This window comes from Streptomyces sp. NPDC052107, assembly GCF_040680215.1.
GTDB lineage: Bacteria > Actinomycetota > Actinomycetes > Streptomycetales > Streptomycetaceae > Streptomyces.
Genome location: NZ_JBFAWG010000004.1, coordinates 1 through 56664 on the forward strand (window position 1 = coordinate 1; position 56664 = coordinate 56664).

Sequence of the window (56664 nt, forward strand, 5' to 3'; positions counted from 1 at the left end):
GGCGGTGAGCGTGTTGTTGGGCCCCTTGCGGAACGTCGTGCCGATGGGATGGATCGGCGGCAGATAGACGACGTCGAAGCCCATCTCCGCGATCGTCTCCAGCCGGCGCGCCGCCGTACGGAAGGTGCCGTGCGGCTGTTCGGCCGTGCCCTCGGAGCGCGGGAAGAACTCGTACCAGGAGCCGTACAGGGCCCGCTCCCGCTCCACCAGCAGTGGCATCGAGTCGGAGGCGGTGACCAGCTCCCGCAAGGGATGCCGGGCCAGCAGGTCCTTCACCTCCGGTGCCAGCGCCGCCGCGAGGCGCCAGGCGGCGGGGCGGTTCTCGTTCCGCAGAGCCGCCACCGCCTCCTGGAGGACCGGCCGTTGTCCCTCCGGGACTCCGGCGGCGGCGCGCTCGTACAGCCGCGCGCCCTCCTCCAGGACCAGTTCGGTGTCGATGCCCGCCGGGATCTTGATGCCGGCGTGGTGCTGCCAGGTGGCGACCGGGTCGGACCAGGCCTCCACCGCGTAGGTCCAGCGGCCCGGTTCACCCGCGGTGACGGTGGCGCCCCAGCGGTCGGTGCCCGGGGCGAGTTCGCGCATCGGAGTCCAGGGCCCGGGCCGGCCGGCCGGGTCGCGCAGCACCACGTTCGCCGCGACGGCGTCGTGCCCTTCCCGGAAGACGGTGGCGGACACCTCGAACGACTCACCGGTCACCGCCTTGGCCGGCCTGCGCCCGTGCTGGACCACGGGGCGTACGTCGAGGACGGGGATACGGCCGAGGGTGCTCCCCCCGGAGGCGGATGGGGGATCGGCGGGGCCGGGCGGGCCGGGCACCTCGGCGGCGGCCTTTACGGATTTCTTGCCCGTTGTTTTCCTGGCCGGTTTCTTCGCGGCCTTCGCCGCCGCCGCCGTCTTCTTCTCGGCTGCCGTGGCCTTGCTGCTGGTCGGGGGTCCTGACGAATGGTGCGTGGCGGGCATGACCGCTCCTGTCCGCGTCAACGTGGGTGTGGGCGGATGGATGGTGGGGAGGTGGGTCCTGCGGAGGTGCTGTGGGACGCCTGTGGGGTCGTACCGGAGGAGCCTTCCCACCCTGTTCGGGTGGGCAATCCGGAACTTTGTTAACTACTCCCGCGTATGTCCACCCACAAGACCGGCCTCTTTCTTCCGGGTGCCCGCCGGCCGCCTCCTGACGCCTCGACACCCCCGCCGGACGCGTCCCCACCGACGCCCCGGTAACCACTACCGTCGAGGGTGACGACGAGACGTACAGCGCCGTGCGTCTCACTCCGCAACGCGTCCGAGGTGGAAGTGTGAAGGCGATCCGTCGGTTCACCGTCCGTCCCGTTCTCCCCGAACCCCTGCGGCCGCTGAGCGACCTGGCGCGCAATCTGCGCTGGTCCTGGCATGCGGAAACGCGCGACCTGTTCCAGTCCGTCGACCCCGAGGCGTGGGCCGCAGCCGGGGGCGACCCGGTGCGGATACTGGGCCGGGTACGGCCGACGCGGCTGACCGAGCTGGCCGGGGACCGGCGTTTCTTGCGCCGCCTCACCGCGGTCGCCGACGACCTCGACGACTATCTGACCGGCGACCGCTGGTACCAGACGCAGGCGGACGGCATGCCCGCGGCCGTCGCCTACTTCTCCCCGGAGTTCGGCATCACGGCCGCGCTGCCCCAGTACTCCGGCGGCCTCGGCATCCTGGCAGGGGACCACCTGAAGGCGGCCAGCGATCTCGGCGTACCCCTGATCGGGGTCGGGTTGCTCTACCGGCACGGGTACTTCCGGCAGACCCTGTCCCGCGACGGCTGGCAGCAGGAGCACTACCCGGTGCTCGACCCCAACGAGCTGCCCCTCATCCAGCTGAAGGAGGCCGACGGCGCCCTGGCGCAGGTCGCGCTCGCGCTGCCCGGCGGCAAGGCGCTGCACGCCCGGATCTGGCTGGCCCAGGTGGGCCGGGTGCCGCTGCTGCTGCTCGACTCCGACGTGGAGGAGAACGACCTCGGCGAACGCGGGGTGACCGACCGGCTCTACGGCGGCGGCAGCGAGCACCGGCTGCTGCAGGAGATGCTGCTCGGGATAGGGGGTGTCCGGGCGGTGCGGACGTACTGCCGGCTCACCGGGCACCCGCAGCCGGAGGTGTTCCACACCAACGAGGGACACGCGGGCTTCCTGGGCCTGGAGCGGATCGCCGAACTGTGCGAGCGGGGACTCGATTTCGACTCGTCTCTGGAGGCGGTGCGCGGGGGCACGGTCTTCACCACGCACACCCCCGTCCCGGCCGGCATCGACCGCTTCGACCGGGAGCTGGTCGCCCGGCACTTCGGGCCGGACGCCGAGCTCCCCGGCATCGATGTGCAGCGGATTCTGACACTGGGCATGGAGACGTACCCGGGCGGCGAGCCGAACCTGTTCAACATGGCCGTGATGGGGCTCCGGCTGGCCCAGCGGGCGAACGGCGTGTCCCTGTTGCACGGCCAGGTGAGCCGGGAGATGTTCGCGGGCCTGTGGCCGGGATTCGACGCCGAGGAGGTGCCGATCACCTCCGTGACCAACGGGGTGCACGCGCCGACCTGGGTGGCCCCGGAGGTGCTGCGCCTCGGTGCGAGGCAGGTCAGCTCCGAGCGCGCCGAGGACGCGCTGACCGTCGGCGGCTCCGAGCGCTGGGACTCGGTGGCGGAGATCGAGGACCAGGAGATCTGGGAGCTGCGCCGCACTCTGCGCGAACAGCTGGTGCAGGAGGTGAGGGAGCGACTGCGGGCGTCGTGGCGCCAACGAGGAGCCGGAGACGCCGAGTTGGGCTGGATCGACGGGGTGCTGGACCCGGACGTCCTGACGATCGGCTTCGCCCGCAGGGTCCCGTCGTACAAACGCCTGACGCTGATGCTCCGCGACCGAGACCGCCTGATGGAGCTGCTCCTGCATCCGGACCGCCCGGTGCAGATCGTGGTCGCGGGCAAGGCGCACCCGGCGGACGACAGCGGCAAACGCCTGGTCCAGGAGCTGGTCCGCTTCGCCGACGACCCACGGGTCCGCCACCGCATCGTCTTCCTCCCCGACTACGGCATGGCGATGGCACAGAAGCTCTACCCCGGCTGTGACGTCTGGCTGAACAACCCCCTGCGCCCCCTGGAGGCCTGTGGCACGAGCGGCATGAAGGCGGCGCTCAACGGCTGCCTGAACCTCTCCGTCCTGGACGGCTGGTGGAACGAATGGTTCCAGCCGGACTTCGGCTGGGCCATCCCGACGGCGGACGGGGTGGGCACGGACCCGGACCGCCGCGACGACATCGAGGCGGCGGCGCTCTACGACCTCCTGGAGCAGCGGGTGACCCCCCGCTTCTACGAGCACGGCCGGGGCGGACTGCCCGACCGCTGGATCGCGATGGTCCGCCAGACCCTCACCCTGCTCGGCCCCAAGGTGCTGGCCGGCCGCATGGTCCGCGAGTACGTCGACCGCCTCTACGTCCCCGCCGCGCAGACCCACCGCGCACTGACCCCGGACACGGCGAGCGACCTGGCCGCCTGGAAGGCCCGGGTCCGGGCTGCCTGGTCCGGGGTGAGCGTCGACCACGTGGAGACGACCGCGCCGACGGCCACGGCGGAGCTGGGCACGACGGTGGGTCTGCGGGTGCGGGTCGGGCTGGGCGAGCTCACCCCCGACGACGTGGAGGTGCAGGCGGTGTCGGGCCGGGTGGACGCGGAGGACCGCATCACGGATGCGACGGTGGTCCCGCTGAAGCCGACGGGTGCCCCGGATCTGGAGGGCCGGCTGGTGTACGAGGGCCCTCTCTCCCTCGACCGCACCGGCCCCTACGGCTACACGGTCCGCATCCTCCCGGCACACCGGTTGCTGGCGTCGAGCGCGGAGCTGGGGCTGGTGGCGGTGCCGTCGGGGGAGGCGGTGGAGGGGGCGGGGGTGTTGATGCGGTAGGGGGTTACTGCGGGTGGGCTGCCGCGGGCCGCGCTACGGCGTCTTCTTCAGGGCCTCGATGAAGAGGGTGAAGGATCCGGCCGGGACGGTGAGGGTGCCGACGGCCGGGTCCTTGGAGTCGCGGATGGCGACGTGCGTGCGGGCGTTGGCGATCTCGACGCACTCGTTGCCGTCACCGGGGCCCGAGTAGGACGACTTCCGCCAGTTGTCCATGGGGTTCCTCACAGCTCCTTCGCCAGCCTGTGGATGAATGCACGCGACTGTTCGGGTTCGAGTGACGCTGCCTCCACTTTACGGAAACTCGTTCGGTAGGTGTTGAGCTGAGCTTCGGAATCGATGAAGGCTGAGCCGTGCAACGCGTCGCGAACCACGGTGTCCAGCTTGGTCAGCGGGCCGCCCAGGTACGTCATCGTGCTGGAGGCTCTGGCGAAGCCGTCCAGGTCGAAGGGGATGACGCGCACGGTGATGTGGTCTGCGTCCGGTTCGGGGACCGGGGCCAATTCGTGTGGTGCGAACTTGCGGCGGCCTAGCTCGTTGATCACCGCGATGGAAAGGAGAGCTGATGGTCGGCTCGTCGCATGAGGCGTTGCACCGGATCTTCCAGAAGGATCCGACGCTGCTGACGAAGGCGTTACAGAAGGTGCTGCGCGTGCCGTTCCCCGAACCGAGGAAGATCGCGGCGCGCTGAACATCGACCTCACCGAGATCGAACCGGTCGAGCGCCGCGTGGACACGCTGCTGCGGGCGGAGACGGACGAGGGCACGTATCTGCTGGTGGTGGAGTCGCAGGGAAAGGTGGACGAGCGCAAACGGGGCAGCTGGCCCTACTACCTGTCCTACCTGTCCTACCTGTACGAGAAATACCGCTGCGAGCCGGTGCTCATCGTCATCACACAGAGCAGTGAGACGGCCCAGTGGGCGTCGAAGCCGATCCGGTTCGGTTTCAGGGACTGGCACTCGCTGACGGTACGGCCCCTCGTACTCGGCCCGGACAACGTACCGGTCATCGCGGACGAGCGGCAGGCCGAGAAGGACGTTCCCCTTGCGGTGCTCTCGGCCATGACACACGGGCGTGGTCCGCAGGCCGCGGCCATACTGGAATCCCTGGCCGCCGCCCTGCGGACCATCGATCCGGACAGTGCCGCAGTCTTCGTGCAGTTTGTCGACTCCTGCCTGGCCGACCCCCAGGCGAAGCAGATGTGGAGGGACCTGATGACCGCGATCCAGTACTTCTGGCGACACCCGCTCGCCGAGCAGGTACGCGCGGAAGGACGAGAGCAAGGCCGGGAGCAAGGCCGGGCCGAGGCCAAGGCCGAGATGGTTCTTCGCATCCTGGAATGGCGCGAGCTTCCCGTGCCCGACGCCGTACGCGAGCGAGTGGAAGCCTGTACGGACCTCGATCAACTGGAGATCTGGGCCCAGCGAGCCGTACACGCCTCGGACGCGACGGAGTTGTTCGCCGAGGAGTGAGTACGTGTCCGTTGGGCCGCTCCCTTCTCGACCGATGAGGAGGCGGAATCCGTCGACAACACCGACGCGTGGGCGCGGTTGCCCGATGGCAGTCGGTGGTCCGCCACGCTGTTGACGCTCGAAGCGATCGGTGCGGTGCTCAGGCGCTGGAAGGCAACCGGCGAGGAGGGCGGTGGTGTCTTCTTCGCGTGTCCGGATCTCGTCATCGTGCCCGAGCCCGGTGTGCCCGCCATGACGGCGGCCCTTCGCGAGATCGTGGCCCAGGGAGTGCGGGACACCCTGGTGCGGCTGGATGACTGAGGGGTCAGGTCTCGTCGAACTCGGCGCAGAGTTTGCGCAGTACCGTTCCGCAGCGGCGGGCGTAGGCGTGCTGGAGGCCGCGGGTTGCCGGGCCGCCTGCCCTGGCGTACCACTTCGCTCCCTTGCTGAAGGCCGCCACCGTCAGCCAGACCGTGCCGTCGCCCGTGCGGTCGACCACGAAGGCCTCCTCGCCGCATTCGGGGTGGCCCTGCAAAGTGCCGTAGGCCCAGCCGGCGCGGCGGGGCTCCTCGGTGGTCCAGACGATGCGGCAGGGGGCTTTGATCACGGCGGCCAGGGTGACCGTGACGTCTACGCCGGGGGCCGCGCGGTCGGCGGTGGTGTCGATGCCCACGCCCAGGACGCGGTGCATCTCCCAGGTGAGGACCGCCTCGGCCGCCCGGTGGAAGAGCTTCTGGCCCTCGCCGAGGCGGGTGCGGACGAGCATCGGGTGGAAGCCGGGCGGGCAGTACGTCAGGTCGTCGCGGGTCGCGCCGACCGGCTCGTAGGTGAAGGGCGCCGAGGACATGGGTCACAAGGGTAGGGCGGCACCCGGAAGCTCTGCCTCCCGGGTGCCGCCCGTACGCGACTACGACACGTGCGTCAGCTGACGTTGACCGCCGACCAGGCCGCGGCCACCGTGTTGTACTCGGTGCTGCCGGAGCCGTACAGGTCCTTGGCGGCGTTCAGGGTCGCCGTGCGGGCGGCCTTGTAGTTCGTCGTGGACGTCATGTACGTGGTCAGCGCCTTGTACCAGATCTGCAGCGCCTTGGCGCGGCCGATGCCGGTGACCGTGGAGCCGTTGGAGGTGGGCGAGTTGTACGTCACACCGTTGATCGTCTTGGAACCGCTGCCCTCCGACAGGAGGTAGAAGAAGTGGTTCGCGACGCCGGACGAGTAGTGGACGTCCAGGTTGCCGACCGACGAGGACCAGTAGTCGGCGCTGCCACCGTCCTTGCTGGGCTTGTCCATGTAGCGCAGCGGGCTGCCGTCGCCGTTGATATCGATCTTCTCGCCGATGAGGTAGTCACCGGGGTCGGACGCGTTGTTGGCGTAGAACTCCACACCCGTGCCGAAGATGTCCGACGTGGCCTCGTTCAGGCCGCCGGACTCTCCCGAGTAGTCCAGGCCCGCCGTGTTCGAGGTGACGCCGTGGCTCATCTCGTGGCCGGCCACGTCGAGCGAGGTCAGCGGGTGGGTGTTGCTGGAGCCGTCGCCGTAGGTCATGCAGAAGCAGCTGTCGTCCCAGAAGGCGTTGACGTACGAGTTGCCGTAGTGGACTCGGGAGTAGGCGCCGACGCCGTCGTTCTTGATGCCGCTGCGGCCGAAGGTGTTCTTGTAGAAGTCCCAGGTCTCCTGTGCGCCGTAGGCGGCGTCCGCGGCGGCCGTCTGGTCGGTCGAGGAGCTGGAGGCCGTGCCCGTGCCCCAGACGTTGTCGGCGTCGGTGAACAGCGTGCCCTTGCCGCCGGTCTTGTGCGCCAGGTTGTAGGTCTTGTGACCGCCCCGGGCGGTGTCGTACAGCTGGTACGTCGAGCCCGACAGCGTGGTGTTGAGGCTGACGGTGCCCGAGTACAGCGTCTTGCCGGTGCCGGTCGCGTTCTCGACGCCCTGGTACTCGAAGAGCTTCTTGCCGGTGGCGGCGTCGGTGACGACGTGCAGCTGGTTCGGGGTGCCGTCGTCCTGCAGGCCGCCGACGATCGTCTCGTAGGCCAGCACCGGCTTGCCGTTCCCCGCCCAGATCACCTTGCGGGCGCCGTCGGCGGCGGTCTTGGCGGAGCCGAGGGTTCTGGCGGCGGACACCGCCTGCTTCTCGGCCTTGGCGGCGGTGATCTGCGGCTTGAGCGAGGCCACCTTGATGGCCGCCTTGTTCGCCTTGGTGACGCCCTCGGTCTTGCCGGACTTGGCGGTGTGGACGACGAGGTCGCCGCCGAGCACCGGAAGGCCGGCGTAGGTCCGCTCGTAGCGGGTGTGGACGGTGCCGTCGACGTCCTTGACGACATCCTTGACGATCAGCTTCTCCTTGGCGCCGAGGCCGATCTGCTGCGCGGTCGCGGCAGCACCGGCCTGCGCCTTCTGTATCAGAGAGGTGCGGGCGGCGGCGGACAGCGTGGTCGGCGCGGCGCCGAGGGCCGGGCTGCTCTTGCCGGCGGCCGTCGCGGTGGTGGTCACACCGGTGGAGAGCAGGGCTCCGGCGGCGACGGTGGTGGCGATGGCCAGGGTGGCGCGCTTGTGACGCGTGTAGCGGGGGGTCACGCAAGCTCCTTCTCGTGGGGAGTCCGGTCAGCGTGGGGTTACTGGCCGGAGAGGTGGGGTGAAGCTCTGCGGCGGGTGAAGGAAGGGTGACATTAGGGACGCGTACATGTCAGGACCCCGAAGTGATGTTGGCCGGAAGTCGACTGTCCGGGAAACGTTGCAGGTGTGTTAACGGGTGCCGTCCGAGGGTGCCGGACCCTCGGACAGACCCCATTTCCCGGGCTTTTGGCCGTCGATTTACGGGAACGTCAGCTTCCAGCCGTTGATCGTTCCGGTGTCGTAGGTGGCCTGATCCTGCACCCTCAGCGTCCAGGTTCCGTTGGCCGGTTCGGCGGAGGCGTTGACCGTGTAGGTCTGCTTCACGTTGTCCGCAGAGTCCGAGGAACTGAAGTTCTTCAGGCGGTAGGCGGTGCCCGACGGGCCGACGAGGTCGATCACCAGGTCGCCGCGCCAGGTGTGCGTGATGTCGACGCTCACCTGAAGGTTGCTCGGCGCGTTTCCGCTCCTGCCGGAGACCGTGATGCCGGAGGTGACAGCGGGCCCGTTGTCCGGGATGGCGACCTGGGTGTTGCTCTCGTACGTCGTACCACCGCCTCCGCCACCGCCACCGCCGCCGTCGGAACGCGAACCGACCGCCACGGCCGCCCAGGCGTCCTGCACCGCCTTGTACTCGGTGCTGGAGGTGCCGTACAGCTCACCGGCCGCCGCGAGGGTGCCGGTGCGGGCGTCGGCGTAGTCGGTGGTGGAGGTGAACTTGGTGGTGAGCGCCCGGTACCAGACCTGCAGCGCCTTGTCCCGGCCGATGCCGGTGACCGGAAGCCCGTCCGCGGTGGGCGAGTCGTAGCTGACGCCGTTGATCACCTTGGCGCCGCTGCCCTCCGACAGGAGGTAGAAGAAGTGGTTCGCGACGCCGGACGAGTAGTGGACGTCGAGGTTGCCGACGCCGTCGTACCAACTGTCCGCGGAGCCGCCGTCCTTGCTGGGCTTGTCCATGTAGCGCAGCGGGGTGCCGTCGCCGTTGATGTCGATCTTCTCGCCGATGAGGTAGTCACCGACGTCGGAGCTGTTGTTGGCGTAGAACTCCACGCCGGTGCCCATGATGTCGCTGGTGGCCTCGTTCAGGCCGCCGGACTCACCGCTGTACTCCAGGCCCGCGGTGTTGGAGGTGACGCCGTGGCTCATCTCGTGCCCCGCCACGTCCAGCGAGGTCAGCGGGTCGGCGTTGTTCGAGCCGTCGCCGTAGGTCATGCAGAAGCAGCCGTCGTCCCAGAAGGCGTTGACGTAGGAGTTGCCGTAGTGGACGCGGGAGTAGGCGCCGACGCCGTCGTTCTTGATGCCGCTGCGCCCGAAGGTGTTCTTGTAGAAGTCCCAGGTCTCCTGCGCGCCGTAGTGGGCGTCCGCGCCCGCCGTGGCGGCGCTGGACGTGGTGCCGTTGCCCCAGGTGTCGTTGCTCTGGGAGAACAGGGTCCCGGTGCCCGAGGTGCCATGGTTCAGGTTGTACGTCTTGTGACCGCCGCGCGCCCCGTCGTTCAGCGTGTACGTCGACCCCGACTGGGTCGTGGTCAGCGTGACCTGCCCGCTGTACTGGGTGTTGCCGACGCCGGTCTCGATGCCCTGGTACTCGTAGAGCTTCTTGCCGGTGGCGGCGTCGGTGATGACGTGCAGCCGGTTCGGGGTGCCGTCGTCCTGCAGGCCGCCGACGACCGTCTCGTAGGCCAGGACGGGCTTTCCGCTCGCCGCCCAGATCACCTTGCGGACGCTGTCCGCGGCGGACTTGGTCCCGCCCCGGGCCTTGGCCCGCTGTACGGCCTGCTGCTCCGCCGCGGCCTTCGGCACGGCCGGGGTGAGACCGGCGACCTTCAGGGCGGTGCCCGTGGCCTTGACGACCTCCATGGTCTTGCCGGACTTGTCGCTGTCCACGACCAGGTCGCCGCCGAGCACCGGAAGGCCGGCGTAGGTGCGCTCGTAGCGGGTGTGCAAGGTGCCGTCGGCGTCCTTCACGACGTCCTTGACGACCAGCTTCTCCTTGGCGCCGAGGCCGAGGGACCGGGCGGTGGCGGCCTTCGTGGCGTCGGCGTGGCGTATCAGCTCGACGCGCTGCGCGGGCGTGAGCCTGACCGCCACATGGGCCGGATTCAGCTTGCCGGGCCTGGGCTTGGCCGGTGCGGCGCTCGCCGCGCCCGACTGGACGGCGGCGGCGATCAGGGCGGCGACGCCGGCGAGGGCGACGGTGGCGGTACGACGCGAGGTGTGGGGGGTGCGTCTGCGAGAGGAACTGCTTCTCAACACTGACTCCTTCTGCGTGGCCGCGGGTCGCGCGGCCAGGGGAGACCGGACGGTGGGTTGGGGACGTCCGGGCAGAACAGGGCGGTGCGCGGAACCACGTGCAGGCCGGCTCACACGACGCGGGTGTGACTGTGGGGTTGCTGTGAGTCGGCCTGGGAAGAGTGACAGGGGATCAGCTTGTCTGTCAGGACCACGTCACAAACTTGGCCGGAAATGGTTCGTTGACCGGATGTTCATGTTCGATATGCGGATCGGTTACCGGGGCGGGAGGGTACGGGTCACCAGGGCGGAGGGTGCGGGTCGGCAGAGCAGGGGTGGTCCGGGCGGCGGGACCACCACCAGCCGTGCACACGGGCGCCGTTGTCCGGTTCCGGATGGACGGTTCCCGGGGCGTCGACGGTGTGCGCGGCGAACGGCTCTCAGGCGGTGGTTCGCGGATCGGTGGGCCCTTGCCAGGTCCGCCACAGGGCCGCGTAGACGCCGTCGGCCGTCACCAGGTCCTCGTGGGTGCCCAGTTCGGTCAGGCGGCCGTCCTCCATGACCGCCACGCGGTCGGCGTCGTGGGCGGTGTGGAGGCGGTGGGCGATGGCGATGACCGTACGGCCCTCCAGGACGGCGGCGAGGGCGCGTTCGGTGTGCCGGGCCGTGGTGGGGTCCAGCAGGGCGGTGGCCTCGTCGAGGATCAGGGTGTGCGGATCCGCCAACACCACGCGCGCCAGGGCGAGTTGCTGGGTCTGTGAGCCGTCGGTGGACCGGCCGCCCGCACCGAGCCGGGTGTCGAGGCCGTCCGGCAGATCACGGACCCAGTCGTCGGCACCGACCGCCGCGAGCGCCGCCCACAGGTCGGCGTCCGTCGCCTCCGGTTCGGCGATCAGCAGGTTGTCGCGGACCGTGCCGAGGAACACATGGTGCTCCTGCGTCACCAGGACCACCTCGCGGCGCAGCAGCTCCGGCTCCAGTGCGGCGACCGGCACCCCGCCCACCGTCACCGTGCCGGTGCCGGGGCGATCGATGCCCGCGAGCAACCGGCTCAGCGTCGTCTTCCCGGCGCCGGAGGGTCCCACCACGGCGAGCCGTTCCCCGGGCCGTACGGTCAGATCCACGCCGCGCAGCACCTCGCCGCCGCGCTCATAGGCGTACCGGACCCCGCGGACGTCGATCCGGTTGTCGGCCGGGACGAGGGAGTCGGCAGCGGCCCCGGAGCGGGGGGCCCACGCCGGCGTTCCGGTCCCCTCGTGCTCGTCTCGGGCCGACCCGTCGGTGTCCCCGCGCTCGTCCAGCGCCGGCCCAGCGGTGTCCTCGCGCGGCGCCTGCGTCGCCCCCGCGCTCTCCCCGCGCCGCACCCGCGCCCGCGCCGCCGTGTCCCCGCGCCCCGGCCGCGCCACTCCCGCGGAATCCCCGCGCGGCGCCTGTGCCAGACCCTCCACGCGGGCGAACGAGGCGCTGCTGCTCTGCAGTTGCTCCACGCGCATCAGGATCTGGTCCAGTGGCTCGGTGAACTGCCGCAGATACAGCGCCGCGGCCACCACCGCGCCGACCCCGGCCGCGCCCCGCTGGTGCAGCCAACCGCCGAGCAGCAGTACGCCGACCACGGGCACGGTGTACGTCACCTCGACCGCCGGGAAGAACACGGTCCGCAGGAACAGTGTGTAGAAGCGGGCACGGCGGGACCGCTCCAGCGCGTCCCGGCTCGCCGCCACCCGCCGCCCGCGCAGCCCGAACGCCTCGACCGTCCGCGCCCCGGCCGCCGTCGAGGCGACGATCTCCGCGACCTGGGAGGTGGCCGCGCCCTCCGCGAGATAGCCGTCCCGGGCCCGCCGCAGATACCAGCGCAGCGCCAGCCAGATCGGGGTCAGCCCGAGCAGCCCGAACGCCCCGAGCAGCGGGTCGAGCGCGAACACGGCGACCAGCACGAACAGCGCCTGCACGGTGTTGACCAGCAGCTCGGGGCCGATGTCCCGCAGCGTGGTGCCGATGGTCGCCACGTCCGCCGTGCCGCGCGCGGTCAGATCGCCGGTGCCGGCCCGCTCCACCACGGACGCGGGCAGTGCCAGCACCCGCTCGACGTACTCCTCGCGCACCCGGGCCAGCGTCCGCTCCCCGAACCGGTACCCCACGAGCCGCGCCCACCGGGCCAGCAGCAACTGGGCCAGCGCGCACACCAGGATCCATGGCGCGAGCCGGTCCACCGCGCCGACGCCCTGCCCGCCCCGCACGTCGTCCACGATCCGCCCGACCAGCCAGGGCCCGACCAGCCCCGCCCCCGCCGCCAGCGCGTTCAGCAGCAGCGCGGCGGCGAACGCCCGCCCGTCGGCCCGCACCAGCCGCAGCACGGCCCGCCGCACCCGAGCCCGGTCGGCGACCGGCAACAGGCCTTCAGCCGCCATCACCGTACGGCCCCTTCCGTGTCCCGGAGCGCGAGTGCCCGGCAGTGCGGCCCCGGGCCGGTCGCCCTCGATGCGGCCCCTGCGGCGCCGGTGGCATGGGGCCCCTTCCGCAGGCCGGCGGCCGGCACTGCCAGTCCGCGACCGCCGTTGCCGTCCCTCGCCCCCGTCACCGTACGACCCCCTCCGTGTCCCGTGCCACGAGCGCCCGATAGCCCGGCTCCGCGGCGAGCAGCCGTCGGTGCGGTCCGCTCGCCGCGACCTTGCCGTCGACCAGGAACAGGACCGTGTCCGCGCGGTCCAGCATCAGCGGCGAGGTGGACGTCACCACCGTCGTACGGCCCTCGCGCGCCTGCCGCAGCCGCTGCGCGACCGTCGCCTCGGTGTGTGCGTCCAGTGCCGAGGTCGGCTCGATCGCGAGCAGCACCTCGGGGTCGGCCAATAACCCCCTCACCAGTCGCATGCGTTGGCGCTGACCGCCGGACAGGCTGCGGCCCTGGCCGGACACCGGCGAGTCCGGACCGTCCGGCAGTCCGCGTACGACGTCCTCGGCGGCCGCCGCGTACAGCGCCCGGCCGAGCTCCCGCTCGTCGGCGGTGTGCCCGGCGGCCACGACCTCCCGCAGTGGCCCGGCGAACAGATCGGCCTCGTTGTCCGCGACCAGGATCCGCCGGCGCACGTCCGCCAGCGGGACGGCGTCCAGCCGTACTTCGCCCCAGGTGGCGTCGGTCGGCCCGAAGCGGCCGAGCCGGTCCACCACGGCGGCGGCCTCGGCGGGCCGGGCGGTGGCCAGCGCGGTCAGCCGGCCCGGCACCACCCGTACCCCCGACGCCGGATCGTGCAGCTCGGCCGGTCCCTCGGGCGCCGGCAGCGTGCCCTCGTCGGGCTCCGGCTCCAGCCGCAGCAGCCGTACCACCCGGCGCGCGGCCACCACGCCCCGGTTGAGGTCGTAGGCCATCTGCACGAAGAAGGCGACAGGACCGATCAGTACGGCGACATAGCCGTACACGGACACCAACTGGCCGATGGTGATGGAGCCTTCGGCCGCGAGCCGCGCCGCGAGCCAGGTCACCACGGCCAGGAACAGGGTGGGCAGGCCCACGCCAAGCGCCTGCACCCAGCTGGCCACCGCGCCCACCCGGTAGCCCTGCGCGCGCAGCCGCTGCGAGTCCTGCCGGAAGGCGTCAGCGAACAGCCCCTTGCCGCCCAGGCCGTTGAGGACGCGCAGTCCGCCCGCGAGGTCGCCGATGCGCGCGGTCAGCACGCCCTGCCGCTCCCGGTACGCGGTCTCCGCGCCCTGCAGCCGCAGCGTCAGCGGTCCGGTGACCAGTGCGATCACCGGCAGTCCGAGCAGCACGACGGCGGCGAGCGGCGCCGAGATCGCCAGCAGCAGCCCGGCCACCACGACGTAGACCACGGCCGAGCCGACGCCCGGTCCGACCACGGTCAGCGACTGCGCGACGGTGTGCACGTCGCCGACCCCGATCGTGACCACCTCACCGGCCCCGGCCCGGCGCGGCAACGCTGCCCCGAGCCGCACCACCTGCCCCACGACCACCTTCACCGTGCGGAAGTAGGCGTCCATCCGCACCCGGGTCATCGTGCGGTGCCGCATGATGCTCAGCCAGGCGTTCACCGACCCGACCACGAACATCACCGCGGTCCACGCGGCCAGCACTCCCAGCCGCCCCGGCACCAGCCCCTCGTCCACGGACCGCGCCATCAGATACGGCTGCGCGGCCAGCAGCACCATCCACACACTGCCCAGCAGCGCCCCGGCCACCGACCGCCCCGGCTGGCGCAGCACCAGCCACCGCAGATAGCGCCAGCCGCCGCGTGTGTCCGGGGTGCCCGGATCCTCGTACGCGTCGATCATCCATCCCCCGATCGGCTCGGCCCCGCCCTGGGAAACGTCGAACCTATCGGGGGCGGGGACGGCTGCTCCAGCCAATTAAGCCGGGGGTGGTCCTACCCGAGGATCCCCCGGTCGTACCGCGCCGCCACCGCCGCCGCCGGTCGTTGACGCCGAGCTTGGCGTACAGATGGGGACGGCCCGCGCGACGAGTGGCATCTCCTGCACCGGCATGCACACGCCCGCGCACCTCGACGCACTCCACGGTGGTGGTCCTGCCGGCGCCGTTCAGGCCGAGGATCCCGAAGATCTCGCCCTCCTCGACGGCGAAGGAGACACCGTCGACGACGGCCCGGCCGCCGTACGACTTGCGCGGATCGGTGACTTCGAAGACGGATGGCATGCTCCGAGAATCCGGGACGGGCGGGGTCCGGCACATCGGCCGCCTCGCTCGAAACGGCATCGTCCGATCGGTTGATGCCGGCCTACGACCTCCGTGTGCGGATGCTCGAACAGGCAGGTCGTAGGACCAACGGCGGACCCGGGTCCGGCCGAAACTCAGTGGGCGATGTCAGTGCCGATCCGTACGCTCGCGAGTGATGCCCACGACACGTGCAACCACCGAGGACCGTTCCGCCGTTCGTACCCTGCTGCGGCTGTGGCCGTACGTCCGCCCCGTGCGGGCACGGCTGTTCACGGCCGCGTTCGTCGCGATCGTCGCCTCCTGCACCGGTCTGGTGATCCCGCTCGTCCTGAAGTGGATCGTGGACGGACCGGTGGCCGACCGGGACCCGGCGGGAGCCTGGCTCGGGGCGCTGTATCTGCTCCTGCTCGGGATCGCCGAGGCGGTCCTGTTCGGCATACGGCGCTGGCTGGTGGCTCGTCCGCTGTCGCACGTCGAGGCGGAGATGCGGGCGGGCCTCTACGGCCATCTGCAGCGGCTGCCAGTCGCCTTCCACGACCGCTGGGCCTCCGGCCAGCTGCTGTCGCGCGGCACGACCGACCTGATGCTTGTGCGCATGTTCCTCGCCTTCCCGCTGACGTTCCTGCTGGTCAACGGGGTCACGATCGTGGTCGGCGTGGTGATCATGCTGATGCAGGACTGGGTGCTGGGGCTGGTCATCCTCGGTCCGGCCGTCCCCGTGATGTGGACCTGCGCGGTCTTCGAGCGGCGGTACGCCCTGGTGGCCCGGCGCGCGCAGGACCAGGTCGGCGACCTGACGACGGTGGTCGAGGAGAGTGTGCTCGGCATCCGCATCATCAAGGGCTTCGGCCGGCACCGCAGCCAGGCCCGGGCGTTCCGCGAGCTGTCGGTCACCCTGCGCGGCACGGAACTGCGCAAGGCGCGGCTGCTGGCGATGATCTGGGGTGTCATCGTGACACTGCCGGAGATGGCGATCGGGGCGGCGCTGGTGCTCGGTGCGGTACGGGTGGCCGACGGAGGGCTGTCGGCGGGCACGTTGGTCGCCTTTCTGAGTACGGCACTCGCGCTGCGGTGGCCCGTGGACTCGATCGGATTCCTGCTGGCGATGAGTCAGGAGGCGGCCACGGCCACGGAGCGGTACTTCGAGGTGATGGACGAGGCGCCCGAGGACCGGGGCACCCCCATGGCCCTTGCGGCACGACCGCCCGCGGCCACGGACGGACTCCGCTTCGAGAACGTCTCGTTCCGCTACCCCGACGCACCCCCCGGCTCCCCGCCCCTCCTCCACGGCATCGACCTCCACATCCGCCCCGGCGAGTCCATGGCCCTGGTCGGAGCCACCGGCAGCGGCAAGACGACACTCACCGCCCTCGTCCCCCGCCTGCACGAGGTCACCTCGGGCCGTATCACCCTCCACGGCGTCGACATCGGCGCGATGCCCCGTGAGGAACTGCGCGCCAAGGTTGCCGTCGCATTCGAGGAACCCACGCTGTTCTCCACGAGCGTCGGCGAGAACGTCCTGATGGGAGCCCCGGACGGCGCCGGAAGGCCGGACCTCGACCGGGCCCTCGCCGTGGCCCAGGCCGACTTCGCGCACGCCCTCCCCCAGGGGGCCGACACCCGCGTCGGCGAGCAGGGCCTCAGTCTCTCCGGCGGTCAGCGGCAGCGCCTCGCGCTGGCCCGCGCCGTGGTCGGCAGACCGGAGTTCCTGGTGCTGGACGACCCGCTGTCCGCCCTGGACGTCCACACGGAGGCCGCCGTCGAGGCCGCGCTGCGGCAGGTCCTCGCCGACACCACCGCGCTGATCGTGGCCCACCGCCCGTCGACGGTGCTGCTCGCCGACCGCGTCGCCCTGCTCTCGGGCGGCCGGATCGCCGCCGTCGGCACCCACCAGGAACTGCTGCGCTCCAACGCCGAGTACGCGCATCTGATGTCCGGAGACTTCGAGGACACGGAGGACTCCCGTTGACCACCACGACCGCCTCCACTCCCACCGCCGAGGACGACGAACTCCCCCGCCCGCAGGGTCAGGGCACCGGCAACGACTCGGGCGACGTCTTCGACCGGGACGTACTGCCCGCCCCGCCCGGCGCCACGGCCGCCCTGCTGCGCTCCCTGCTCGCGCCCCTGAGGGCCCGGACCGTGGTGACCACGCTCCTGTTGCTGTTCCAGCAGGCGGCGGTGCAGGTGGGCCCGCTGCTGGTGGCGTACGCCATCGACAACGCCGTGCCGGCGTTCCGGGGCCACCGGTACGGCCCGCTGATCGCGGTCGCCGTCGGCTATCTGCTGTGCGCCCTCGCCTCCGGCCTGCTGCAGTTCGCGTTCATCGAGGCCTCCGCCCGGGTCAGCCAGGACGTGCTGCTCGATCTGCGGGGCCGGATCTTCCGGCACGCGCAGGCGCTGAGCATCGACTTCCACGAGCGGTACACCTCCGGGCGGCTGATCTCCCGCTCCACCACGGACGTGGAGTCGCTGCGCGAACTCCTCAACGACGGGCTCCAGGAGCTGGTGACCGTCGTGCTGTCCTTCGTCTACATCTCGGCGATGCTGCTGTGGCTGGATCTCTCCCTGGGCGCGGTCGCGGTGGCCTCGTTCGTGCCGCTGTATCTGCTCGTCCGGCTCTACCAGCGGCGGGCGGGGCGGGTGTACCGGGCGCGGTCGACGGCGATCGCGGCGGTGATCGTGAAGTTCGTGGAGACGATGAACGGCATCCGCCCGGTGCGCGCCTTTCGCCGGGAGGCGGCCAACGACGCCGAGTTCGCCGTGCTCAACAGGCGGCACGAGCGGACGAACGGGGACGCGCTGCTGGAGATGGCCCGCTATGTGGTCGGCTCCCGGCTGGTGGCCAACACGGCGGTCGCGGGGATCGTGCTGTGGGGCGCCTACCGGGTGGCGTCCGGCCAGTTGGAGCTCGGGGTGCTGGCGGCGGCGGTGCTGTATCTGCGCCGGCTGTACGACCCGATCGACCGGCTGGGGATGTTCCTGAACTCCTACCAGTCGGCCGCCGCCTCCCTGGAGAAGGTCGCCGGGCTGCTGGCCCAGACCCCGTCCGTGCCGGAGCCGGCGGTCGCTCGCGAACTCCCGCCGCTGAAGGGTGACTTCCCGGGCCGCGAGGTCGTCTTCGAGGGGGTCCGGTTCGGCTACCGCACCGGAGGCGAGGTGCTGCCCCGCTTCGATCTGACCCTGCCGGCCGGGCAGACGGTCGCCGTGGTCGGCTCCACGGGCGCCGGCAAGTCCACGCTCGCCAAGCTCCTCGCGCGCTTCTACGACCCCTCCGAGGGCCGGGTGCTGCTGGACGGCGTGGATCTGCGCGAGCTGCCCGTGCCGGAACTGCGGCGCGGGGTGGTCATGGTGACCCAGGAGGCCTTCCTGTTCTCCGGCACGGTCGCCGACAACATCGCCATCGGCCGGCCCGACGCCACCCGGGAGGAGATCGAGCGGGCGGCGAAGGCGATCGGCGCGCACGAGTTCATCAGCGCCCTGCCCGACGGCTACGACACAGACGTCCGCAAGCGCGGCGGGCGCATCTCGGCCGGGCAGCGCCAACTGGTCTCCTTCGCCCGCGCGTTGCTGGCCGACCCGGCGGTGCTGATCCTGGACGAGGCGACCAGTTCGCTGGACATCCCGGGCGAGCGGGCCGTGCAGCGGGCGATGTCGACGGTGCTCCGGGGCCGTACGGCGGTGGTGATCGCGCACCGGCTGTCGACCGTGGAGATCGCCGACCGGGTGCTGGTGATGGAGCACGGCCGGATCGTCGAGGACGGCCACCCGGAGGAACTGATCGGCGGCACCGGCCGGTTCGCGGATCTGCACAAGGCATGGCGGGACAGTCTGGCGTAGGTGCGTAATTCAGCGGGTGTTCACGCGGGCTATGGTGGGTAGTTGACGAGCGATCACGCCGACGCCGGCGCACGCCCGGGCCACTCTGCCGGGCGCGTCGTCAAGCCCGCGTCAAGGCCTTGTCTCGCGCTGTTCTCGCGTGGATAAACGTTCATTCAAAGGGGCTCTCGGTCGGGCAAAGGGGTCTACTCGCATAGATGATCCCGGTGCTGTCATGCTCACGACCGCCCGGACTTCTGCCGGGCACCGCACCGGGAGACCCCCACATGTCCCGAATACCGCGCCCCCTGGTGACCACCCTCTCCTGTCTGGCCCTCGCCGCCGCGGGCCTCACCGTCACCACCGGCTCCGCCCACGCCGCCGGTTGCAGCCAGGACTACCTCCCCCTGCCCGACCCGGTCTGCACGCCCGGCGACCTCAACCCCGACGTCACCCAGGACACCATCGACTCGACCATCTGCGTCTCCGGCTGGACCGCGACCGTACGGCCGCCCAGCTCCTACACCACCGCGCTGAAGAAGCAGCAGATCGCCGAGTACGGCTACTCCGACACCAACCTCTCCGACTACGAGGAGGACCACTTCGTCCCGCTCGAACTCGGCGGCGCCCCGAGGAGCGAGCAGAACCTCTGGCCCGAGCCGCACTACGGCGACGGGACCTCCGCGGACAAGGACACCGTCGAGAACAAGCTGAAGAGGGCCGTCTGCGCCGGTGACGTCAGCCTCGCCGACGCCCAGGACGCCATCATGACCGACTGGACGACCGCCCTGTCCAGCCTCGGCCTGAGCTGAGCCTTCACTCCCCGCGGGGGCCGGTTCCTCCTCCCCGAGGAACCGGCCCCCTTCGCGTCCGGGCGCATGCCGGATCACGGCACCCCCAGCTCGAACAGGGCGTACCCCGCGTACGACCCGGAGGCGAGCGCGGCGATGCCGAGCAGGGTGCCCGGCACGGGCAGGCTCAGCCGGCGCATCGCTACCGAGGGCGGCAGGAACAGCGGGAAGCAGGGCAGCAGATACCGGGAGACGGTCGCGAAGATCTGCTGGCTGCCGAGGCCTCACGCCGGCTCAGGCCACCCTCAGCAGCAGCACCGCCCGCCCCGGCACCGTGATCTCCGCGCCCGCGGGGTGGACCGTGCCCGGAGGCTCGGCCTGGTCCTCCCGGGAGGTGTCCACGATCACCTCGTACCGGTCCGCCCAGGGCCGACCCGGCAGCACGAAGACCGCCGGGCGTTCGCCCGCGTGCAGGATCGCCAGAAAGCTGTCGTCCGCGACCGGGGCGCCCCGCTCGTCGCGGCCCGGGATGTCCCGGCCGGAGAGGTACATGCCGAGCGTGGCCGCGGGGGCGTACCAGTCGCCCTCGGTCATCTCCGTGCCCCGCGCGGTGAACCAGGCCAGGTCCCGCAGCCCGTCCGCCGAGTGGGCGCGGCCGGAGAAGAAGGCGCGGCGGCGCAGCACCGGATGCCGGTGGCGCAGGGCGATCAGCCGGGAGGTCAGGTCGTACAGGGGCCGCCAGGCATGGTCGTCCAGCAGCGACCAGTCCAGCCAGCTGATCTCGTTGTCCTGGCAGTAGGCGTTGTTGTTGCCGCGCTGGGTGCGGCCGAGTTCGTCGCCGGCCACCAGCATGGGCACGCCGGTGGACAGCAGGAGCGTGGTCAGCAGGTTGCGCAGCTGACGGCGGCGCAGGGCCCGTACCCGCTCGTCCGCGCTCTCGCCCTCGACCCCGCAGTTCCAGGAGCGGTTGTCGTCGGTGCCGTCGCGGTTGTCCTCGCCGTTGGCCTCGTTGCGCTTGCGCTCGTACGACACCAGGTCGCGCAGGGTGAACCCGTCGTGCGCGGTGACGAAGTTGACCGAGGCGTACGGGCGCCGGCCGCCCCAGGCGTAGAGGTCGCTGGAGCCGGACAGGCGGTAGCCCATCTCCCGGACGTCCGGCAGGGCGTGTCGCCAGAAGTCGCGGACGGCGCTGCGGTAGCGGTCGTTCCACTCCGTCCACAGCGGCGGGAAGGCGCCCACCTGGTAGCCGCCCGAGCCGATGTCCCACGGTTCGGCGATCAGCTTGACGCGCCTGAGGACCGGGTCCTGGGCGATCACCGCCAGAAACGGGGACAGCATGTCGACGTCGTGCATCGAGCGGGCCAGCGCGGCCGCGAGGTCGAAGCGGAAGCCGTCCACGCCCATCTCCGTCACCCAGTAGCGCAGCGAGTCGGTGATCAGGCGCAGCACCTGGGGCTGGACGACGTGCAGGGTGTTGCCGCAGCCGGTGTAGTCGGCGTAGCGGCGGGCGTCGTCCTGGAGGCGGTAGTAGCCGCGGTTGTCGATGCCTTTCAGGGACAGCGTCGGGCCCAGCTCGCCCGCCTCCGCCGTGTGGTTGTACACCACGTCGAGGATGACCTCGATGCCGGCCGTGTGCAGCGCGCGCACCATCCGCTTGAACTCGCCGACCTGCTGGCCCGTCGTACCGGAGGCGGCGTAGGCGGCGTGCGGGGCGAAGTAGCCGATGGAGTTGTAGCCCCAGTAGTTGCGCAGGCCCCGGCGCAGCAGGTGGTCCTCATGGGCGAACTGGTGGACGGGGAGCAGTTCGACGGCCGTGACGCCCAGCTTCACCAGGTGCTCGATCGCGGCCGGGTGCGCGAGGCCCGCGTAAGTGCCGCGCAGTTCCTGGGGGATGCCCGGGTGCAGCTTGGTGAAGCCGCGGACGTGCAGCTCGTAGATGACGGAGTCCGCCCAGGGCGTCTTGGGCCGCCGGTCGTCGGACCAGTCGTCGTCATCGTGCACGACGACACCCTTCGGGACGTACGGCGCCGAGTCCCGGTCGTCGCGCACGGTGTCCGCCACATGCTGCTCGGGCCAGTCCCGAACGTGCCCGTACACCTCCGGCGGCAGCCGGCTGTAGTCGTTTCCCTCGGCGCCGTCCACCGCGCGCGCGTACGGGTCCAGCAGCAGCTTGGCCGGGTTCCAGCGGGCGCCGGTCCACGGGTCCCAGCGGCCGTCCACCCGGTAGCCGTACCGCTGCCCCGGCATCACGCCCGGCACGAAGCCGTGCCAGATCTCGTGCGTGAGCTCGGTCAGCTGGACCTGGGTCTCCCGGCCCCGCTCGTCGAACAGGCAGACCCGGACCGCCTCCGCCCCGGCCGCCCACAGCGCGAAGTTGGTGCCCGCGACCCCGTCCGGGCCGACCCGGAACCGGGCCCCCAGCGGGGTCGGGGCGCCCGGCCACACCACCGGGGCCGGCACCGCGGCGCGCCGGGCGCCGTTCACCACGGCCTGCTGCCCGGTCCCGGCGGCCGGCTCCCCGGCCGGTGCCCGCTGCTCGGCTGCGCTCGTCACCTGTCGGCCCCTCTTTCAGTGGCTCGCCCCGGGGCGGCGCGGCCGGCCGCGCCGAAGGGCCGAGGCTGCCCCGCAGCACCCTCGGCCGCCCGGTACGGCTGCGCCCTGACGGTCGGGGGCGCCCTCTGGATCGCGCTTGACGTCCCTTTCAGCCGATCTGATCCAAGAGGGCGCCCCCTCCGGCGCGGGCGCGGCGGCTCCCCAGCGTGTCGTCCTTCCCTCTGTTCTGCCCAGTGCGTGCGTCGCACTCACGTTTCCCTGGAGCGGGCCCGGTCGTTGAGCCCCGCGTGAGGCACGTACAAGGACGCGCGCGGCGCACGGGGGCCGCGCTGGCCGCCGTACTGACATGGGCGGCAATGCTGGCAGGGTGCTCCTTCGGGGGCTCCGGAACGCTCGGGCTGGACGGAGCACCCGGCAGACCCCCGGCACCCGAGGACGTCATCCACGTCACCCCCGACGACGACAGCAAGGCCGTCCGCCCCGACCGGCCACTGCGGATCGAGGTACCCGACGGGCGCCTGCAGAAGGTGACCGTCGTCAGGTCGCAGGACGCGCAGGACTCCCCGGTGCCCGGGCACATCGGCGCCGACGGCCGGACCTGGCATCCGGACGCGGCCCGACTGGCGCTCGCCGCCAAGTACACCGTCGACGCCGTGGCGCTGGACTCCGACGGCCGCCGCTCCGCCCGGCGCACCACCTTCACCACGTTCGTCCCCGACGCGCGGTTCATCGGCTACGTCACCCCCGAGAACCGTGCCGTCGTCGGGACCGGCATGATCGTCTCGCTCAACTTCAGCCGGGAGATCACCGACCGGGCCGCCGTCGAACGGGCCGTACGGGTCAGCGCGCAGCCCTCCGCCGAGATCCGCCCGCACTGGTTCGGCCGCAGCCGTCTCGACTTCCGCCCCGAGCAGTACTGGAAGCCCGGCACCGAGGTCACCGTCGACCTGAACCTGCGGGACGTCCAAGGAGCGCCGGGCGTCTACGGATCGCAGGACAAGACCTTCGCCTTCACCGTCGGCCGCAGCCAGGCCTCGCTGGTCGACGCCGCCACGCACACCATGCAGGTACGCCGGGACGGCCGGCTGCTCGCCACCGTGCCGATCACCGCGGGCGCCCCGCAGAACCCCACGTACAACGGCAAGATGGTGGTGATGGACATGCTGGAGGTCACCCGCATGAACAGCCGCACGGTCGGCTTCGGCGGAGAGTACGACATCCCCGACGTGCCGCACGCCATGAAGCTCACCGACTCCGGCACCTTCGTGCACGGCAACTACTGGTCGCCGGACGCCCCCGGGCGGATCAACGTCAGCCACGGCTGCGTGGGCCTCAGGGACGTCAAGGGCGGCAGTTCGGCCACCCCGGCCGGCTGGTTCTTCGACCGCAGTCTCGTCGGTGACGTCATCGAAGTGGTGGGCAGCCAGGAGAAAACCGTCGCTCCCGACAACGGCCTCGGCGGGTGGAACATGACCTGGAAGGAGTGGAAAGCCGGTAGCGCGGTGAAGTAACCAGGTGAGGGGCCCGGGTTCGGGCGGCGGTGCGGGCGGAAGTTGCGACGGAACGGTGACATTCGCCTGACACCTCGCTCAAAACCAGGCGGTTAATATGCGCGCACCAGTGTGGCGGGGAGCGGGCCTGACCTGGCCCGGCGAGGGGAGAACAACTTGAATACGCGGCCTATATCGGGGGCGTCGGTGGCGGGGCGGCGAGGCCGCAAGGGGCTGGCGCTCATAGCCGGCGCCCTGGTGCTCTCCCTCGCGGCGTGCGGCGGGGGCGGTGACAAGGTTTCGCAGGGCAAGGGCAAGGACTCCAGCACCCAGCAGGGCAAGCAGCAGTCCACCGCCGCCGTCACCGTCTCGCCGAAGTCCGGTGCCACCGGCGTCGACACCAGCGGCGGGCTCAAGGTGAGTGTCGCCAAGGGCAAGCTGACCGAGGTCACCGTCAAGGACACCAAGGGCGCCACGGTCGACGGCAGCATAACCGGCGACGGCACCTCCTGGACGCCGTCGACCCACCTGGCCGCGTCCACCAAGTACACCGTGCACGCGGTCGCCAAGGACTCCCAGGGCCGCGAGGCCGCCGAGGACTCCACGTTCACCACCCTGACTCCGAAGAACACCTTCCTCGGCTACTTCACCCCCGAGGACGGCTCCACCGTCGGCGTCGGGATGCCGTTCTCCATCAACTTCACCCGGGGCATCACCCACCCCGACGCCGTCGAGAAGGCCGTCAAGATCAGGACCGAGCCCGCCGTCGACGTCGAGGGCCACTGGTTCGGCAACGACCGCCTGGACTTCCGCCCCCAGCAGTACTGGAAGGAAGGCACCAAGGTCACCGTCGACCTGAACCTGGACGGGGTCGAGGGCCGCGACGGTGTCTACGGAAAGCAGCACAAGACCGTCGAGTTCACCATCGGCCGCAACCAGGTCTCCATCGTGGACGCCAAGAAGCACACGATGAAGGTCACCCAGGACGGCAAGGTCATCAGGACCATCCCGGTCACCACCGGCAAGCCCGGCTACGACACCTGGAACGGCCAGATGGTCATCAGCGAGAAGCTGACGGTCACCCGCATGAACGGCGAGACGGTCGGCTACGGCGGCGAGTACGACATCAAGGACGTCCCGCACGCCATGCGCCTGACCACCTCCGGCACCTTCCTGCACGGCAACTACTGGGGCGGCGGCGCCTTCGGCAACTACAACGCCAGCCACGGCTGTGTCGGCCTGCGCGACGTGCGCGGCGGCTACGACAGCTCCACCCCGGCGGCCTGGATGTTCAACCACTCGATCATCGGCGACGTGGTGGTCGTGAAGAACTCCCACGACCGGACGGTGGACCCGGCCAACGGGTTCAACGGGTGGAACATGTCGTGGGCCGACTGGACGAAGTGACCTTCACCGACGTACGGACCCGGTGCTGTGAGGTACGGCACCGGGTCCGTTGCCGTTAGTGCCCGTTAACCTGCCTCCATGACCGTGAATCTCGAAGTCGCCGAAGGCGTCGGAACCCTGCGCCTCGACCGCCCGCCGATGAACGCGCTGGACGTCGCCACCCAGGACCGGCTGAAGGAGCTCGCCGAGGAGGCCACGCGCCGCGACGACGTGCGCGCCGTGGTGATCTACGGCGGCGAGCGGGTGTTCGCGGCGGGCGCGGACATCAAGGAAATGCAGAACATGGACCACACCGCGATGGTCCTGCGCGCCCGCGCCCTGCAGGACTCCTTCACGGCCGTCGCCCGCATCCCCAAGCCCGTCGTCGCCGCCATCACCGGCTACGCCCTCGGCGGCGGCTGCGAACTGGCGCTGTGCGCCGACTACCGCGTCGCCGCCGAGAACGCCAAGCTCGGCCAGCCCGAGATCCTGCTCGGCCTGATCCCGGGCGCCGGCGGCACCCAGCGGCTGCCCCGGCTGGTCGGCCCGTCCAGGGCCAAGGACCTCATCTTCACGGGCCGTCAGGTCAAGGCCGACGAGGCCCTCGCCATCGGCCTGGTGGACCGGGTCGTCCCGGCCGCGGAGGTGTACGGGCAGGCGCACGCCTGGGCCGCGAAGCTCGCCCAGGGCCCGGCGATCGCCCTGCGTGCGGCGAAGGAGTCCGTCGACACCGGCCTGGAGACCGACATCGACACCGGCCTCGCCGTCGAACGGAACTGGTTCGCGGGCCTGTTCGCCACCGAGGACCGCGAGATCGGCATGCGCAGCTTCGTGGAGGAGGGTCCCGGCAAGGCCAAGTTCCGCTGAACTTCAGCGATGTGAACTTCTCCGTAACTCCCGTGAGAGTACTTGCAATTGACGTGTCGTCTCATCCGGGTCCCTCGATGGGGCGGTTTATGGGAGCCTTAAGGCAACCTTAAGCCTGCCTCGTCGAGGGAGCCTGACGATTGCCCCAAAGTGAGCCGTCTTGGCAGGTCAACCAGGCTGTGTCGGCCGATGACATGACGTCGGCATATGCCAGTCGGTCGGCGGAGAACAGGGGCGCGCAGGGGGCGTATTCCTCCGGAACGGCCCCCAAGACGGCTCCGGACCGCCATCATGGGGGCATGGCGGGGCTGGAGGGCATCGAACAGCCGCGGGGACACAGCCGTGCGGCCGCGGCACGCTGGTCGCCCGCGGTCGAGGACGAACAGGCGCTCAAGGCGCTCGAACTGTTCGGCAACCCGACGGAGGCGGAGGTGCCGCTGCCGTCCCGCCCGGAGTCCGCGGCGACCGCCCGCCGGCTCGCCCAGGTCGTGGTGCTGCGCACCTGGCGGCTCACCCCCAAGCTGACCGAGGACGCCGTCTTACTCGTGTCCGAACTCGTCGGCAACGCCGTACGGCACACCGGTGCCCGGGTCTTCGGCCTCCGGATGCGCCGCCGCCCCGGCTGGATCCGGGTGGAGGTCCGCGACCCCTCGCGCGGCCTGCCCTGTCTGATGCCGGTCCAGGAGATGGACGTCAGCGGCCGGGGCCTCTTCCTCGTGGACAAGCTGTCGGACCGGTGGGGCGTGGACCTGCTGCCGAGGGGCAAGACGACGTGGTTCGAGATGCGGATCGCGGACCGGTAGCGAGGGGACGGCATTCGCCCACGGCGACCCGAAATCGTACCCCTTTCGGGCCAATCGGCGGTTTTCTTACCTAACGCCCCTTAAATGGTGCGGGTGACCACGACCAACCGACGCGGGGTGCTGCGCGCGGGCGCCGGGCTCGTCGCCGGCGGTGCGCTCGCCGCCGGTTGCGGCGCAGGCCAGGCCGCCCCGCCCAACGCCCAGGACTCCGCGTCCCCTTCCGGCACCTCCTCCGGCCACCGCGCGGCCCACGCGCACCCGGCCCCCGCCCCCCGCGCCTACCCCGGTCAGCCCACCCAGATCACCCACGGCCCGCGCACCCGCCCCCGGATCGCTCTCACCTTCCACGGCCAGGGCGACCCCGGCCTCGCCCACTCCCTGCTCGGCACGGCCGAGCAGCACGGCGCCCACCTCACCGTGCTCGCCGTCGGCACCTGGCTGGACGAACACCCGGACATCGCCCGCCGGATCCTCGACGGCGGGCACGACCTCGGCAACCACACCCAGCGGCACATCTCCATCAACGGCATGGCCGAGGCCGACGCCCGCAAGGAGATCAGCGACTGCGCGTACCGGCTGAAGCGGCTCACCGGCTCCATCGGCACCTGGTTCCGCCCCTCCCGCTCGCCGACCGCCTCCCCACTGGTCGCCCGGCTCGCCCGCGCCGCCGGCTACCCGCATGTGCTGTCGTACGACGTCGACTCGCTCGACTACACCCGCCCTGGTGCCGCCGCCGTCACCCGCAAGGTTCTCGCCGAAGTGCAGAACGGGTCGGTCGTGAGCCTGCACTTCGGGTACCCGGACACGGCCGCCGCCCTGCCCGACCTCCTCCCCGAACTCGACCGCCGCGGACTGCGCGCGGTCACCACCACGGAGCTGCTGAGCTGATGCGAACCACGAAAGCCGCGCGCCTGCTGGCCGCCGGTGCCGCCCTCACCGCCCTGACGCTGCTCTCCGCGTGCAGTTCGGGGCCTCAGCACCACCCGAACGAGGCCCTGGTCAGCAAGGCGCCGGCCCAGCCGGGCAACGGCAAGCGGCAGGTGAACGTGCTGCCCGGGATGCCGCCGGTCGAGAACCCCAAGGACCTCTATTCCGCCGACCGTCCGAACCAGCTCTCCCCGGTCGTCAGGGACTTCCCGTCCCGGGTGTACGTCCCCAACACCAACTCCGACACCGTCACCGTCATCGACCCCGAGACCTACCAGGTCATCGACACGATCCCGGTCGGCCAACAGCCCCAGCACGTCGTGCCGTCCTGGGACCTGAAGACCCTCTGGGTCAACAACGACCTCGGCAACAGCCTCACCCCCATCGACCCGAAGACCGGCAAGGCCGGAAAGCCGGTCGCCGTGCACGACCCGTACAACCTGTACTTCACGCCCGACGGCAAGTACGCCGTCGTCATGGCCTCCAAGGACCGCCAGCTGGTCTTCCGCGACGCGCACACCATGAAGGTCGTCAAGGCCGTGCCGGTCAGCTGCTACGGCGTCAACCACGCCGACTTCTCCCCGGACGGCCGGTACTTCATCGTCTCCTGCGAGTTCAGCGGCGAGGTCCTCAAGGTCGACACCGCGAAGATGAAGGTCGTCCACCAGGAGCGGCTGCCGTACGAGGGTGCGATGCCGCAGGACGTCAAGATCTCCCCGGACGGCAAGCTGTTCTACATCGCCGACATGGTCGCGAACGGCCTGTGGATCCTCGACGGCGACAAGTTCACCAAGCCCCGCTTCCTCTACACCGGCAAGGGCGCCCACGGCCTCTACGTCAGCCGCGACTCCCGCGAGATGTACATCTCCAACCGGGGCGAGGGCACCATCTCCCTCTTCGACTTCACCAAGAAGCGGCTCACCAAGAAGTGGCATCTGCCCGGCGGCGGCAGCCCCGACATGGGCGGCGTCTCCGCCGACGGCAAGGTGCTGTGGCTGTCCGGCCGCTACAACGCCGAGGTGTACGCCATCGACACCCGGACCGGTAAGGAACTGGCCCGCATCAAGGTCGGCAGCGGCCCGCACGGCCTCGCCGTCTACCCGCAGCCGGGCCGCTACTCGCTCGGGCACACCGGTATCTTCCGCTGACCGTACGGCAGTTGGACACGCCGGCGATCGGGTGATGATCCACGCGCCACGCCCGTTCAGCCGATGTCGTGCCGCGCGAGATCCGTCTTCGAGCAGGGCTTCCGCCCCGAGGACGTGGTCGACATCATCGGCGTCTGCCCGGTCGACAAGAAGACCAAGGCCAAGATCATGAGCGACTGCGAAAGCAATCCGTACCACCAACCGTGGCACTGACGGCCGGGGAGCGCGTCTGCGGGGCCCGCTCCTTGAGTCTCCACCCGCTGGAAGGCCCAGACTCGCCGACATGACCGAAGACGGCACCGGACTTCTCACCATCGGCGAGCTGGCCCGGGCCACCGGGCTGACCGTGCGCACCATCCGCTACTGGTCCGACGAGGGCGTCCTCACCCCGGTGACCCGGTCCTGCGGCGGCTACCGGCTCTACGACAGCGCCGCCGTGGCCCGCCTGGAGCTGATCCGCACCCTGCGCGAGCTGGGGCTCGGCCTGGACGACGTACGGAAGGTGCTGGCCGGGGAGCGGACGGTCGCCCAGGTCGCGGCCACGCACGTCGCGGCCCTGGACGCGCAGATCCGGTCCCTGAAGGTGACCCGCGCGGTGCTGTCGACGGTCGCCCGACGAGGCTCGACGGCGGAGGAGATGACCCTGATGAACAAACTGGCGCGGCTGTCGGCCGCGGAGCGGCAGCGGATCGTGGACGACTTCGTGGAGGAGATCTTCCACGGGCTCGACACGGCCGACCCCTGGATCCGCGAGCGAACCCGCAGCATCGGCGTGAGCCTGCCGGACGACCCCACCCCGGAGCAGGTCGACGCCTGGGTGGAGCTGGCGGAACTGCTGCGGAACCCGGACTTCCGGGCCGCGATGCGCCGGATGATCGAGTTCAACGCCGCCGACCGAACCCCGGACACCCCGGCGGGCGCCTCGGCGATGTTCTTCAAGCGGCTGGTGGAGCTGGTCGGCGCCGTGCGGCAACGCGGGGTGACCCCGCAGTCGCCCGAGGCAGACGCCGTCCTGACCGAACTGCTCGGCGCGGACACCGACCGCGCGGCCGTGCTCCGCCGTATCGACCTCGGCAACGAGGTCACCCGCTACCGGGAGTTGGCCGCCGTGATCAAGGGCGAGCAGGAGCCCCTGAGGTTCCAGGAGGAGTTCGGCTGGGTGGTCGCGGCGCTGAAGGCCTGGCCGGGCCGTTAATCTGACCAGCGTCAGTACGCCAGCACGGCATGAGAAACACGACCAAAAGGGGCGGATCGGTGGCGGACATCGAGGAAGCACGCAAGCAGTTCCAGCGGATCGACGCGGACGGTGACGGATTCATCACCGCCGCCGAGTTCAAGTCCGCGCTGGCTCAGGAGGGTGACTGGAACGTCACGGAGTCGGTCGCCGAGGCCATCATCAGGCAGCGCGACCTCAACGGCGACAAGGTTCTGTCCTTCGACGAGTTCTGGGCCTACCTGAACAAGTGACGCGCCGCGAGGGGGCCCTCCCGCCCGGGAGGGCCCCCTTCGTCATGCCCTGAGCTGTCGCGAGGGAGCGGGTGGGCTACGGCAGGCCTCTGCGGTACCGTCCCGGCGCCACGCCGTACTCCCGCTTGAAGGCCTTGGCGAAGGCGACTCGGAGGAGTAGCCGGTGCGTTCGGCGATCTGGCGCAGGCAGAGGTCGTCGTGGCGCAGCAGCCGGCCCGCCGTCGTCATCCGCCACCAGGCCAGATACGTCAGCGGCGGCTCGCCCACCAGCGCCGTGAACCGGCGCGCGAAGGCCGCGCGGGACAGCCCGCCGGGGCGCCCGGCTGCGCCACCGTCCAGGCGCGCGCCGGGTCGCCGTGGACCGCGCGCAGCGCCGCCGCGACCGTCGGATCGGCCAGTGCCTCCGCCCAGCCCCGCGCCCTCCCCGCCGCGCGCTCGCTCTCCCACCAGACCCGCAGGATGGACAGCAGCAGGGTGTCCAGCAGCGAGGTGACGATCGCGTCCGTGCCCGGCCGCTGCTCCTCCAGCTCCATCCCGAGCAGCTCCATGGCCGCCCGCAGCGAGCGGTGACCGCCGACGGCGGCGGGCAGATGCACGATCTCCGGCGGCTCGGCCAGCAGCCGGTGCGCCCGGTCCCGGTCCAGCCGGTAGGTCCCGCACAGCGTGACCGTGTCCGGGCAGCCCTCCCGCGGCTCCTCGGGCGGCGCCCCGCTCCAGGTGCCGTCGGGCAGCACCCGCAGCACCTCGTGCGTGGGCACGCCGGGCGCTGACCAGGCTGTGTTCCTGTCCGTGCGCGAGGAAGACGACATCTCCCGGTGCCGGCGCCACCGGCTCCCCGCCCCGCGGGTCCAGCCAGGCCGAGCCGCGCAGACCACATGGAACCCGGCGCCGACGGCCGCCACCGCGCCGCCCGCTACCTGGCCTCCGGCCTCACCGACGGAACCCTGCGCCCGGTGATCGCCGGGGTGTACGACGGTCTGGACCGCATCCGGGACGCGCACCGCCTGATGGAGTCGGACCGCCACACCGGCGATATCGTCGTACGGCGGTGAGCGCGTTCACCTGATCGGCGCAACGACGGAATAGCACCCGCACCCGAGGGGTTGTCGCCTCCGACAGACGCATGCACGTGCATATAATCATCTCGGAGGGCCTGTCATGAAGATCGGCATCATCGGCGCGGGAAACATCGGCGGCAACCTCACCCGGCGGCTCACCGCCCTCGGCCACGACGTGTCCGTGGCCAACTCCCGAGGCCCCGAGACGCTCAGGGAACTGGCCGAGGAGACCGGAGCGACCGCGGTTGGGGCCGAGGACGCGGCCAAGGGCGCCGAGGTGGTCGTCGTCACCGTCCCCCTCAAGGCGGTCGCCAACCTCCCCTCCGGCCTGCTGGACGGCGCAGCCGAGGGCGTGGCGGTGATCGACACCGGCAACTACTACCCACGCGAGCGCGACGGCCGGATCGCCGGCATCGAGGACGAGGGCCGCACCGAGAGCCGCTGGACCGAACAACACCTTGGCCACCCGGTGACCAAGGCCTTCAACGGCACCTACGCCCAGGACATCCTGGACCGCCCCCGCCCCGCGGGCGACCCCGAGCGCATCGCCCTCCCCGTGGCCGGCGACGACGCAGCGGCCAAGGCGAAGGTCCGCGCCCTGATCGACGAACTCGGCTTCGACACGGTCGACGCGGGCGGCCTCGACGACTCCTGGCGCCAGCAGCCCGGCACCCCCGTCTACGGCCTCCGCGCAGACGTGGAAGGCGTGAAGAAGGCCCTCACGGCAGCCTCCCCGGAACGCCCGGCGGACTTCCGGGGCTGAGACCCGCGCACGATCTGCGCGCTCCTAGGGCGTGGCCCACTCCTTCAGTGCGGCCTTGCTGGAGAAGTCGGCCACGTCCTTGTCGTACGGCGTGCTGGTGTACTGGTGGAACCGCCACTTGGCCTTGATGCGGGGGTGGCCGGCGGTGACGTAGTCGGCGATCCAGAGACCGTCGCCCGCGTAGGAGGACGTGTCGACGGTCAGCCAGAAGTCACGGTTGCAGTAGAGCACGACCCGGTTGTGCGGCCGTAGTTCCTTCAGTTTGCGGATGAAGTGGTCCTTCTCCGCGTTGCTCGCGTGGGTGCCGTCGCCGGTGGTCTCCCAGTCGACCGCGAGGAGGTCGCCGGCGCCTTCCGGGGCGTGCTGGACGAAGTACTCGGCCTGGGCGGTGATGTTGCCGGGCCACAGGAAGTGGTAGAAGCCGACGACCAGTCCGGCGTCGCGGCCCCTCTTCGTCTGGGCGGTGAGCCGGGGATTGACGTACGAACGGCCCTCCGTCGCCTTGATGAAGACGAAGGAGAGACCGTCCGTGTCGTACGCGGAGGACTGGAAGGCGCTTACGTCGATGCCGTGCAGCATGTAGGGGTTGTGCCCCCTGCGCCCACATCCGGAACCTCAGCTTCGGGTGGTCACCTCGCTGAGCACCGACGCCGGCTTCGCCGACCAGTCGGAGGTGATGACGCTCGCGTGGTCCTTGGCCAACAGGGCCAGGCGGGCGGCGACTTCGGCGTCCGTCGGGCTGGTGGAGGAGATCGCGGGGGAGACGTTGTAGGCGTCGGTCATGATCGAGATGTAGTGGTTCGTGGAGTAGAACGACGTGTCGTAGCCGTTGTTGACGTACGTCGCCGCGTCACCGTCGAAGAACACGAACCAGGGCCGGATCAAGGTGTCGGAGCTCCAGCGGGTCGAGCGCGGGTCGCCGTTCGCCGCGCCCAGCACCGCCGGGAAGGCCTCGGCCTGTGAGATGTTCCCGGCCGTGTACAGGTCGCGCAGGTGGTCGCCGTACTCCTGGTCCGTCCAGTAGTGGTCGAAGGGGTTGTTCATCTCCACGGTGCCGGGGATCACCTCGAAGAGGAACTTGCCCTTGAGGGAGTCGCGGCTGGGCCAGGCGTTGGCCCTGGCCGCCGCGTCCAGCGTGGAGTACGACGAACCCAGCAGGTCGGACGGCTTGTAGACGCTGCTGCCGAGCTTCTGCTCGATCAGCGTGTCGAACTCGTCCGGACCGAGGCCAGCGTTGTTGTTGAAGCCGAGCTTCATCTCGATCTTGAAGACGATCGGCGGGTGGTCGGGATGGAGCTGGTTCCAGGCCGCGATGTTGTCCAGGCAGCTGCCGAAGTCCTGGTTGCGGCTCTTGCTGTACAGCTCGCTCGGGGTCTTCGCCGCCTCGCAGTTGTTGTCGTTGCCCAGCGGATTGCTGTGGCTGACCCGCCAGCGGTGACTGAGGCTGTCCACGTACACGTCCAGCTCCAGCAGTGAGGCGCCGGAGTCCAGCGCCTGCGCGAAGTAGGTGTACTTGGCCTTGTCGTACGCGTTGTGCGTCCCGATCGCCGTCGTCTCGGAGAACTTCGGCGCCGCCGCGCGGGCGTTGCCAGGCACCACGATCAGCAGAGCACCGGCACCCACGAGCGCCGCCAGCCGTCTCACCACACTCATTGCTCAACTCCCCTTTGCTGTAGCCCAGTTGGCGGCAGCGTAGGAGCGAGCGGTTACTGCGCGGTAGCCCCCGGAGGAACATCAGCCACTCTCCGGCCGTCGCGCGACCCGTCACCGCTGGCGGCTAGATTGCTAGCATGCTAGCCTCGAAGGGTGGGTGATGAGGAAGTCAAGCAGTTCAACGTGTACCTGCCGATCGGACTGATCAAGCAGGTCAAGTACCGCGCCATCGAGTCGGGCATGTCCTTGTCGGCACTGGTCGCAGAAGCGCTGCGCGCCTACCTCGACGACGCCCATGGACAGGAACAGCAGGCGACCGAGAAGGAGAGCTGACATGGCGACCGAAGGCATCGAGGCCGTGTTCCTGGAGACCCACAACTGGGGCAGGGCGGCGAGGTTCTTCCAGGCGCTCGGTTACGACCTGGAGTTCGCGACCGACCACAACTCCGGCCAGTTCCGGGGCGGCGACGGGCCGTACGTGTTCATCGCCGAGGTCCCCGAGGACCGCGAGCCGCGGACACAGATCGTGCTGAAGGTGCCGGACGCGGACGCGTTCCGCGCCGATCCCGCCGTCGAGGTGGTCACGCCGTTCGAGGACACGCACTTCGGGACCCGGATGATGACGGTCCGCGACCCCGACGGGCGGCTGTGGAGCCTCCAGGCCCCCGCGGCGAAGTGACGGGGACGGGAAGCGGCGCCATGACCGACGAGCGAACCGGGACCCCGGACAACACCGCCGTGCGGTGCGCCCTGTGGCGGGCTATGCACGTCCAGGTCGATCCGCCGCCCCACGTCCTGGAGGACGAGATCGGTCTGCGGCTCGTGGACCCCGGCGACGGCTGGCGCGACCGCCCGGACATGGACCCGGAGGCCACCCGCGGATTCCGGGCCGCCATGGTGGCCCGCGCCCGCTTCATCGAGGATCTGGTCGCCGAGCAGGCGGACCGGGGCGTCGACCAGTACGTCCTCCTCGGCGCCGGCCTCGACACCTTCGCCCAGCGCAGACCGCAGACCGCGTCCCGGGTGCACGTCTTCGAGGTCGACCAGCCGGGCACGCAGAACTGGAAGCGCCGGCGCCTCGCCGAACTCGGTTACGGCATCCCCGACCGGCTGCACCTGGTGCCGGTCGACTTCGAGACGAGCGCCGGGACCTGGCCGGAGCAGCTCGCCGCGGCCGGATTCGACCACGGCCGGCCGACGGTGGTCGCCTCCACCGGCGTCACCATGTACCTCACCAAGGAGGCCACGGCGGCCACCCTGCGCCGGATCGCCCGGCTGGCACCCGGCTCGACCCTCGCCCTGACCTTCCTGCTGCCGGAACACCTCGTGGACGAGCGCGACCGCGCCGGCCTCAAGGCGAGCGAGGCGGGCGCCCGGACGTCCGGCACGCCGTTCCTCAGCTTCTACACCCCCGACGAGATGCTGACCCTGGCCCACGAGGCCGGCTTCAAGGAGGCCCACCACATCCCGGGCGCCTCACACGCCGAGCGCTACTTCACCGGCCGCACCGACGGCCTGCGCCCGTCAACCGGGGAGGACGTGCTGCTGGCCCGGACCTGACAGCGTCAGCACTCGATGATGTTCACGGCCAGCCCGCCCCGCGCCGTCTCCTTGTACTTCACGGACATGTCCGCGCCGGTGTCCTTCATGGTCTTGATGACCTTGTCCAGGGACACCTTGTGGGAGCCGTCGCCGCGCATGGCCATCTTGGCCGCGGTGACCGCCTTCACCGCGGCCATGCCGTTGCGCTCGATGCACGGGATCTGGACCAGGCCGCCGACCGGGTCGCAGGTCAGGCCGAGGTTGTGCTCCATGCCGATCTCGGCCGCGTTCTCGACCTGCTCCGGGGAGCCGCCGAGGACCTCGGCCAGCGCGCCCGCGGCCATCGAGCAGGCGGAGCCGACCTCGCCCTGGCAGCCGACCTCGGCGCCGGAGATGGAGGCGTTCTCCTTGAAGAGCATGCCGATCGCGCCGGCGGCCAGCAGGAACCGCACCACTCCGTCCTCGTCGGCGCCGGGGACGAAGTTGATGTAATAGTGCAGGACGGCGGGGATGATGCCGGCCGCGCCGTTCGTGGGGGCGGTCACCACCCGGCCGCCGGCCGCGTTCTCCTCGTTGACCGCCATCGCGTAGAGCGTGATCCACTCCATGGCGTGGGCCAGCGCGTCGCCCTCGGCGCGCAGCTGGCGGGCGGAGACGGCCGCGCGGCGGCGCACCTTCAGGCCGCCGGGCAGGATGCCCTCGCGGGACATGCCGCGCCCGACGCACTCGCGCATCACCCGCCAGATCTCCAGCAGGCCCGCGCGGATCTCCTCCTCCGTGCGCCAGGCCCGCTCGTTCTCCAGCATCAGGGAGGAGATCGACAGGCCGGTCTCCTCCGTCAGGCGGAGCAGCTCGTCGCCGGTGCGGAAGGGGTACTTCAGGACCGTGTCGTCCAGTTTGATCCGGTCCGCGCCGACCGCCTCCTCGTCCACGACGAAGCCGCCGCCGACCGAGTAGTACGTCTTCGACAGCAGCTCCGCGCCCGAGGCGTCGTACGCCCACAGCGTCATGCCGTTGGCGTGGTACGGCAGCGCCTTGCGGCGGTGCAGCACGAGATCGTTGTCGAAGTCGAACGCGATCTCGTGCTCGCCCAGGAGAGCGATCCGGCCCTCGGCCTTGATCGCCTCCACGCGCGCGTCCGCCGTCTCCACGTCCACCGTGCGCGGCGAGTCGCCGGTCAGGCCGAGCAGGACGGCCTTCGGGGTGCCGTGGCCGTGCCCGGTCGCGCCCAGGGAGCCGTACAGCTCCGTGCGGACGCCGGCGGTCTTTTCCAGCAGGCCTTCGTTGCGCAGGCGGCGGGCGAACATCCGCGCCGCGCGCATCGGGCCGACCGTGTGGGAGCTGGACGGGCCGATGCCGATCGAGAACAGGTCGAAGACCGAGATGGCCACGGTCACTCCTCAAGACGGGGGGTGGCGGGGCACCCTCCGGCGGTCTGCCTTCGGGTACCCCACCGGGGACTTACTTGTCCGGGCCTACTTGTTCAGGCCCGGGTACAGCGGGTGCTTGTCGGCGAGCGCCTTCACGCGCGCCTTGAGGGCCTCGGCGTCGTAGGACGGCTTGAGCGCCTCCGCGATCACGTCCGCGACCTCGGCGAAGTCCTCGGCCGTGAAGCCGCGGGTGGCGAGGGCGGGCGTACCGATCCTGAGGCCCGAGGTGACCATCGGCGGGCGGGGGTCGTTCGGGACCGCGTTGCGGTTGACCGTGATGCCGACCTCGTGGAGGCGGTCCTCGGCCTGCTGCCCGTCCAGCTCGGACTCACGCAGGTCCACCAGGATCAGGTGCACGTCCGTGCCGCCGGACAGGACGTTCACGCCGGCCTCGCGGGCGTCGGCCGCCGTCAGACGTTCGGCCAGGATGCGGGCGCCCTCCACTGTACGACGCTGGCGCTCCTTGAAGTCCTCGCTCGCGGCGACCTTGAAGGAGACGGCCTTGGCCGCGATCACGTGCTCCAGGGGGCCGCCCTGGAAGCCCGGGAAGACGGCGGAGTTCAGCTTCTTCGCGAAGTCCTTGCCGCGGGCGAGGATGATGCCGCCGCGCGGACCGCCCAGCGTCTTGTGCGTGGTGGAGGTGACCACGTCGGCGTACGGCACCGGGTTGGCGTGCAGCCCGGCCGCGACCAGGCCCGCGAAATGCGCCATGTCGACCCACAGGTAGGCCTCGACCTCGTCCGCGATCCGGCGGAAGGCGGCGAAGTCCAGCTCGCGCGGGTACGCCGACCAGCCCGCGATGATCACCTTGGGGCGGTGCTCCTTGGCGAGCCGCTCGACCTCGGCCATGTCGACCAGGCCGGTCTCGGCGTCCACGTGGTAGGCGACCACGTTGAACTGCTTGCCGGAGAAGTTCAGACGCATGCCGTGGGTCAGGTGGCCGCCGTGGGCGAGGTCCAGGCCGAGGATGGTGTCCCCGGGCTGGGCCAGCGCGAACAGGGCCGCCTGGTTGGCGGAGGCGCCGGAGTGGGGCTGCACGTTGGCGTACTCGGCGCCGAACAGCTCCTTGACCCGGTCGATGGCGATCTGCTCGGCGACGTCGACGTGCTCGCAGCCGCCGTAGTAGCGGCGGCCCGGGTAGCCCTCGGCGTACTTGTTGGTGAGGACGGAGCCCTGCGCCTCCATCACCGCGAGCGGCGCGAAGTTCTCGGAGGCGATCATCTCCAGCGTGGACTGCTGGCGGCCGAGCTCGGCGTCGACCGCGGCGGCGATCTCCGGGTCCAGCTCGTGCAGGGACGTGTTCAGGACGGTCATACGGCTACGACTCCTCAGCCGGCGGTCTCGGCGGTGTACTCGTCGGCGGAGAGCAGGTCGGCCGGCTCCTCCGCGACGCGCACCTTGAACAGCCAGCCGCCCTCGAAGGGGGCCGAGTTCACCAGCGACGGGTCGTTGACGACGTCCTCGTTGATCTCGGTGACCTCACCGGTGACCGGCGAGTACAGGTCGGAGACCGACTTGGTGGACTCCAGCTCGCCGCAGGTCTCGCCCGCGGTCACCGTGGAGCCGACCTCGGGGAGCTGGGCGTAGACGACATCGCCGAGCGCGTTGGCCGCGAACTCGGTGATGCCGACCGTCGAGACGCCGTCCTCGGCGGCCGACAGCCACTCGTGCTCCTTGCTGTAGCGCAGCTGCTGGGGGTTGCTCATGGCCTGAATTCTCCTGTACGCGCGGGAGTGCTGATGAAGGGGGGACTGCGGAAGCCGCTGTGAGCAGCGGAAACGTGCGCGGGGTCACACAGTGACCGCGCCCAGTGTCTACTTCTGGCGCTTGTAGAACGGCAGCGCCACGACCTCGTACGGCTCATGGCTGCCCCGGATGTCCACGCCGACGCCCTCGGTGCCCGGCGCCGCGTGCGCCGCGTCGACGTAGGCCATGGCGATCGGCTTGCCCAGGGTGGGGGAGGGGGCGCCGGAGGTGACCTCGCCGATCACCTCGCCGCCGGCGACGACGGCGTACCCGGCGCGCGGCACCCGGCGGCCCTCGGCGATCAGGCCGACGAGGACGCGCGGCGGGTTCTGCTCGGCCTTGGCGGCGGCCTCGGTGAGCGCCTCGCGCCCGACGAAGTCGCCCTCCTTCTCGAACTTCACCACCCGGCCGAGCCCGGCGTCGAAGGGGGTGAGCGAGGTGGTCAGCTCGTGCCCGTACAGCGGCATGCCCGCCTCCAGGCGCAGGGTGTCCCGGCAGGACAGGCCGCACGGGACCAGACCGACGCCCTCGCCGGCCTTGGTCAGCGCCTGCCACAGCTCGACCGCGTGCTCGGGCTTCACGAACAGCTCGAAGCCGTCCTCGCCGGTGTATCCGGTGCGGGCGATCAGGGCCGGGACGCCGGCGACCATGCCGGGCAGGCCCGCGTAGTACTTCAGGCCGTCCAGGTCGGCGTCGGTGAGGGACTTCAGGATGCCGGGGGACTCCGGGCCCTGGACGGCGATCAGCGCGTACGCGTCCCGGTCGTCGCGCACCTCGGCGTCGAAGCCGGCGGCGCGCTCGGTCAGCGCGTTCAGCACCACCTGGGCGTTGGAGGCGTTGGCGACGACCATGTACTCGGTCTCGGCGAGCCGGTAGACGATCAGGTCGTCCAGGATGCCGCCGTCGGCCTGGCAGATCATGGTGTAGCGGGCGCGGCCCACGCCGACGGAGGCGATGTTGCCGACCAGGGCGTGGTTCAGGAAGGCGGCCGCCCCGTCGCCGGTGACGGTGATCTCGCCCATGTGGGAGAGGTCGAAGAGACCCGCCTTCGTCCGCACGGCGAGGTGCTCGTCGCGCTCGGAGGCGTAGCGCAGCGGCATGTCCCAGCCGGCGAAGTCGGTCATCGTCGCGCCGAGCGAGCGATGCACGGCATCGAGCGCGGTGTGACGGAGTTCGGTACTGCTCATCGGTCGGTCGTCTCCCAGGAAGCATGGGGCCCCCGCGCGAGCGAAGCCGAGCGTGGGGGAGGGCGAGGAACTTCCTCCCCATCTGTCATCGGAACCTGAGAGGTTCGCCACGACCGCCACCGGGACGATCACGGCTTGCACCTTGGGTGGGGCCACTGACGCAGCCCGCTTTTCAGATGTGCCTCGCCCGCGCGGTAACGGGGCCTGAGAGATTCAAGGGAGGGACTTGCTCCTTCGGCGCCCCAGCGAAGGCTGCTGGGGACTCTCCCGCGCGGATTCAAACGGCCGGTATGCAGTTGGCGGCCACATCATTGCACGGCGAGCGGGCTTTTGTAACCGACCTGTGGCACGACCGGGACCCCGCCGGCGCCCTCGTCCATTACCTTCTCTTTACGCATAGCGGGAATGAAGATTACCGAGCAGGCAGGGGAGGACGATCACGGTGAACAGGACCCCGGTGTACGCCACCGTCACCACCGGCATCGCGGTGCCGGGGCAACGCCGTGCCCCGGCTCCCGTCGTCCGGGACCTGCGCGACCGGGCCGGCCACGGCCCGCGCGCCCTGGTCTTCGGTCCCCGCGACCTGGTCGTGATCACCGGCCTGCCCGGCAGCGGCAAGTCCACCCTGATGCACCGCGCGGTAGCCGGCCGCCGCATCGACTCCCAGGACACCCGCGACCGCTGGGACACCCGTGCCCCCCGCTTCCTCCCCTACGCCCTCTACCGCCCCCTGGTCCGCCTCGCCCACTACGCCGGCCTGCGCCGCGCGCTGCGCACCGGCGAGGGCGTCGTCGTGCACGACTGCGGCACCCAGCCCTGGGTGCGTGCCTGGCTCGCCCGCGAGGCCCGCCGCCGGGGCGGCACCCTCCATCTGCTCCTGCTCGACGTCACCCCCGAGACCGCCCAGGAGGGCCAGCGCGAGCGCGGCCGGGGCGTCTCCGCCTACGCCTTCCGCCGTCACCGCCGTACGACCGCCCGGCTGCTCGCCGCGGTCGAGCGCGGTGAGCTGCCCGCGGGCTGCGGCGCGGGGGTGCTGCTGGACCGGCCGGCGGCGGACGCCCTGCAAGGGATCACCTTCACAAGGTGAGGCCCTGTCACAGCCACCCGCTAGCCTTCATGGTCACAGCAGTGGTTCCCAGCAGGCGGTAGGCAGATGGACTTCCCGGCGGACATTCCCGCGGACTTCCCGGCACAGGCGCACCCCCAGCCGCACGGCGGCTGGCCCGGCAACGAGCTGGAGGAGGTGCTCTCGGCCTCCCTCGGCATACCCGCAGCGGCCGGCCGGATCATCGAGGTGCTGGGCCGGAGCCTGCTCTGGATCCCGCTCCCCAACGGCGGCGCTCCGGACAGCGGCCCGCTCGACCTGCCCTCACTGGACATCGACGGCCAGGCGTACGTCCCGGTGTTCAGCTCCGAGGAACAGCTGCGCCAGGCGGCCGGCCCCCACATGTCGTACACCATCGCCCCCGCCGTGGAGTTCGCCCGGGGCCTGCCCCCGCAGATCGGCATCGCGGTGAACCCCGACGCGCTGGTCGGTATCCCGCTCCCGCCCGTGGCGGTGGCCGAGCTGTGCCGGATCGGCCGTACCCCGCTGGACGGCCCGAACACCGGCGCCCGGGTCCGGCTCTTCGAGCCCGACTGGCAGGACGACCCGGTCGACTTCCTCGCCGCCGCGTCCGCCGAGTTCGCCGAGACCGGCGTGGTCCACACCGCCCGCCGCTGCCTGGCCGCCATCGAGACGGACGACCCGGTCATGTTCGTGGGCGTCGAACTCTCCCAGTGGGAGGGCGACCTGCGCACCCTCCCCATGCAGGCCCTCGGCAAAGCTCTCGGAAAGATCCCGGTGCAGTGGCCGGTCAACCTGGTCCTTCTGGACGTGACGGACGACCCGGTGGCCGAATGGCTGAAGGCGAACGTCCGCCCCTTCTATCAATACGGCCACTGAAGTACCTCAAGGGACGCGAGGCTGTGTTCTCCATGCGGCTGCGCCGCGGGGGGTGCGACCAGCCGCACACGACCCGCACCCGCGCACGTACCCAGGGCCCCGGGCCAGTAGGCGCATAAGCTGTCTCCCGACACCGGGGCACAAAAGGAAGGGCACGACAGGTGAGCGCGAGCCACAGCGGCAGCGTCAGCGTGGAACACACGCTGCGCCAGGTCACCCCCGGCCGCTACGACGCCTACGAGGCCCTGCTCCGCGCCCTCGCCACCCCCTCCTCCGGCCAGATCTGGATGCTCCTGTGGCACGGCCAGGCCGGCTCCCCGGACGCCCAGTACGGGAACATGGAGGTCGACGGCTTCCAGTACGCCCCCTGCGTCACCTCCGCCCAGGAGCTCTCGGCCAGCGGCTGGAACCGGTCGTACGAGGTCGTCGACGGCCTCGACGTGGCCCGCACCCTCTACCCCGACCACTACGGCCTCTGGCTCAACCCGCACGCCCCGGGCGGCGGCGTCGGCATCCCCTGGCTGGATCTGCGCCGCATCGCCACGGGCCTGGACCGCCAGCCCGCGGGCCCCCTCCGGCTGACCGAGCCCGGCATCGAGATCCCGCAGTTCTACGCCCTCCTCGCGCAGAACGCCCACCGCACCCCGGCCCTGCGCTCCCTGCGCCGCGCCTGGGTGCAGCCGGCGCTCGGCGCGCCGTACCTCGCCATCGGCCTGGATGTGTACGACACCTCCCCGGCCGCGGTCGACTCGGTGCGCGCGATGATGCAGCAGTCCATCGGGGCGGTTCCGGAGGGACTGCCGGTGTCGACGGTCGCGATGACCGACGACTACGACCCGGTCGTGATGTGGATGCGGGCCGGCGCCCGCCCGTTCTACGACCGCGAGGCCCACGCGGCCCCGCCCCAGCCACAGCTCCAGACCTCTCCCCAGCCCCCGGCCCCCGGCTACGGCTATCCACCGGTGCACGGCGGCTACTGACGCCACTGACCTGGGGATATCGCCCGTAAAGGCCTCCGGCGCACCCGTATGTCCGGCCCGGCTTCGTCCGGTCGCCGCAACTTCCTGTCCGCATAACAGGAAACGCCAGCTTGCATCACGGTTGCGCATCCATTCCCCGTCAAGGCTGGCGGCTGATCGCGCAAGCGTTGAAGACTCCCCCTTCAAGGGGTTCGCCCCTGTGTACGACGGACTGTTTGATGCCGCTACCAGCGGCAAGTGCGGGCCGGCTACCGCCGGTTGAGAGGGGTCCCAGCCTAATGACGGCACCATTGCACGAGCCGACCGCGGAAGCGGCCCCGGGTGCGGCCCAGGAAGCGGCGGTCGCGGCCACCGACGCGAAGGCCGTTCAGGGCCGGTCCCTGGGCCGGATCGCCTGGGAACGCCTCAAGCGGGACAAACTGGCCCTTACGGGCGGCATAGTCGTGCTTCTCCTCATCGTGATCGCGCTGCTCGCCCCGGTTATCGCGAACCTCGTCGGGCAGGACCCGGACGTCTACCACCAGGACCTGATCGACCCGCTGTTCAGCACCCCCAAGGGCTCCCTCGGCGGAATGAGCGGCGACCACCTGCTCGGTGTCGAGCCCGTCAACGGCCGCGACATCTTCGCCCGCATCCTCTACGGCGCCCGGATCTCGCTGCTCGTCGGCTTCCTGTCCGCCGTGGTGGCCGTCATCCTGGGCACCGTCCTCGGCATCTTGGCGGGCTTCTTCGGCGGCTGGGTCGACTCGGTCATCAGCCGGGTCATGGACGGCCTCCTCGCCTTCCCGCAGCTGCTGTTCATCATCGCGCTGGTCTCCGTGATGCCCAACCAGATGCTGGGGCTCACCGGCACGGGCGTGCGCGTCTTCGTCATGATCCTGGTCATCGGCTTCTTCGGCTGGCCGTACATCGGACGCGTCGTGCGCGGCCAGACCCTCTCGCTGCGCGAACGCGAGTACGTCGAGGCGGCCCGCTCGCTCGGCGCCGGGCGGTTCTACATCCTCTTCAAGGAACTGCTGCCCAACCTCGTCGCACCCATCATCGTGTACACGACGATGATGATCCCCACGAACATCCTGACCGAGGCGGCACTCAGCTTCCTGGGCGTGGGCGTCAAGCCGCCCACCTCCTCCTGGGGGCAGATGCTCTCGAGTGCGATCGACTACTACGACTCGGACCCCATGTACATGGTGGTCCCGGGCCTGGCGATCTTCATCACGGTGCTGGCCTTCAACCTCTTCGGCGACGGCGTGCGCGACGCGCTCGACCCGAAGGGCTCCCGCTGAGGCTGAAGTGCCAAACCCCAAGCGTCCCGTGAGCTCTTCCACGGGGTCTCTCATCAATTCCGGAGGATCCGAGATCGTGACTACCCAACGCACCTCAGGGCGGCGCAAGCAGGCCCTCGCCGCTGCCGCAGTGGTCGCCGGCCTGCTGACCACGGCGGCGTGCGGCGGTGGCAGTGACAGTGGCGGTTCGAAGAACGGCGCGGCCGGCTTCAACGCGGCCGTCAACAAGGTCGCCCAGGCCGACCAGGTCAAGAAGGGCGGCACGCTGAAGTTCGTGAGCACGCAGGACGCCGACTCGTGGGACACCACGCGCGGCTACTACGGGTTCATGTGGGACTTCTCGCGCTACTACAGCCGCCAGCTGCTCACCTACAAGACGGCGCCGGGTGCCGAGGGTGCCACCCTCACCCCGGACCTCGCCACCGACATGGGCAAGGTCTCGGACGGCGGCAAGACCTACACCTTCACGCTGCGCGACGGTGTCACGTGGGAGGACGGCAAGCCGATCACCTCCCAGGACATCAAGTACGGCATCGAGCGCGTGTGGGCCCAGGACGTGCTGTCCGGCGGTCCGATCTACCTCCAGCAGATGCTGGACCCGAAGAACACCTACAAGGGCCCGTACAAGGACACCTCCAAGGACCACCTGGGCCTGAAGGCGATCTCGACGCCGGACGCGAAGACGATCGTCTTCCACCTGCCGACGCCCAACTCGGACTTCCTGCAGGTGCTGGCCATGGTCACCGCCTCCCCGGTCCGCCAGGACATGGACACCAAGTCCAAGTACGGCCTGCACCCGTTCTCCTCGGGCCCGTACAAGTTCGAGTCCTACAGCCCGGGCAAGAGCCTGGTCCTGGTGCGCAACTCCAACTGGAAGGCGTCCTCGGACCCGGTCCGCAAGGCCTACCCGGACAAGATCACCCTGGACATCTCCACCAACCAGGTGAACTCGGACCAGCAGCTGATCAACGGCGACTACGACGTGGACGCCTCGCAGACCGGCCTGGGCCCGCAGGGCCGCCAGATCGCCCTGAAGCAGCACAAGGACAACCTGGACAACCCGGTCTCCGGCTTCATCCGCTACGCGGTCTTCCCGCAGAGCGTCAAGCCGTTCGACAACCTCCACTGCCGCAAGGCCGTGATCTACGCCGCCGACCACGTGTCGCTGCAGACCGCCCGCGGTGGCCCCATCGCCGGTGGTGACATCGGCACCAACATGCTCCCGCCGACGCTCGCGGGTGGCGAGGGCCAGAAGTACGACCCGTACGAGATCTCCACCAAGAACAAGAACGGCAACGTGGACCTGGCCAAGCAGGAGCTCAAGGCCTGCGGCAAGCCGAACGGCTTCTCCACCACCATCGCCGTCCGCAACAACAAGTCGCAGGAAGTGGCCACCGCCGAGTCCCTGCAGGCCGCGCTGAAGAAGGTCGGCATCAACGCCGACATCTACCAGTACGACGGCTCGCAGAGCCCGGGCATCATCGGCGCCCCCGCGAACGTGGCGAAGAAGAAGCTCGGCATCATCATCATGGGCTGGGGTCCGGACTTCCCGACCGTCCAGGGGTACGGCATCCCGCTGTGGAGCAGCAAGTACATCCTGCAGAGCGGTAACAACAACTACGCCCTGATCAAGGACAAGACGATCGACGGCCTGTTCGACCAGTACACCACCACGCTGGACGAGTCGAAGAAGACCCAGATCGCCACGGAGATCAACCACAAGGTCATGGAGGGCGCGTACTACCTGCCCTTCACCTTCGAGCGGCTGCTCAACATCCGCTCCTCGCGTCTGGCCAACGTGTACACGACGAACGCGTACAGCGGTTACTACGACTTCGTCAACCTCGGCCTGAAGTCCACGAAGTAAACCCGGCACACCCGCCGTACGGCACGAAAGGCAGGTGAAGGCCGGCGCGGCGAGACCGCGGGCCCACCGGACGACCTCCGGTGGCCCGCGATCCGCGGCGGGCCGTTAGCTGTGCTCGCTTACCTCATCAGGCGGCTGTTCGCCGCCGCAGTGATGCTGGTGGTCATCATCCTGGTGGTCTTCAGCATCTTCTTCCTCGTCCCCAAGTGGGCGGGCGTGGACATCGCCACGAGCTTCGTGGGCAAGCAGGCCGACCCGCACGCCGTCGAGGCCGTACGGGAGAAGCTGGGCCTCGGAGACCCGATCTACCTCCAGGTCTGGGACTTCTTCAAGGGCATCTTCGCGGGCCGCACCTACGCGGCCGGCGGTGACGTCACCCACTGTGCCGCGCCGTGCTTCGGTTACTCCTTCCGCAGCGAGCAGGCCGTCTGGCCGGTGCTGACCCAGCGCTTCCCGGTGACCCTGGGTCTCGCGCTCGGCGCCGCCGTGCTGTGGCTGGTCTTCGGTGTCGCGGCGGGTGTGCTCTCCGCCCTCAAGCGGGGCAGCATCTGGGACCGCGGCACGATGGTCGTCGCCCTCAGCGGTGTCTCGCTGCCGATCTACTTCACGGGTCTGCTCGCCTCGGCGATCTTCGTCTTCGGACTGAAGTGGTTCCCCAGCAATTACGTCGCGCTCGGCGACAGCTTCACCAGCTGGCTCGGCTTCATGATCCTGCCCTGGATCACCCTCGCCTTCCTCTACGCGGCGATGTACGCCCGTATCACGCGGGCCACGATGCTGGAGATCCTCGGCGAGGACTACATCCGTACCGCCCGCGCCAAGGGCCTCACGGAGCCGGTCGTCATCGGCAAGCACGCCATGCGCTCCACGATGACCCCGATCCTGACCATGCTCGGCATGGACCTCGGCGCCCTCATCGGTGGTGCCATCCTGACCGAGACCACGTTCAGCATCCCCGGCCTCGGCCAGGCGGTGCTGACCGCCATCAAGAACCAGGACCTCCCCATCATCCTGGGCGTGACCCTGATCACTTCCCTCGCGGTGCTGATCGCCAACCTCGTGGTGGACATCCTGTACGCCGTGATCGACCCCCGAGTGAGGCTCTCATGACCGATCTCAGCAAGACCGGAGCGGCCGTGGGCGAGCCCACGAGCTCTTCGCCCGCGCCGACCTCCTTCCTGGAAGTGCGCGACCTGAAGGTGCACTTCCCGACCGACGACGGTCTGGTGAAGTCCGTCGACGGGCTCAGCTTCAAGCTGGAGAAGGGCAAGACCCTCGGCATCGTGGGCGAGTCGGGCTCCGGCAAGTCCGTGACCTCGCTCGGCATCATGGGCCTGCACACCGCCGGCCAGTACGGCAAGCGCAAGGCGCAGATATCCGGTGAGATCTGGCTGAACGGCACCGAGCTGCTGTCCGCCGACCCCGACCACGTGCGCAAGTTGCGTGGCCGCGAGATGGCGATGATCTTCCAGGACCCGCTGTCGGCGCTGCACCCGTACTACACGATCGGCGCACAGATCGTGGAGGCCTACCGGACCCACCACGACGTCGACAAGAAGACCGCCAAGCGCCGTGCGGTCGAGATGCTCGACCGCGTGGGCATCCCGCAGCCGGACAAGCGGGTCGACAGCTACCCGCACGAGTTCTCCGGCGGTATGCGCCAGCGCGCCATGATCGCCATGTCGCTGGTGAACAACCCCGAGCTGCTGATCGCGGACGAGCCGACCACCGCGCTCGACGTGACGGTCCAGGCGCAGATCCTCGACCTCATCCGCGACCTGCAGAAGGAGTTCGGCTCCGCGGTCATCATCATCACCCACGACCTGGGCGTCGTCGCCGAACTGGCCGACGACATCCTGGTGATGTACGGCGGCCGCTGCGTCGAGCGGGGCCCGGCCGAGAAGGTGTTCTACGAGCCCCGCCACCCCTACACCTGGGGTCTGCTCGGCTCGATGCCGCGCCTGGACCGCGACCAGCAGGAGCGCCTGATCCCGGTCAAGGGATCCCCGCCCTCGCTGATCAACATCCCGTCCGGCTGCGCCTTCAACCCGCGCTGCCCGTACGCCGACATCCCGAAGGACAACCTGACCCGCACGGTCCGCCCGGAGCTGACCGAGGTCGGCAGCCAGCACTGGGCCGCCTGCCACATGTCGCAGGAGCAGCGGGAACGGATCTGGACCGAAGAGATTGCGCCGAAGCTGTGAGTGAGAACGCAGAGGACAAGGCAGTGAGCATCCCTGCACAGAGCGACGGCGCGGTGGAGAGGACCGCTGGTACCGCCACCCTCAGCAAGGACGCCGCCCCCGGCGAGACTTTGCTGAAGGTGACCGGACTGCAGAAGCACTTCCCGATCAAGAAGGGCCTGTTCCAGCGTCAGGTCGGTGCCGTGCGCGCGGTCGACGGGCTCGACTTCGAGGTCCGCTCCGGCGAAACGCTCGGTGTCGTGGGCGAGTCGGGCTGTGGCAAGTCGACGATGGGCCGGCTGATCACCCGGCTGCTCGAACCGACCGGTGGCACCATCGAGTTCGAGGGCAAGGACATCACGCACCTCGGCGTGGGCGGCATGCGCCCCATGCGCCGCGACGTGCAGATGATCTTCCAGGACCCGTACTCGTCGCTGAACCCGCGCCACACCATCGGCACGATCGTCGGGGCCCCCTTCCGGCTCCAGGGCGTCGAGCCGGAGGGCGGCATCAAGAAGGAAGTGCAGCGGCTGCTGTCGGTGGTCGGTCTCAACCCCGAGCACTACAACCGCTATCCGCACGAGTTCTCCGGCGGTCAGCGCCAGCGCATCGGCATCGCCCGCGCGCTCGCGCTGAAGCCGAAGCTGGTCGTCGCCGACGAGCCGGTCTCGGCGCTGGACGTGTCGATCCAGGCGCAGGTCGTGAACCTCATGGACGACCTCCAGGAGGAGCTCGGCCTGACGTACGTGATCATCGCGCACGACCTCTCGGTCGTCCGGCACGTCTCGGACCGCATCGCGGTGATGTACCTCGGCAAGATCGTCGAGCTGGCCGACCGGGACTCGCTGTACAGGGCGCCGATGCACCCGTACACCAAGGCGCTGATGTCGGCGGTGCCGATCCCGGACCCGGCGCGGAAGAACGCGAAGAGCGAGCGCATCCTGCTCAAGGGTGACGTGCCCTCGCCCATCTCGCCGCCCTCGGGCTGCCGCTTCCACACCCGGTGCTGGAAGGCCACGGAGATCTGCCGGACCACCGAGCCGCAGCTGCTGGAGCTGAGGCCCGGTCAGCGGGTCGCCTGCCACCACCCGGAGAACTTCGAGGACCAGGCCCCGCAGGACACGGTTCTGCTGACCGCCGCGAAGGAGGCGGCCGAACTGGTCGCCGACGAGGTCCTCGCGGAGTCGGCCGAGACGTCGGCGGCGGTGGCGGCGGAGCTGGCCGAGGAAACGTCCGAGGAGGCCGTCGAGTCGGCTGCCGAGGAGACCGCCGAAGCTTCTGCCGAGGAGACCGCCGAAGAGACCTCGGCGGAGACCACCGAGGCGTCCGCCGAGGAGACCTCCGAGACCTCCGAGGCCTCCGCGGAGGCCTCGGAGACCGAGTCCCAGGAGTCAACCGACAAGTAGCACATGACAACTGGGCAAAGTCATGTACATGCCCGAACGGGAGAGCGCACAGTCGTCCGTGTCCGACCACTGATCGGAACGCTCGAAAGGGACGACTGATGGCACTCTCCCGTTCGGCACGTCTGGGGACCGCCCGCCCGTCACCCACCACCACCCTCAAACGACGCGCTACGCGCGGAAGCTCGGTTTTGACCGCGGCGGTCTCCTTCCTCGTCATCGCCGCCGCGCCCGCCCCCACCCCCGGCGCCCCCGGCATCGAGGACCCCTACTTCCTGAACCTCGGCAACGGCGGCTTCGACGCCCTGCACTACGACCTCGACGTCGCCTACGCCCCCGACACCGGCCGCCTGGAAGGCCGTACGACCCTCACCGCGCGCGCCACCCAGAACCTCTCCTCCTTAGACCTCGACCTCCAGCGGCTGGACGTCAGCGGTGTCGAAGTCGACGGCAGACGCGCCGAGTTCACGCGCACCGGGGACGAACTCGTCATCACCCCGCGCCACGCCCTCGCCCGGGGCCGCACCTTCCGGGTGACCGTCACCTACGGCGGTATACCCCAGCCCCTCGGCGGGCCCATCGTGTTCGGCTCCAAGTACGGCTGGATGAAGACCCCCGACGGGGTCTTCGTCGCCTGCGAGCCCAACGCCGCCTCCACCTGGTTCCCGTCCAGCGACCATCCCGCCGACAAGGCCACCTACGACATCCGGATCAAGGCGCCGACGGGCCTGACCGGCGTCTCCAACGGCCGGCTCGTGTCGACGTACGACAGGGGCGGCTCGACGTACACCCACTGGCGCGAGTCGAGGCCCATGGCGACCTACCTCGCCACCGCCACCATCGGGAAGTTCGACGTGCGCACCGGGCGGACGCCCGGCGGCATCCCGGTCTACGTCGCGATCGACCCGGTGCTGAAGAACGGCAACAGCGTCGACGTGTACGCCGTCACCGCCGCCGCCACCGACTACTGGTCGCAGGTCTTCGGGCCGTACCCGTTCGAGGAGACCGGCGCGATCGTGGACGACATGCCCGAGGCCGGGTTCTCGCTGGAGGTGCAGAGCAAGCCCGCCTACTCGGCCGTGCGCAATGAGACGACCATCGTGCACGAACTGGCCCACCAGTGGTTCGGCGACTCGGTGAGCGTGGCGCGGTGGAAGGACATCTGGCTCAACGAGGGCTTCGCCACCTATGCCCAGTGGCTGTGGGCGGAGCACCAGGGGACCAGGTCGGCGCACGACTCCTTCCGCGCCGCCTACGACGCCCGCCCTGCGGACTCGTCCTTCTGGCAGATCGAGGTCGCCGACCCGCAGCGGGACACGATGTTCGCCTCCGCCGTCTACCAGCGCGGTGCGATGACGCTGCAGATGCTCCGGGAGCGGATCGGCGACCGGGCCTTCTTCCGGCTGCTGCCCGCCTGGACCAGGCTCCACCGGTACGGCAACGCGGACACCGCCGACTTCATCCGCCTCGCCGAGCGCGTCAGTGGACAGCAGCTGGACGATCTCTTCCAGACCTGGCTGTTCACCACAGGGAAACCCGTCCTGTGACCTGTCTTTGTAAGGTAACCACCCTTCGACGGGTAAGAATGTAGGGGTGCAGCTCCAGCAACTCTTCAGCCCCTCCGTCCAGCACACGCTCGATGTCGTCGGCATCTTCGTGTTCGCGATCTCCGGCGCGCTGCTGGCCGTCCGGAAGAACTTCGACGTCTTCGGCATCGCCGTCCTCGCCGAGGTGACCGCGCTGGGCGGAGGGCTGTTCCGTGACCTGGTCATCGGGGCCGTGCCCCCCGCCGCCTTCACCGACCTCGGGTACTTCCTCACCCCGCTGCTCGCCGCGCTCGTCGTCTTCTTCCTGCACCCGCACGTGGAACGCATCCAGGCGGCGGTGCTGGTCTTCGACGCGGCCGGCCTCGGCCTGTTCTGCGTCAGCGGTACGACGAAGGCGTACAGCTACGGCCTCAACCTGACCGCGTCGGCGACCCTGGGCCTCGCCACCGCCGTCGGCGGTGGTGTCCTGCGCGACGTGCTCGCCAACGAGGTGCCCTCACTGCTGCGCTGGGACCGCGACCTGTACGCGGTCCCAGCGATCGTCGGCGCCACGATGGTGGTGCTGTGCATCCGCTACGACGCCCTGACCCCCCTCACCAGCGGGCTCGCGGCCGTCACCGCTTTTGTGCTGCGCCTGCTCGCGATGCGGTTCCACTGGCGAGCGCCGCGCGCGTGGAACCGCCGGTCAACGGTGACCGAGGAGTAGTCCCGGTGGTTCCGGTGAGAGACCGGTCCCGGCCCCTGGCGTGGTTCTGGCCCATCTGCAGGGTCAGCCAGCGGAACACCGTGTCGACCTGGGGCCGCCACAGCGCCATGTTGTGGCCGCCCGCGCTGCGCGGCAGGAACACCACGTGCACGGTCGTGGGCGCCTTGGCGATGGCCTCCAGGGCCACGCCCGCCTGATACCCGTCACCGGCCTCACCGGAGATGTACAGCGCGATCCGGGGCGGCACGGCGGCCTTCTTCAGCAGCAGGTAGGGGTTGTTCTCGCTGCGCAGGGCCGGGGTCTGCGAGGCGAGGGAGTTGCGCTCGCCGATCGGGTCGTTGTAGCCGGACAGGCTCACGGCGGCCCGGTAGCGGTCCGGGTGGGCCACGGCCAGCTTGACCGCGCAGTGCGCCCCCGCCGAGTAGCCGGCGACGGCCCAGCCCTGCGGCGCCGGCTGGGCCCGGAAGTTGTCCATGACCATCTTCGGCACGTCGATGCTGAGCCAGGTGTCGGCGTTGACCTGTCCGGGGATGTTGGCGCAGCCGGTGTCCACGCCGGCCAGCAGGTTGGTGCGCGGGGCGACCAGGATGAAGGGCGCCACCTGCCCGCTCCTCATCAGCGGCAGCAGCTGCTCATGGGCCTTCATCGACCCGAACCACGCCTTCGCCGAACCGGGATAGCCGGGCAGCAGCTCCACCACCGGGAACTTCTTGTTGCGGTAGGCCGGCTCGTCGTACTGCGGCGGCAGCCAGACGTAGACCTCGGCGTTCACCCCGGAGACCCGGCCCTTGAGCTGGGTGACCCTCACTCCGCCGGCCGCGTGCATACCGGGACCGTCGGCCGCCGCGAAGGCCTGCTTGACCTTGGGCAACCGTTTCACCGCTATTCCGCCGGTCCCGTCGCTGCCCAGGTCCTGGGCCTGCTGGACGTGGTTGCCGGTGCCGAGCAGGTCGGCCCAGTTGTCGTACAGGTTGTTCTGGTTGTTGACCAGCACGAAGATCAGCGTGACGGCGGTGCCCTGGGCGAACAGGAGCATCAGCAGCCGGGCCGAGGTACGCAGGGGCTTGGGCCCGCGCACCCGCGACCACAGGACGAGCGGCAGTATCAGTGCGACCACGGCCAGCACGATGGTCGTGTAGAGGAACGGAGTCCCGGTGAGGCTCATGTCCCCATAGAGGGAAAACCGCGGCCCGGGGTTGTGGACGTGTCCGGACACTTACTTAGAAATTGCCGAAACCTCACCCGGGAGGCGGAGCCGCTACGGCGGAGCACCCTGCAGAACCGCAGCTGGAATGCGAAAAGCTACCGCTTAGTAGTTTTCTGTTGTACCGTTCATCCATGCCAGAAGCAGCTTCCGCACCCTCCCCGTCGCGGGCCGTGATCGGCGACAGCGAGTTCGACCGCGACACCGCGGTCACCCGGCGCGAACCCGGTGTCCACGACATCGACCTCTCCGCCGGCTGGACCATCATCAACGCCGTCAACGGCGGGTACCTGCTGGCCGTGCTGGGCCGGGCCCTCGCGGACACGCTCCCGCACCCGGACCCCTTCACCATCTCCGCGCACTACCTGACCGCCTCCCAGCCCGGCCCGGCGGTCGTCCGCACCGAGACGGTCCGCACCGGCCGCACCCTGTCCACCGGCCAGGCCTCCCTCTACCAGTACGACGACGAGGGGAACGAGGTCGAACGCATCCGCGTGCTCGCCTCCTACGGCGACCTCACCGTCCTCCCCGACGACGTCCGCACGACGGCGACACCGCCGCCGATGCCTCCCCTGGACCAGTGCTTCGGCCCCGAGGACGGTCCCGCCCCGGTCGACGGCAGCTCGGCCATCGCCGGCCGCCTGATGCTCAAGCTGGACCCGGCCACCCTCGGCTGGGCCCTCGGCGCCCCCTCCGGCAAGGGGGAGATGCGCGCCTGGTTCGGGCTGGCCGACGGCCGCGACCCCGACCCCCTCTCCCTGTTGCTGGCGGTGGACGCCCTGCCGCCCACGGCCTTCGAACTCGGCCTCAAGGGCTGGGTCCCCACCGTGGAACTCACCGTCCACGTCCGCCGCCGCCCGGCCCCCGGCCCGTTGCGGGTGTCCATCACCACCCGCAACCTGGCCGGCGGCTTCCTGGAGGAGGACGCCGAGGTCTGGGACACCGAGAACCACCTGGTCGCCCAGTCCCGCCAGCTGGCGAGGGTCAGCCTCGGCTGACGCAGGTCTCCGACGCTTCGGCCGGGTCGGGCATTGCCGGGCGAGGCGTTCGGCGGTGGCGGCCGGTCCGGTTGCGGGTCGGGCTCGGGTCGCCGCAGGCGACGGCGTGAGCGCGGATGCGGCGGCTGCGCCTTCGATGTGCGGCTCTGCCGCGTGGGCGCGACCAGCCACAACGCACCGGCACCCGGAAGACGGCCGCAAGTCCAGCGGCGCGTCCCGGTACCCAGGCTCGGCCGAGCGGTGTGCGTCAGGCTCGGCTGAGCGGGGTGCGGCCCAGCCAGGCCGCCAGCTCCACGTAGACGTCGGCGCCCGTGGGGGCCTCGCGGCGGGTGTCGAAGGGCGTCTCGGCATCCCGCGGCCGAGAGTCCGGCAGGACCCTACGGGCGGTGGCGAAGGCGAACTCGGCCAGCTCCGGGTCGAGTTCGAGCGGATGACCGAGAGCCTCGGCGAGGTCCCAGGTGTGGGTCACGAGCTCCATGACATAGCCGGAGAGCGCCCCGTGGCCCGGCACCTCGCCCCACGGCACCCGCACCGGGGACGTCATCCGCTCGTCGCTCTCCCAGGCCTTCAGGACGCGGACGCGTACCTCGTCGTAGGCCGTCGCCCAGCCGTCGTCCGGGACCCCGGGAGCGGTCGGCTCCATCGCCATTCCGTCGCCGCCCTCGCCGACCACCGCGATCCGCCGGCTGCCGCCGACGATGTGGCCCAGCAGGGCCCGTACGTCGAACTCGGAACAGGGGGTCGGACCGGTGAGGTCCTCGGGACGCACGGTCTTGATGAGGGCCGCCGCCTGCTCGGTGGCACGGGCGTAGACGGGGCGCGGGTCGGTGAAAGTGGTCATGGTGTGCCTCTCTGTGTCTCCGCTCGTCGGGAGGGCGTCTCCGCGAGACGGTGGGAAGAGGATCGCTGGATAACCTGACAACTTCCGTCAACATTTGCGAGAAGCCCGGCGAGGGCGGGATTCTGGGCGCGTGAAGTCCGACCGGCTGCTGTCGATCCTGCTGCTCCTGCAGACCCGGGGCCGCGTCCCCGCGCACGAACTCGCCGACCGGCTGGAGGTGTCGGTCCGCACCATCTACCGGGACATCGAGGCGCTGTCGGCCTCGGGCGTCCCGGTGTACGCCGAGCGCGGCCGGCACGGCGGCATCGAACTCCTCGCCGGCTTCCGCACAGACGTCACCGGACTGACCGCCGACGAGTCGCGCGCGCTGTTCGTCCTGGCCGCCCAGGGCGCCCACGCCGCGCTCGGCCTCGACGCGGCCCTCGGCTCGGCCCTGCGCAAGGTGATGGCCGCGCTTCCGGCGCCGTACCGGCCCGCCGCCGAGGTGACCAGTCGCCGCATCCTGGTCGACGCCACGCGCTGGAAGAGCGGCCCCCAGAAGGCCGTCGACCTGGAGGTGCTGCACGACGCGGTCTTCGCCGACCGGCGCCTGAGGCTGCGCTACCGGCACAGCGGGGAGCGGGAGGCGCGGACGTACACCGTGGACCCGTACGGCCTGGTCGCCAAGGCCGGGGTGTGGTATCTGGTCGCCGACCGGCGCGGAGCGCCCCGGCTGTTCCGGGCCGACCGGATCCGTTCGGCCCGGCCGCTGGACGATCCGGTGCGGCGCCGACCGGGCGTCGAACTCGCCGACGTCTGGGAGGTGTTGCGCCGCCAGGTGGAGGACCGGCCCGAGGGCGGGAGCGATGTCACCGTCCGGGTGCGGCGGGCGCGCCTCGACATGTTCCAGCGCATGATGGCGGCGCAGCTCAGCGAACTCCCCGACGACGACGGCGAGAGCGACTGGGTCACCGCCCGGCTGACCTTCCCGGTGCTGCGCGCGGTCCGCCAACTCCTGGCGTTCTCCGACCAGGTGGAGCTGCTGGACCCGCCCGAGGCCCGCGTGGAACTGCTGGCGGCGGCCCGTTCTGTCGCGGCCGTGTACCAGGAGGGTCCCTGACCCCGGATTGACAGCCGGCGGACAGGACGAGCCCAAGTACCGCCAAGGCACCGTTGGTTGAGTGCGGCTCCTCAGGACTTCCCCATCCTCATCGGAGCTGACTCTCATGAAGCGTGCCCGTTTCGTCCCGGCCCTCGCCCTGCTGGCGCTGTCCCCGCTGCTGCTGACCGCGTGCGGCTCGGGCGACTCGTCCTCTTCTTCCGATGGCAACTCCGGTCAGCAACAGGCCTGTCAGGCGCCGTCCGGCATGCCCACGGGCGGCGCCGGGCGCCGGCCGAGCGGGATGCCGTCCGGCGCGCCATCGGGGGCGTCCACCGTGCGGCCGACCGGCATACCCAGCGGTGCGCCCTCGGGCATGCCGAGCGGCGCGCCCGGCGGTCGGGGCGGCCAGGGGGGCCAGGGCGGTCCCGGCGGCTGTGGCGGTCCGGGCGGGGGACGGGCCGCGGGGCAGTCCGGCGGGCAGGTTCAGCAGGGCTGAGCCAGGGCCGGGGTCGTACGACGGAAGGGCAGGGGGCGTACGGCGAAAGGGGCGGCGCGCACCGGGCGTGCCGCCCCTGTCCTGTGCCCGGGGCGGCTCAGTCCAGCCAGTGGCCGCGGCCGATGGAGATGAGCCGCAGCTGCCGGGTGGCGAGCTGGGTGACCCGCTCCCGCTCCTCCGCCGGCGCCTCCAGGGCCTCCAGGAACAGCGAGGCGGTGATCAGCATCTGGTCGACGTAGAGATGCGCGAGCATCAGCAGGTCGTCGTCGCTCCAGCCCGCGGCCTCGGGATCCTTGGCCAGCTCGGTCTTCACCTCCTCGGCGAACCGGACCAGTTGGGAGCGGATGGCCTCCCGCACCGGCTGCACCCCGCCGTGCCGTTCGCGGGCGATGAACCGGACGTGCGCGGGGTAGGCGTCCACGTGCCGGGCGATCAACTCGATGGCCCGCGCGATGCGTTCCTCGCTGCCGCCCGCCGTGGACACCGTGGTGCGCACCATCGGGTGCAGGCTGCCCAGCGCCTCGTCGACCAGCGCCACGCCGAGGTCGGCGGTCGAGCGGAAGTGCCGGTAGAACGCGGTCGGGGCGACGCCGACGGCCCGGGTGACCTCGCGCAGACCC

At 70.6% G+C, this 56664-nt stretch carries 51 protein-coding genes, 4 pseudogenes and 1 riboswitch (1 of these 56 only partly in view); of the genes and pseudogenes, 33 read left to right on the top strand and 22 right to left on the bottom strand.

Features of this window, described 5'->3' with window-relative positions:
• The coding region (locus tag AB0M27_RS05490; protein WP_365718220.1) for a maltotransferase domain-containing protein at window positions 1-960 on the bottom strand (960 nt) is incomplete at its 3' end.
• A 332-nt stretch (window positions 961-1292) separates the two neighbouring features.
• Between AB0M27_RS05490 and AB0M27_RS05495 the strand changes: the two genes are divergently transcribed.
• The gene (locus tag AB0M27_RS05495) at window positions 1293-3911 is read left to right on the top strand and encodes a glycosyltransferase family 1 protein (protein ID WP_365718224.1); all 2619 of its coding nucleotides are present in this window, start codon (window positions 1293-1295) and stop codon (window positions 3909-3911) included.
• 33 nt (window positions 3912-3944) lie between these two features.
• On the opposite strand, the gene AB0M27_RS05500 is transcribed toward AB0M27_RS05495, so the two are convergent.
• Window positions 3945-4124: a DUF397 domain-containing protein gene (locus AB0M27_RS05500; RefSeq protein WP_365718226.1), complete on the bottom strand. Its 180-nt coding sequence runs from the start codon at window positions 4122-4124 to the stop codon at window positions 3945-3947.
• 8 nt (window positions 4125-4132) lie between these two features.
• Window positions 4133-4414 (bottom strand): annotated as a pseudogene (locus AB0M27_RS05505) (Scr1 family TA system antitoxin-like transcriptional regulator); the annotation flags it as partial.
• 59 nt (window positions 4415-4473) lie between these two features.
• Here AB0M27_RS05505 and AB0M27_RS05510 point away from each other — a divergent pair.
• Both AB0M27_RS05510 and AB0M27_RS05515 read left to right on the top strand, forming a co-directional pair.
• A pseudogene (locus tag AB0M27_RS05510) lies at window positions 4474-5381 on the top strand (hypothetical protein).
• A gap of 111 nt (window positions 5382-5492) precedes the next feature.
• Window positions 5493-5681: a hypothetical protein gene (locus AB0M27_RS05515; protein ID WP_365718228.1), complete on the top strand. Its 189-nt coding sequence runs from the start codon at window positions 5493-5495 to the stop codon at window positions 5679-5681.
• A 4-nt stretch (window positions 5682-5685) separates the two neighbouring features.
• Here the strand turns inward: AB0M27_RS05515 and AB0M27_RS05520 are convergent, their stop codons facing one another.
• The 6 genes and pseudogenes from AB0M27_RS05520 to AB0M27_RS05545 form a co-directional block, all read right to left on the bottom strand.
• Window positions 5686-6207: a DUF1990 domain-containing protein gene (locus AB0M27_RS05520; protein ID WP_365718230.1), complete on the bottom strand. Its 522-nt coding sequence runs from the start codon at window positions 6205-6207 to the stop codon at window positions 5686-5688.
• A 74-nt stretch (window positions 6208-6281) separates the two neighbouring features.
• Window positions 6282-7931 carry a M4 family metallopeptidase gene (locus AB0M27_RS05525; RefSeq protein WP_365718232.1) on the bottom strand — a complete coding sequence of 550 codons (1650 nt, stop codon included), beginning with the start codon at window positions 7929-7931 and terminating at the stop codon, window positions 6282-6284.
• A gap of 237 nt (window positions 7932-8168) precedes the next feature.
• Window positions 8169-10217, bottom strand: a complete 2049-nt coding sequence (locus tag AB0M27_RS05530; protein WP_365718234.1) for a M4 family metallopeptidase — start codon at window positions 10215-10217, stop codon at window positions 8169-8171.
• Window positions 10218-10636: 419 nt separating this feature from the next.
• A complete protein-coding gene (locus tag AB0M27_RS05535) occupies window positions 10637-12604 on the bottom strand; it encodes an ABC transporter ATP-binding protein (RefSeq protein WP_365718236.1) in 1968 nt (655 codons plus the stop codon).
• A 166-nt stretch (window positions 12605-12770) separates the two neighbouring features.
• Window positions 12771-14477 carry an ABC transporter ATP-binding protein gene (locus AB0M27_RS05540; protein WP_365718238.1) on the bottom strand — a complete coding sequence of 569 codons (1707 nt, stop codon included), beginning with the start codon at window positions 14475-14477 and terminating at the stop codon, window positions 12771-12773.
• 226 nt (window positions 14478-14703) lie between these two features.
• Window positions 14704-14856, bottom strand: a pseudogene (locus tag AB0M27_RS05545) (ATP-binding cassette domain-containing protein); the annotation flags it as partial.
• A 196-nt stretch (window positions 14857-15052) separates the two neighbouring features.
• Here AB0M27_RS05545 and AB0M27_RS05550 point away from each other — a divergent pair.
• From AB0M27_RS05550 to AB0M27_RS05560, 3 genes are all read left to right on the top strand, one after another.
• Window positions 15053-16846, top strand: coding sequence for an ABC transporter ATP-binding protein (locus AB0M27_RS05550; protein ID WP_365718240.1), 1794 nt, complete (start codon window positions 15053-15055; stop codon window positions 16844-16846).
• Window positions 16843-18717, top strand: coding sequence for an ABC transporter ATP-binding protein (locus tag AB0M27_RS05555; protein ID WP_365718242.1), 1875 nt, complete (start codon window positions 16843-16845; stop codon window positions 18715-18717). Before AB0M27_RS05550 ends, AB0M27_RS05555 begins: the two co-directional genes overlap by 4 nt.
• Before the next feature lie 266 nt (window positions 18718-18983).
• Window positions 18984-19508 carry a hypothetical protein gene (locus AB0M27_RS05560; RefSeq protein WP_365718244.1) on the top strand — a complete coding sequence of 175 codons (525 nt, stop codon included), beginning with the start codon at window positions 18984-18986 and terminating at the stop codon, window positions 19506-19508.
• A 74-nt stretch (window positions 19509-19582) separates the two neighbouring features.
• Here the strand turns inward: AB0M27_RS05560 and AB0M27_RS05565 are convergent.
• Both AB0M27_RS05565 and glgX read right to left on the bottom strand, forming a co-directional pair.
• Window positions 19583-19768: pseudogene (locus AB0M27_RS05565) on the bottom strand (hypothetical protein); the annotation flags it as partial.
• Between the two features lie 13 nt (window positions 19769-19781).
• Window positions 19782-22040 (bottom strand): glycogen debranching protein GlgX, encoded by a 2259-nt coding sequence (glgX, locus tag AB0M27_RS05570; protein ID WP_365718246.1) that lies wholly within the window; start codon window positions 22038-22040, stop codon window positions 19782-19784.
• A 287-nt stretch (window positions 22041-22327) separates the two neighbouring features.
• On the opposite strand from glgX, the gene AB0M27_RS05575 reads away from it, so the two are divergent.
• The 9 genes from AB0M27_RS05575 to AB0M27_RS05615 all read left to right on the top strand — a co-directional run bounded on the left by AB0M27_RS05575 (window position 22328) and on the right by AB0M27_RS05615 (window position 30128).
• Entirely contained in the window at window positions 22328-23551 is a 1224-nt protein-coding gene (locus AB0M27_RS05575; RefSeq protein ID WP_365718248.1) for an Ig-like domain-containing protein, read from the top strand.
• Between the two features lie 156 nt (window positions 23552-23707).
• Window positions 23708-24937 (top strand): Ig-like domain-containing protein, encoded by a 1230-nt coding sequence (locus AB0M27_RS05580; protein WP_365718249.1) that lies wholly within the window; start codon window positions 23708-23710, stop codon window positions 24935-24937.
• A gap of 78 nt (window positions 24938-25015) precedes the next feature.
• Entirely contained in the window at window positions 25016-25783 is a 768-nt protein-coding gene (locus AB0M27_RS05585; protein WP_365718251.1) for an enoyl-CoA hydratase/isomerase family protein, read from the top strand.
• Between the two features lie 299 nt (window positions 25784-26082).
• Window positions 26083-26586 (top strand): ATP-binding protein, encoded by a 504-nt coding sequence (locus AB0M27_RS05590; RefSeq protein ID WP_365718253.1) that lies wholly within the window; start codon window positions 26083-26085, stop codon window positions 26584-26586.
• 84 nt (window positions 26587-26670) lie between these two features.
• The gene (locus AB0M27_RS05595; RefSeq protein WP_365718255.1) at window positions 26671-27474 is read left to right on the top strand and encodes a polysaccharide deacetylase family protein; all 804 of its coding nucleotides are present in this window, start codon (window positions 26671-26673) and stop codon (window positions 27472-27474) included.
• Complete coding sequence (locus AB0M27_RS05600; RefSeq protein WP_365718257.1) at window positions 27474-28661, top strand: hypothetical protein; 1188 nt, start codon at window positions 27474-27476, stop codon at window positions 28659-28661. The genes AB0M27_RS05595 and AB0M27_RS05600 overlap by 1 nt, the downstream gene beginning before the upstream one ends.
• A gap of 63 nt (window positions 28662-28724) precedes the next feature.
• Window positions 28725-28874 carry a hypothetical protein gene (locus AB0M27_RS05605; RefSeq protein WP_365718744.1) on the top strand — a complete coding sequence of 50 codons (150 nt, stop codon included), beginning with the start codon at window positions 28725-28727 and terminating at the stop codon, window positions 28872-28874.
• A gap of 70 nt (window positions 28875-28944) precedes the next feature.
• Window positions 28945-29856, top strand: coding sequence for a MerR family transcriptional regulator (locus tag AB0M27_RS05610; protein ID WP_365718259.1), 912 nt, complete (start codon window positions 28945-28947; stop codon window positions 29854-29856).
• Between the two features lie 59 nt (window positions 29857-29915).
• Window positions 29916-30128 carry an EF-hand domain-containing protein gene (locus AB0M27_RS05615; protein WP_365718728.1) on the top strand — a complete coding sequence of 71 codons (213 nt, stop codon included), beginning with the start codon at window positions 29916-29918 and terminating at the stop codon, window positions 30126-30128.
• 42 nt (window positions 30129-30170) lie between these two features.
• Here the strand turns inward: AB0M27_RS05615 and AB0M27_RS05620 are convergent, their stop codons facing one another.
• Both AB0M27_RS05620 and AB0M27_RS05625 read right to left on the bottom strand, forming a co-directional pair.
• Window positions 30171-30395, bottom strand: a complete 225-nt coding sequence (locus AB0M27_RS05620; RefSeq protein WP_365718262.1) for a hypothetical protein — start codon at window positions 30393-30395, stop codon at window positions 30171-30173.
• Window positions 30377-30886, bottom strand: a complete 510-nt coding sequence (locus tag AB0M27_RS05625; protein WP_365718264.1) for a cupin domain-containing protein — start codon at window positions 30884-30886, stop codon at window positions 30377-30379. The genes AB0M27_RS05620 and AB0M27_RS05625 overlap by 19 nt, the downstream gene beginning before the upstream one ends.
• A gap of 117 nt (window positions 30887-31003) precedes the next feature.
• On the opposite strand from AB0M27_RS05625, the gene AB0M27_RS05630 reads away from it, so the two are divergent.
• Window positions 31004-31180, top strand: coding sequence for a zinc-binding dehydrogenase (locus AB0M27_RS05630; protein ID WP_365718265.1), 177 nt, complete (start codon window positions 31004-31006; stop codon window positions 31178-31180).
• Window positions 31181-31286: 106 nt separating this feature from the next.
• Window positions 31287-31949: an NAD(P)-binding domain-containing protein gene (locus AB0M27_RS05635; protein WP_365718267.1), complete on the top strand. Its 663-nt coding sequence runs from the start codon at window positions 31287-31289 to the stop codon at window positions 31947-31949.
• A gap of 24 nt (window positions 31950-31973) precedes the next feature.
• On the opposite strand, the gene AB0M27_RS05640 is transcribed toward AB0M27_RS05635, so the two are convergent.
• Both AB0M27_RS05640 and AB0M27_RS05645 read right to left on the bottom strand, forming a co-directional pair.
• Window positions 31974-32528 carry a glycoside hydrolase family 25 protein gene (locus AB0M27_RS05640; protein ID WP_365718270.1) on the bottom strand — a complete coding sequence of 185 codons (555 nt, stop codon included), beginning with the start codon at window positions 32526-32528 and terminating at the stop codon, window positions 31974-31976.
• Between the two features lie 36 nt (window positions 32529-32564).
• Window positions 32565-33602, bottom strand: coding sequence for a phosphatidylinositol-specific phospholipase C domain-containing protein (locus AB0M27_RS05645; RefSeq protein WP_365718273.1), 1038 nt, complete (start codon window positions 33600-33602; stop codon window positions 32565-32567).
• A gap of 153 nt (window positions 33603-33755) precedes the next feature.
• Between AB0M27_RS05645 and AB0M27_RS05650 the strand changes: the two genes are divergently transcribed.
• Genes AB0M27_RS05650 through AB0M27_RS05660 form a run of 3 tightly spaced genes read left to right on the top strand, consistent with a single transcriptional unit; the run spans window position 33756 to window position 35162 of the window.
• Entirely contained in the window at window positions 33756-33935 is a 180-nt protein-coding gene (locus AB0M27_RS05650) for a CopG family transcriptional regulator (protein ID WP_365718275.1), read from the top strand.
• Window position 33936: 1 nt separating this feature from the next.
• The gene (locus AB0M27_RS05655; protein ID WP_365718277.1) at window positions 33937-34281 is read left to right on the top strand and encodes a VOC family protein; all 345 of its coding nucleotides are present in this window, start codon (window positions 33937-33939) and stop codon (window positions 34279-34281) included.
• Between the two features lie 20 nt (window positions 34282-34301).
• The gene (locus AB0M27_RS05660) at window positions 34302-35162 is read left to right on the top strand and encodes a class I SAM-dependent methyltransferase (RefSeq protein ID WP_365718279.1); all 861 of its coding nucleotides are present in this window, start codon (window positions 34302-34304) and stop codon (window positions 35160-35162) included.
• Between the two features lie 5 nt (window positions 35163-35167).
• On the opposite strand, the gene AB0M27_RS05665 is transcribed toward AB0M27_RS05660, so the two are convergent.
• From AB0M27_RS05665 to gcvT, 4 genes are all read right to left on the bottom strand, one after another.
• Window positions 35168-36535, bottom strand: a complete 1368-nt coding sequence (locus tag AB0M27_RS05665) for an L-serine ammonia-lyase (protein ID WP_365718281.1) — start codon at window positions 36533-36535, stop codon at window positions 35168-35170.
• 84 nt (window positions 36536-36619) lie between these two features.
• On the bottom strand, window positions 36620-37888 hold the full coding sequence (glyA, locus tag AB0M27_RS05670) for a serine hydroxymethyltransferase (RefSeq protein WP_365718283.1): 1269 nt from the start codon (window positions 37886-37888) through the stop codon (window positions 36620-36622).
• Window positions 37889-37902: 14 nt separating this feature from the next.
• Complete coding sequence (gcvH, locus tag AB0M27_RS05675) at window positions 37903-38280, bottom strand: glycine cleavage system protein GcvH (protein ID WP_351810381.1); 378 nt, start codon at window positions 38278-38280, stop codon at window positions 37903-37905.
• Between the two features lie 108 nt (window positions 38281-38388).
• Window positions 38389-39507, bottom strand: coding sequence for a glycine cleavage system aminomethyltransferase GcvT (gcvT, locus tag AB0M27_RS05680; RefSeq protein ID WP_365718285.1), 1119 nt, complete (start codon window positions 39505-39507; stop codon window positions 38389-38391).
• A gap of 182 nt (window positions 39508-39689) precedes the next feature.
• A riboswitch (glycine riboswitch) is annotated at window positions 39690-39787 on the bottom strand.
• 162 nt (window positions 39788-39949) lie between these two features.
• On the opposite strand from gcvT, the gene AB0M27_RS05685 reads away from it, so the two are divergent.
• The 10 genes from AB0M27_RS05685 to AB0M27_RS05730 all read left to right on the top strand — a co-directional run bounded on the left by AB0M27_RS05685 (window position 39950) and on the right by AB0M27_RS05730 (window position 51424).
• Window positions 39950-40594 (top strand): AAA family ATPase, encoded by a 645-nt coding sequence (locus AB0M27_RS05685; protein ID WP_365718287.1) that lies wholly within the window; start codon window positions 39950-39952, stop codon window positions 40592-40594.
• A gap of 66 nt (window positions 40595-40660) precedes the next feature.
• On the top strand, window positions 40661-41452 hold the full coding sequence (locus AB0M27_RS05690) for an enhanced serine sensitivity protein SseB (protein ID WP_365718289.1): 792 nt from the start codon (window positions 40661-40663) through the stop codon (window positions 41450-41452).
• A 161-nt stretch (window positions 41453-41613) separates the two neighbouring features.
• Window positions 41614-42432 carry an enhanced serine sensitivity protein SseB C-terminal domain-containing protein gene (locus AB0M27_RS05695; RefSeq protein ID WP_365718291.1) on the top strand — a complete coding sequence of 273 codons (819 nt, stop codon included), beginning with the start codon at window positions 41614-41616 and terminating at the stop codon, window positions 42430-42432.
• A gap of 278 nt (window positions 42433-42710) precedes the next feature.
• A complete protein-coding gene (locus tag AB0M27_RS05700; RefSeq protein WP_365718293.1) occupies window positions 42711-43718 on the top strand; it encodes an ABC transporter permease in 1008 nt (335 codons plus the stop codon).
• Window positions 43719-43794: 76 nt separating this feature from the next.
• A complete protein-coding gene (locus tag AB0M27_RS05705; RefSeq protein WP_365718295.1) occupies window positions 43795-45585 on the top strand; it encodes an ABC transporter substrate-binding protein in 1791 nt (596 codons plus the stop codon).
• A 111-nt stretch (window positions 45586-45696) separates the two neighbouring features.
• Entirely contained in the window at window positions 45697-46695 is a 999-nt protein-coding gene (locus AB0M27_RS05710) for an ABC transporter permease (RefSeq protein WP_365718297.1), read from the top strand.
• Window positions 46692-47789, top strand: a complete 1098-nt coding sequence (locus AB0M27_RS05715; RefSeq protein ID WP_365718299.1) for an ABC transporter ATP-binding protein — start codon at window positions 46692-46694, stop codon at window positions 47787-47789. The genes AB0M27_RS05710 and AB0M27_RS05715 overlap by 4 nt, the downstream gene beginning before the upstream one ends.
• 23 nt (window positions 47790-47812) lie before the next feature.
• Window positions 47813-49174: a dipeptide ABC transporter ATP-binding protein gene (locus AB0M27_RS05720; protein WP_365718301.1), complete on the top strand. Its 1362-nt coding sequence runs from the start codon at window positions 47813-47815 to the stop codon at window positions 49172-49174.
• A 98-nt stretch (window positions 49175-49272) separates the two neighbouring features.
• Window positions 49273-50718: a M1 family metallopeptidase gene (locus AB0M27_RS05725; RefSeq protein WP_365718303.1), complete on the top strand. Its 1446-nt coding sequence runs from the start codon at window positions 49273-49275 to the stop codon at window positions 50716-50718.
• 46 nt (window positions 50719-50764) lie between these two features.
• Window positions 50765-51424 (top strand): trimeric intracellular cation channel family protein, encoded by a 660-nt coding sequence (locus AB0M27_RS05730; protein ID WP_365718305.1) that lies wholly within the window; start codon window positions 50765-50767, stop codon window positions 51422-51424.
• Here the strand turns inward: AB0M27_RS05730 and AB0M27_RS05735 are convergent.
• Complete coding sequence (locus AB0M27_RS05735; protein WP_365718307.1) at window positions 51333-52589, bottom strand: alpha/beta hydrolase-fold protein; 1257 nt, start codon at window positions 52587-52589, stop codon at window positions 51333-51335. The two genes, AB0M27_RS05730 and AB0M27_RS05735, sit on opposite strands and share 92 nt — an antisense overlap.
• 173 nt (window positions 52590-52762) lie before the next feature.
• Between AB0M27_RS05735 and AB0M27_RS05740 the strand changes: the two genes are divergently transcribed.
• On the top strand, window positions 52763-53626 hold the full coding sequence (locus AB0M27_RS05740) for a thioesterase family protein (RefSeq protein WP_365718309.1): 864 nt from the start codon (window positions 52763-52765) through the stop codon (window positions 53624-53626).
• A 247-nt stretch (window positions 53627-53873) separates the two neighbouring features.
• On the opposite strand, the gene AB0M27_RS05745 is transcribed toward AB0M27_RS05740, so the two are convergent.
• A complete protein-coding gene (locus tag AB0M27_RS05745) occupies window positions 53874-54467 on the bottom strand; it encodes a TIGR03086 family metal-binding protein (RefSeq protein ID WP_365718311.1) in 594 nt (197 codons plus the stop codon).
• Window positions 54468-54597: 130 nt separating this feature from the next.
• On the opposite strand from AB0M27_RS05745, the gene AB0M27_RS05750 reads away from it, so the two are divergent.
• Window positions 54598-55566, top strand: a complete 969-nt coding sequence (locus tag AB0M27_RS05750; protein ID WP_365718313.1) for a YafY family protein — start codon at window positions 54598-54600, stop codon at window positions 55564-55566.
• A gap of 106 nt (window positions 55567-55672) precedes the next feature.
• Window positions 55673-56044, top strand: a complete 372-nt coding sequence (locus tag AB0M27_RS05755; RefSeq protein ID WP_365718315.1) for a hypothetical protein — start codon at window positions 55673-55675, stop codon at window positions 56042-56044.
• A gap of 97 nt (window positions 56045-56141) precedes the next feature.
• On the opposite strand, the gene AB0M27_RS05760 is transcribed toward AB0M27_RS05755, so the two are convergent.
• On the bottom strand, window positions 56142-56664 hold the 3' portion of the coding sequence (locus AB0M27_RS05760; protein ID WP_365718317.1) for a TetR family transcriptional regulator. 104 nt of this gene lie beyond the right edge of the window; 523 of the gene's 627 nt are visible here — the last part of the coding sequence; its start codon lies beyond the right edge, outside the window; its stop codon occupies window positions 56142-56144.

What these genes read in the sequence shown, in the direction of transcription:
- AB0M27_RS05500 (WP_365718226.1), bottom strand. Translation starts at nt 4,124, where the DNA reads ATGGACAACTGGCGGAAGTCGTCCTACTCGGGCCCCGGTGACGGCAAC.
- AB0M27_RS05520 (WP_365718230.1), bottom strand. Translation starts at nt 6,207, where the DNA reads ATGTCCTCGGCGCCCTTCACCTACGAGCCGGTCGGCGCGACCCGCGAC.
- AB0M27_RS05535 (WP_365718236.1), bottom strand. Translation starts at nt 12,604, where the DNA reads ATGGCGGCTGAAGGCCTGTTGCCGGTCGCCGACCGGGCTCGGGTGCGG.
- AB0M27_RS05540 (WP_365718238.1), bottom strand. Translation starts at nt 14,477, where the DNA reads ATGATCGACGCGTACGAGGATCCGGGCACCCCGGACACACGCGGCGGC.
- AB0M27_RS05550 (WP_365718240.1), top strand. Translation starts at nt 15,053, where the DNA reads ATGCCCACGACACGTGCAACCACCGAGGACCGTTCCGCCGTTCGTACC.
- AB0M27_RS05560 (WP_365718244.1), top strand. Translation starts at nt 18,984, where the DNA reads ATGTCCCGAATACCGCGCCCCCTGGTGACCACCCTCTCCTGTCTGGCC.
- AB0M27_RS05585 (WP_365718251.1), top strand. Translation starts at nt 25,016, where the DNA reads ATGACCGTGAATCTCGAAGTCGCCGAAGGCGTCGGAACCCTGCGCCTC.
- AB0M27_RS05590 (WP_365718253.1), top strand. Translation starts at nt 26,083, where the DNA reads ATGGCGGGGCTGGAGGGCATCGAACAGCCGCGGGGACACAGCCGTGCG.
- AB0M27_RS05595 (WP_365718255.1), top strand. Translation starts at nt 26,671, where the DNA reads ATGGTGCGGGTGACCACGACCAACCGACGCGGGGTGCTGCGCGCGGGC.
- AB0M27_RS05600 (WP_365718257.1), top strand. Translation starts at nt 27,474, where the DNA reads ATGCGAACCACGAAAGCCGCGCGCCTGCTGGCCGCCGGTGCCGCCCTC.
- AB0M27_RS05605 (WP_365718744.1), top strand. Translation starts at nt 28,725, where the DNA reads ATGTCGTGCCGCGCGAGATCCGTCTTCGAGCAGGGCTTCCGCCCCGAG.
- AB0M27_RS05610 (WP_365718259.1), top strand. Translation starts at nt 28,945, where the DNA reads ATGACCGAAGACGGCACCGGACTTCTCACCATCGGCGAGCTGGCCCGG.
- AB0M27_RS05630 (WP_365718265.1), top strand. Translation starts at nt 31,004, where the DNA reads ATGGAACCCGGCGCCGACGGCCGCCACCGCGCCGCCCGCTACCTGGCC.
- AB0M27_RS05635 (WP_365718267.1), top strand. Translation starts at nt 31,287, where the DNA reads ATGAAGATCGGCATCATCGGCGCGGGAAACATCGGCGGCAACCTCACC.
- AB0M27_RS05640 (WP_365718270.1), bottom strand. Translation starts at nt 32,528, where the DNA reads ATGCTGCACGGCATCGACGTAAGCGCCTTCCAGTCCTCCGCGTACGAC.
- AB0M27_RS05645 (WP_365718273.1), bottom strand. Translation starts at nt 33,602, where the DNA reads ATGAGTGTGGTGAGACGGCTGGCGGCGCTCGTGGGTGCCGGTGCTCTG.
- AB0M27_RS05655 (WP_365718277.1), top strand. Translation starts at nt 33,937, where the DNA reads ATGGCGACCGAAGGCATCGAGGCCGTGTTCCTGGAGACCCACAACTGG.
- AB0M27_RS05660 (WP_365718279.1), top strand. Translation starts at nt 34,302, where the DNA reads ATGACCGACGAGCGAACCGGGACCCCGGACAACACCGCCGTGCGGTGC.
- glyA (WP_365718283.1), bottom strand. Translation starts at nt 37,888, where the DNA reads ATGACCGTCCTGAACACGTCCCTGCACGAGCTGGACCCGGAGATCGCC.
- gcvH (WP_351810381.1), bottom strand. Translation starts at nt 38,280, where the DNA reads ATGAGCAACCCCCAGCAGCTGCGCTACAGCAAGGAGCACGAGTGGCTG.
- gcvT (WP_365718285.1), bottom strand. Translation starts at nt 39,507, where the DNA reads ATGAGCAGTACCGAACTCCGTCACACCGCGCTCGATGCCGTGCATCGC.
- AB0M27_RS05690 (WP_365718289.1), top strand. Translation starts at nt 40,661, where the DNA reads ATGGACTTCCCGGCGGACATTCCCGCGGACTTCCCGGCACAGGCGCAC.
- AB0M27_RS05700 (WP_365718293.1), top strand. Translation starts at nt 42,711, where the DNA reads ATGACGGCACCATTGCACGAGCCGACCGCGGAAGCGGCCCCGGGTGCG.
- AB0M27_RS05715 (WP_365718299.1), top strand. Translation starts at nt 46,692, where the DNA reads ATGACCGATCTCAGCAAGACCGGAGCGGCCGTGGGCGAGCCCACGAGC.
- AB0M27_RS05725 (WP_365718303.1), top strand. Translation starts at nt 49,273, where the DNA reads ATGGCACTCTCCCGTTCGGCACGTCTGGGGACCGCCCGCCCGTCACCC.
- AB0M27_RS05735 (WP_365718307.1), bottom strand. Translation starts at nt 52,589, where the DNA reads ATGAGCCTCACCGGGACTCCGTTCCTCTACACGACCATCGTGCTGGCC.
- AB0M27_RS05740 (WP_365718309.1), top strand. Translation starts at nt 52,763, where the DNA reads ATGCCAGAAGCAGCTTCCGCACCCTCCCCGTCGCGGGCCGTGATCGGC.
- AB0M27_RS05745 (WP_365718311.1), bottom strand. Translation starts at nt 54,467, where the DNA reads ATGACCACTTTCACCGACCCGCGCCCCGTCTACGCCCGTGCCACCGAG.
- AB0M27_RS05755 (WP_365718315.1), top strand. Translation starts at nt 55,673, where the DNA reads ATGAAGCGTGCCCGTTTCGTCCCGGCCCTCGCCCTGCTGGCGCTGTCC.